The organism is Massilia consociata (genome assembly GCF_042432755.1).
Classification (GTDB): Bacteria; Pseudomonadota; Gammaproteobacteria; order Burkholderiales; family Burkholderiaceae_D; genus Telluria; species Telluria consociata.
The window spans coordinates 230,687-286,371 of record NZ_JBHLWP010000006.1 but is presented as its reverse complement, the minus strand read 5'-3'; the positions used below and the strand labels follow the sequence as shown (position 1 = coordinate 286,371).

Genomic DNA, 55,685 nt, shown 5'->3' with positions numbered 1-55,685 from the left:
GCAATCCGCAATGCCGACTCGGCCAACGGCCTGCGCCTGCAGATCAAGCTGTCGGGCGAGCGCAAGGGTCCGATTGGTGCCGGCGCCAGGTCCACCGAGCTGTCGATGGCGATCGAGGAAGAACCGCAAGACGACGCACCCACCAACTGAGACTTATGCCAGCATTCGAAAACAAGATCTGCACGCGCGCCGAGCTGGCGCAGCGTATCGCCGCACTGCCGAAGCCGGTGGTGCTGACCAACGGCGTGTTCGACATCCTGCACCGCGGGCACGTGACCTACCTGGCGCAGGCGCGCGAACTGGGGGGCTCGCTGGTGGTCGCCGCCAACACCGATGCCTCGGTCAAGCGCCTGGGCAAGGGCGACGACCGCCCGCACAACACCCTGGCCGACCGCATGGCGGTGCTGGCGGCGCTGGAATCGGTCAGCCTGGTGGTGGACTTCGATGAAGACACCGCGCTCGCGGTGGTGCTGGAAGCGAAACCGGAAATCTACGCCAAGGGCGGCGACTACGACATGGCCGCCATCCCGGAAGGGCAGGCGGTGCTGGCCTATGGCGGCCGGGCCGTGGCCATCGATTTCGAGCACGATCGCTCGACGACCAAGCTGGTGGCGAAGATCCGCGGCTGAGCAGCGCTACCCGGCTCCGCCGATCGCGTCCCGCTGCCCATGTGGACAGCAGCGGAACCGCGACGCTCGGTCAAGGACGCGAAGCAAGCTTCAGTTCGGGTTCGGGCCGTTCGCGTACCAGCCGGATTTCCGGATTGGCCAGGTGCAGGGTCTGGGTCGGGTAGGCAAACTCGATGCCTTCTTCTTCGAAACGGTCGAACAGGGCGAAATTCATTGCCTGCTGCACGTCCATGTAGACACTGTAGTCCGGCGATTGCACGATGTAGACGACCTCGAAGTCGAGCGAGGAGGCGCCGTAGGACTTGAAGTGCGCACGGTCGAACTTCACCTGCGGCTGCGCCTCCACGACCTCGCGCAGGATGCCCGGGATGGCGCGCAGCTGCTGTTTGCTGGTTTCGTAGGTGACGCCGATGCCGAACACGATGCGGCGCGTCTGCATGCGCTTGTAGTTGCGGATCCGGCTCTGGAGCAGGTCGCTGTTCGAGAACACGATCTGTTCGCCGCCCAGGCCGCGGATGCGGGTCGTCTTCAGGCCGACGTATTCCACGTTGCCTGCCAGGTCGTCGACGGTAATGAAGTCGCCGACCACGAAAGGCTTGTCGAGCACGATCGACAGCGAGGAAAACAGGTCGCCCAGGATGTTCTGCATCGCCAGCGCGACGGCGACGCCGCCGATGCCGAGGCTGGCCACCAGCGTGGTGATGTTGACGCCGAAGTTATCCAGGATCATCAGGATGATGACCGCCCAGATCACGGTGCGTGCCACGAAGCCCAGCGCGGCAGTGGAGGTGGCGGCTGCCGCATCCTGTCCGGCGCGCCGGGTGCGGTAGAAATGCAGCCAGCCATGGACGGCCACGTCACCCCAGCGTGCAACCTGCAATAGCAGCGTGGCGATCGCCAGGTGCGACATCAGGGTCGTGTTCTTCGCCGGCAGCGTCAGCCAGTGGGAGCCCGCATAAAGGCCCATCAACAGGATGAACAGGGGATGGGTGGCCGAGAGCACCCGGATGGTCAGGTCGTCCAGCCAGGTGGCGGTGTGGGCCGCAAATTTTTCCAACCGGCGTACCACCAGCACCTTGACCCCGTAGAGCAGCACGCAGGTGGCGATGGCGATGCTGGCAGCGATCGACCAGGTCAGCAGGTCGTTACCCCATAAAACGGAATGCATGAAATTCCTTTCCGTTCGCGACTGTTGTTCAGATTGCCACAAGCTGGGTGGAGCATGGCGCACAAGCATGGCCAGGAAAGAGCTGCTGTCGCGATCAGCAGAGAGCACGGTTCGCCAGGCGGCGATGACAGAAGAAGGGGCGTACCGTACGGGACGGTACGCAGGACAAGGAGAAATTCGTGTCCAGGCCGGAGTGTAGCAGGAAAAATACATTCATACAAATGTAAGTGCTTGCACACAAGATATCAGGGCAGGTAAGCGGCCCCGGCTGCTATCATGTCCGCCCTTCAGGCGTGCGCGCCGGCTAGTTAAGATCGATAATGAGTGAAAGCGACAAGATGTTCGCGCCCCAGACCGAGGGGCGTATTACCAACCGTTTCAGCCTGCTGCTCGACAAGGCCGACGACGACGTGATCGACAGCAGCCTGCGCTCCGGCGTCGAGCTGCGCGGCGCCACCCCCTGGATCCTGATGTTCGCGATCCTGGTGGCCTCGATCGGCTTGAACATCAATTCGCCGGCAGTCATCATTGGGGCGATGCTGATTTCTCCGCTGATGGGGCCGATCGTCGGGATCGGCTATGGCATCGGCATCTATGATTTCACGCTGATCCGGCGCTCGCTCGCCAACCTCGGCATCGCCGCCGGCATCAGCCTGGCGACCTCGACCCTGTACTTCCTCCTCACGCCCCTCGACGAGGCGCAGTCGGAACTGCTGGCGCGCACCACGCCGACCCTGTGGGACGTCTTGATTGCCCTGACCGGCGGCCTGGCCGGCATCATCGGGATGACGCGGCGCGAGAAGTCGAATGTGATTCCGGGCGTGGCGATCGCCACCGCGCTGATGCCGCCGCTGTGCACCGCGGGCTACGGCCTGGCCAACGCCAACTGGGCGGTATTCGGCGGCGCCTTCTACCTGTTTTCGATCAACTGCGTCTTCATTGCGGTGGCGACCGTGATCGTCATCGAATACCTGCGCCTGCCGCACCGCAAGTTCGTCGACCAGCGCGTCGAGCGCCGCGTCAAGCGCACCTTGCTGATGGTGGTGATGCTGACCGGCCTGCCCAGCATCTACCTGGCGATCCAGCTGGTGGACAACGAGGTGTTCGGCAACCGCGCGCGCCAGTTCGTGCGCCAGGAATTCAGCGGCGGCGCTTCCCACGTCGTCGACACCAGTCTCAGTCCCCTGCAGCGCCGGATCGAACTGACCCTGATCGGCGCCCGCATGCCGGCGGCGGCGATCGCCGCGATCGAGAAGAAGCTGCCCCAGGCCGGCCTGGAAGGGGCGACCCTGGTGGTGAACCAGGCCGAGGACAGCCGCGTCGATGTCGGCGTGCTGAAGGCCGACATCCTGGCCGAGATCTACCGCGACACCCAGGAGGGCTTGCGCGAGCGCGACGCCACCATCGCCCAGCTGCGCGAGGAGCTGGCCAGGCGCGACGCGCAGCGCGACGCCTGGCGCGGGATCGCGGCCGACACCGGCGCCGAATTCGTCGCCCAGTATCCCGACTGTAAGGATGTGCTGATGGGCCTGGCCCTGCTGCCGGCCCGCGACGACCAGGCCGCAAGCGAGGTGCCGACCCTGACCGCCCGTTGCACGCGCACGCTGGCGCCGGCCGAGGTACAGCGCGCCCAGGCCTGGCTGGTGGCGCGCACCAAGACGGCGGGCGCGCAACTGATGCTGATTCCGCCGGCGCGCCGGCGCTGAGAGCAGTTCAGAGCCTCAGCGCTTCTTCTTTTCGCCAGCCGCGAACAGTTCGATCTTCTTGGTCGGGCCGGACACGATCAGGATGTCGGCCGGCAGGATGCGGGTTTCGGGCAGCGCATGCTGGAAATCCTCGTTGGCGCGCTTGACGCCGACGACGGTGACGCCGTAGCGCGAGCGCACGTGCGATTCCGCCAGGGCCTGGTTGTGGGTCCCGGGCGGCGCATGGATCTTCGCGATCGCGAAACCGTCCTCGAACTCGATGAAGTCCATCAGGCGGCCGGTGATCAGGTGCGCCACGCGCGCGCCCATGTCGGCCTCCGGGAAGATCACGTGATGGGCGCCGATGCGCTGGGCGAGCTGGCCGTGCTCCGGCGTCTGCGCCTTGATCCAGATATCCTTGATGCCGAGTTCGGTCAGCACCATCAGCGTCATCAGGCTGGCGGAGAGGTTGGAGCCGATGGCGACGATGGCGTGCGAGAAGTCGGCCACGCCCAGCTGGAGCATGATGTTCTCGTTGGTGGAGTCGGCCTGCACTGCATGGGTCAGCCGGTCGCCCCAGAACTGGACCAGGTCTTCCTTCTGGTCGATCCCCATGACGTCGTGCCCCAGGCGCATCAGCGACTGCGCGACGGCGCCGCCGAAGCGTCCGAGTCCGATGACGACAACGCTGTCGCTCGCCGAAAAGGCGAACTGTTCTGTAAAAATCCTACCCAACAATTGGATGTTCCTCCGGATAACGGTAAGGCATGCGCCGCTCGCCCAGCACGAGCGAGGTCGCGAGTGTGATGGTGCCGACCCGGCCGAAGAACATCAGCAGGGCCAGCAGTAATTGGCCCTCGGGGGGCAGGCCGGCGGTGATGCCGGTCGACAGGCCCGTGCTGCCGAACGCGGCGATCACCTCGAAGATGACCTGGTCGGTCGGCAAGCCCGTCATGCGCAGCAGGATCACCGTGCCAAACGCGACGATGATGCTGCCGAGCACCAGCACCGTGATGGCCTGGCGCTGGGCCGAGGCGCCGACCCGGCGCCCGAAGGCTTCGGTATCGGTATGCCCTTTTGCTTCGGCGATGACGAGCAGGGCGAGGATGGCGATGGTGCCGACCTTGACGCCGCCCGCGGTCCCGCCGCTGCCGCCCCCGATAAACATCAGAAAATAATGCACGGCCCAGGTTTCGGGCGTCAATGCGCCGATGTCCACCGTATTGAAGCCGGCGGTGCGGGCAGCCACGGACATGAACATGCTGTTCAGGAACTTGTCCGCGGTGGATAGCGGACCCAGTGTACGCAGGTTGCTCCATTCCAGCAGCAATATGGCGAGAAAACCGCCAAGCAGCAGGATGATCGACCCGGTCAGCGTCAGCTTGGTGTGCAGCGACCAGTGACGGGGATCGCGGTAGCGGTGGCGCAGGTCGTGCAGCACGGGAAAACCGATGCCGCCGATGACGATGGCGACCATGATCGGCACCAGGACCACGGCATCGCTGGCATAGCGCATCAGCCCGTCCGCATAGGTCGAAAAACCGGCATTGTTGAAGGCCGACGCGGCATGGAACAGTCCGCTCCAGGCGGCATCGCCCCAGGCATAGCCATGGCCGAGGTGCAGCCTGAGCGTGAGCACCACGAACAGCAGCAACTGGCATACCACGGCCACCTTGAACACGATCTTGGCCACGCTCGAGATATCCCCGAGCCCGAGCAGGCGCGTTTCGGTCTGGGTCATCATGCGTGTGCGCAGCCTGGGAGAGCGGTTGACCATTAGCCCGAGCAGCGTTGCCGCGGTCATCAGGCCGAAGCCGCCGAGCTGGAACAGCAGCATGATGACGGTCTGCCCGAAGCCGGACCAGTAGGTGCCGGTGTCCACGATGGCCATGCCGGTCACGCACACGGCCGACACCGAGGTGAAGAGGGCGACGATGAGCGGCGCCGGCAGCCCTGCGCTGCGCGCCGCCGGCAGCATGAGCAGCAGCGAGCCGGCCAGGATCGCCAGCAGGAAGGCCAGGGCGACCGCCCGTGCGGGATGGATGAGTGTCTTCATGCGCGCACCCGGCCGGCGGCACACGATGTTGCGGTAAACGTTCGGAAGTCCATGGTATCGGGGCCTGGCCGGCGGCTGCCGGCACACCCATTGCCTTGAGTGACCCGAACCCTACCACATGGCGGGGCGGCGAGGCGGCAAAATCCGCAATCACGGCCCGGACGGCGCCAAGCCGTGCCGGACAAGCCGGATGGGGCAAGGGCGGCAGCGCGTGCCGCCGCCGTGCGTCCGTCCGTTATCGCCTGGCGCGGCGCGCACGCCAGGTCAGGCCGAGCAGGCCGACCGCCATCATCGCCCAGGTGCCGGGCTCGGGCGCCTGCGACATCATCGTCAAGGTCGTGTCGCTGGTCCAGTACAGGTGGCGCTCGCTGGTCATGCCCGGGTTGAAGTCATAGGCATAGTGCTGGTCGCCGGTCGTGATCAGGCGGCCGCCGCCGACCCAGCCTTCGGGATCGCTGCTGTAGCTGCCGACGGCAAAGTGCAGGCCGGCATCGGGCGAGAAGGTGAAGCTGGTGGCGCCGCACTGGTAATACGGGTTGCTGGGGCCGGCGCAGGCGATGTAGTCGAGCTCGCCGACGACCAGCGTCATCAGCTCGTCCTTTTCCAATATGCCGTTGCCGTTCAGGTCATTGCCCTTGAACGAACCGGCGATCGTTTCCTGCGGCAGGAAGCTGTCGGAGACGCTGTCGTAGAAACCGGTGAAGGAAAAACCCCAGGAGATCGGGTTGGCATGGGCAGTGGCGCAAGCGAGCACCAGGGCGCCGGTGGAGAGAAGCTTTTTCATGTGTTACCTCGAACAAGTACAGAAGGGCATCTCGGAAAACCTGCTGCTGCCGCTCGCGACGGTTTTCCGAGGCGCCCGGAAGGCGCCGATCAATTAACGCTATGTGTTCAGCCTACTCCTCTGCCTGGTAACTGTGCAATTTACTTTCAAATATTTCTATATTGTGTCTTTGAAATGCAACATGCAAGTAACATTGCTGGGAGTAATTATTTTGCATGCGGCGCCGCCGCATCGCAGCTCAGGCGGCACTCGGCACGGCGCACTGCGCCATTGCGCGGGGGTGCACCGGCGCCAGGCCGAAGACCGGACGCAGCAGGGGCATGCGGCGCACCGCCTCGAATATCCCGAAGCTCAGCACCACGGTCAGGATCACCAGCAGCAGCGCTTCGAGTCCGGGCGCCAGCTTGAGCGGCTGGAAAGCATGGGCCAGCACCACGATCAGGGTCTGGTGCGCGATATAGACTGGAAAGACCGCTTCGTTCAGGTAGCGCCGTGCCGGATTGTCGAACTGCAGGTGGCGCCGCCCGAAGCCGCACACCGCCACGATGGCGCACCAGCCGCACACGACCCAGAGCACGCGCGCCACCAGCCGGATCCGCTCCGCCAGCTCGACCGGCAACAGCCCGTAGGCGGCGAACCAGGGGATCAGGATCGCCCAGCTGCCCAGCGCCAGGGCCAGCGCGTACCAGCGCAGCGCTTCCACGCGTTCCCAGAACGCCGGCAGCCGTGCAACGACGGCGCCCAGCAGGAAAACGGTGAAGTAGGCGGCGTGGCTGTACCAATCGTCGACCAGCGCATGCGTTTGTTCGAAATGCGGGGCGAGCGTCAGCCGGGCCAGCCCCAGCACCGCGACCGGCACCCAGATCACGCCCCAGCCGGCCAGCAGGCGGCCGGCGATGCGCGTGACGGCATCGATGCGCGGGCCGAGCAGGGCCGCCAGGGCGCAGGCGGCCACCGTATACACCCACAGGTAAGCGACGAACCACAGGTGGTTCCAGGTCGGCAGGATCAGGCAGTCCTCGCGGCAGAACCCATCGTAGGCGCTCAGGTACAGCCGCATGAACTCGAGCGGACCGCCGGCGTAGCCGAGCTTTTCCACGACTTCGACATACGGCTGGGCCGGCACGATCACCAGCATGCCGAAGACGAGCGGGACCAGGAGGCGCGCGCTGCGGCGGCGCGCCAGCCGGCCGGGCGCCATCCGCGCCAGCAGGAAGCTCAGCGCCACGCCCGAGACGAAGAACAGCAAGCTCAGCCGCCACGGCGAAGACAGCATCATGAACGGCTCGACGGCATCGCTCGCCGCCGGGCTTTTCGTATGCCAGTCCCAGGTAACGTAGACCATGCCGACGTGGTACAGGATCAGCAGGAAAAAGGCGAGGATGCGCACCCAGTCGAGGAAAAACATGCGGGTGGCAGGCAGTTCTAGGCGTTCGTTCATGGCAGGCTCGCGTCAGTAACAGGTGCTGTCGAGCGTAAGCGCGCCTGCCGCGCGGGCCAAGCGGAATGGGGCGAAACGGGCTGGCGATGGGGCGAACCGGAAACCGGAGGGATAACCGGAGAGATAACCGGGGCCGCGACTACAGCGCCAGGCGCAGGTTGCCGCGGTACTGGCGGCTGCAGGGCAAGCGTGCGCCGCTGCGCAGGACCAGTTCGCAGTCGCCCTTGTCGAGGGGAAGGATGCGCTCGATCGCCGTCACCCGGACTGCAGCGCGCCGGTGGCAGCGCACGAATTCCGGGCCGAGCTGCGCAAGCAGGCCCGCCAGCGTATGGCGCAGCAGGGGCGCATCCTGCCGCGTGTGCAGCGCTACGTAGTTGTCGGCCGTCTCGAGCCATTCGATGTCGGCCACCCGCACCACGCGCGTGGCGCCCCGTTCGGTCACCAGCAGCTGGCGCACCGGCAGGCCGCTCGCGGGTGACGATGGCGCCGCGCTCGCGCAGCGCTGCCGCAGGCGATCGAGCGCGCGGTGCAGGCGCTCCTGGTCGAAGGGCTTGAGCAGGTAGTCGATCGCATTGGCGTCGAAGGCGCGCAGGGCGTAGTCGTCGTAGGCGGTGACGAAGACCACCAGCGGTCCCGGTTGCGGCAGCGAGGCCGCCAGGTCGATGCCGAACAGCTCGGGCATCTGGATGTCCAGCAGCAGGGCATCGGGACGAAAGCCGGGCAGCATTGCCAGCGCGGCGTGGCCGTCGGCCGCCTCGGCGACGGCTTCGACGCCCGCCTCCAGCGCCAGCATGCGGCGCAAGCGTTCGCGCGCCGGGCGCTCGTCGTCGACGATCAGGAGGCGCATGGGATCCGCATTTCCGCACGCACGCCCGCCGGGTCGCGGGCCGTCAGGGACAGCTGCGCTGCGTCGCCGTACAGGCTGGCCAGGCGGGTGCGCAGGTTGGACACGCCAATTCCACTTGGTGCGCCTGGTGCGCCCGGCGCGCCCTGTTCGAGCGTGCCGGCGTCGTCTTCGACCCACAGCAGCAGCGACCGGGGCAGGCGCCGCGCGCCGACCGTGATGCGCACCGGCCCGCGCCGACGCTCGACCGTGTGCTTGAACACGTTTTCCAGCAGCGGCTGCAGGCTCATCGCCGGCAGCATGAGGTCCAAGGCTGCCTCGTCGATGTCCCAGGCGATCGTCACCCGGTCGTCGAAGCGCGCGGCCATCACGGCCGCGTAGCCGCGCGCGATGCGCAGTTCGTCGGCGAGCGACGCCAGGGGCTTGTCGCCGAGCGTGAGGGTGGCGCGCAGCACGTCCGCCAGCTGTACCACGGTGGCGTCGGCGCGGGGCAGGTCGGTGTGCATCAGCGACGAGACGGTGTTGAGCGCGTTGAACAGGAAGTGCGGCTGCATCTGCTGGGTCAGGCGCGCGAGCTGGGCCTCGCGCAAGCCGGCATGGGCGCGTTCGGCGCGCACCTGGGCCTCGAGCAGCGCGCGCCAGGACAGCAGGCCGAAGGCGATCACGGTGAACAGGCCGATGAAGACCGTGATCTTGAGCGATTCGTAGACGATGACTTGCGACCACGGCTCGTGCTCGTAGGTGGCGCCAGCCCAGGCATAGACCAGGTGGCGCAGGCCGAACACCAGCGGCGTGAAGGCGGCCCAGTACAGCGGCAGCCAGCATGCCTGCAGGGCGAACCAGCGCCAGGGACGGGCGATCAGGGCGTCATGGCGCTTGCTGTAGCGGCGGTGCACCAGCGCCAGCGCGGTGATGACCAGCATCGACGAGGTTTCCCACAGCACCGGCTGCCACCAGGCCCCGGGTTCGCCGTCGCGCCGGAAGTCCTCGACCGCCACGAGCACCATCAGGGTCCAGAACAGGACCCAGGCGAACAGGATGAGGACGATGCCGCGGTGAAGTCGCATGAAGGCTCGGCAGGAAGCTAGGAGCCCGGATCATCGGCGATCGCCCGCGACTTGTCAAAGGGTCAAGCCAAAAGCTCACGCCAACGGGTCAGGCCCCGCCGGCGTAGCCGTTCTGGCGCCAGGCCTCGTAGACCACCACGGCGACCGTGTTCGACAGGTTGAGGCTGCGGTTGTCCGGCATCATCGGCAGCCGGATGCGCTGGGCCGGCGGGAAGGTTTCGCGCAGCGCCGGGTCGAGGCCGCGCGACTCGGCGCCGAACACGAACACGTCGCCCGGGCGGAACTGCGCATTGGCGAAGGGAGAAGAACCGTGCGTCGTCAGCGCGAACATGCGCGCGGGGTCGGGCTTGGCGTCGAGCAGGAACGCATCCCAGTTCCTGTGCACCTTCATGGTCGCGTAATCGTGGTAATCCAGTCCGGCGCGGCGCATCTTGGCGTCGTCCAGCGGAAAGCCGAGCGGCTCGATCAGGTGCAGCTGCACGCCCGTGTTGGCGCACAGACGGATGACGTTGCCGGTATTCGGCGGGATTTCTGGTTCGACCAGGACGACGTGGAACAACTTGCTCTCCTTTGGAATATTTTGGAATATCAGTGGGGCGGCGTGCGCGCGAACACGAAATTGGTCACGCGCGCCGCGCCGGCCTGCTTGAGCACGCCGGCCAGTTCATCGAGTGTATGTCCGCTGGTCATGACGTCGTCGACCACGCCGACGTGCCGCCCGTGCAGCGCAACCTGTCCGTCCGCCAGCGCAAAGGCGCCGCGCACGTTGCGGCGCCGTTCGGCCGGCGCCACGCCCGACTGCGCGGCCGTGTCGACCAGCCGCTGCGCCAGCCGCGACGCCAGCGGGATGCCGAGCGCGCGTGCCAGCGGCCGCGCCATTTCCAGCGCCTGGTTGTAGCCGCGCTCGATCAGCCGCCGTGGTCCCAGCGGCACCGGGCACAGCACATCCGGCAGGGCCAGGCCCGCGTGGGCAGCCGCCGCATCGCCCAGCCGGCGCGCCATCCAGGGCGCCAGCGCGAGCCGGCCGCCGAACTTCAGCTGCAGCACCAGCCGGTCGAGCGGGACCGCATAAGCGCAGGCCGCCACCGTGGCGTCGAAGGCCGGCGGGTCGGCCAGGCAGGCGCCGCAGCGGCGCGCCGTGTCATGCGGCCCCACCGGGTTGGCGCAGCAAGGGCAGCGCGGCTGCTTGCCGGTGGCGTAGGCCAGCGAGCAGGGCGGGCATACCGCTTCATCGCAGGTGGCGCCGCACAACACGCAGCTGGACGGCAGCAAGGGCTGCAACAACCTGGGCAACAAGTCTGACAACAGCGGCGGAAACAGCGGACCGGGCCGGCGCCACGGACGGGGAAGCAGGGGCATCGGCTCAACTCCACGCAACCATGTACACTCCCGCCATTATCTCATTTGTCAGCTGCACACCATGGCGTCACCACAACCCCCTTCCAAGATGAGCGCGCCGATCGACCTGGCGCGCGTGCGCGCGCTGTTCGCGCAGCCCGGGCGCATCGCGCCTTCCGATTTCCTGCGCCGCGAGATCGCCGCGCGCATGCACGAGCGCCTGCAACTCGTGAAGATCGCGCCGAAGCAGGTGCTCGATGCCGGCTGCGGCACCGGAGCCGACCTGGCGCTGCTGCAAAAGGCCTACCCGGCGGCCCAGATCCTCGGCGTGGACGCATCGCCCGCGATGGCGGCATCGGCCAGGGCGCCGGCGCCGGGCATGCGTTCGCTGAACCAGATGCTCAGCCGCCTGCTGCCGGCCAAGGCCGGTGTGGACATTCTTTGCGCTGACTTCGGGAACCTGCCATTTGGCCAGAACTCGCTGGACCTTTTATGGTCGAATCTCGCGCTGCACTGGCATCCCCAGCCGGACCGCGTGTTTGCCGAATGGCGTCGCGTGCTGCGCGTGGATGGTCTCCTGATGTTCTCCAACTTTGGCCCGGACACCTTCACCGAACTGCGTACGGCCTTCGCGGCGATGGACGAAACGCCGCATACGCTGCCGTTCGTCGACATGCACGATTTCGGCGACCAGCTGGTGGAAGCCGGTTTCTCGACGCCGGTCATGGACATGGAGCGCATCACGGTCACCTACGATACGGCGGCAAGCCTGCTGGCGGACGTGCGTGCGATCGGCGGCAATCCGCTGGCAACGCGCCGGCGCGGCCTGGTCGGACGCGCGGCATGGCAACGGATGCTCGACGCGCTCGAAGCAGGACGCCGCCCGGACGGCAAGCTGGGCTTGAGCTTCGAGGTCATTTATGGCCATGCATTCCGGCCGGCGCCGCGCGTGACCGCCTCGGGCGAGGCGATCGTCCGGTTCCAGCCGCGTAAGCCGGGCTGAGCTGATAGGCATCGGGGCGCGAGAGCGGGGGAGCTTATTCATGCTGCATTGCACCCTCGGGCAGCGAGGGTGCGTCTCGAAACCGCCTCTGTCGTGTTGCTTTCCGACCGCCCGATTTTCCTTGAATAAAAATTACTGCTTTGGATATAATCAATGGCTATTTTTGTCGTCCGGATATGAAAAACGCTGAAAAAAACGGCACTTCCGGCGCGAATTAGAAATGAATTGCAGCATCAGCAGAGCCGCCAGGAGCGGGTAGCAAGGCTACCGGCACCGGGCGTGTAGGTCGCCCCACCTGTTCCGCAGCGCAATTTCGCGGCATTGGTATGGCTACCATGTCTGCGAAACACGTTTCGGAGCGGCGGCAGTTCGTTCATGGAATTGTCGACCGTTAAAAATATTTATTTTGGGTGGTTGGGGACAACATGACATACGCAACGCGACTTGGGGCCATGCTGTTCGGCCTTGCAGCAACGGCCGGCATCCCAGCATGGGCAGCTCCGGAAATCACGGGCCGGCCGGTGGAACGCCAGCTCAACATGCAGCCCCCCGTGACCGGTGTCGGTGTGGATATCTACAATCTGCACAACTACATGATGTGGATCTGCCTGGCGATCTTCGTCGGCGTCTTCGGTGTCATGTTCTATTCGGTGTTCAAGCACCGCAAGTCGCTCGGCCACAAGCCCGCCACCTTCCACGAGTCCACCGCCGTCGAGATCGCCTGGACCGTCGTTCCCTTCCTGATCGTCATCGGCATGGCCCTGCCGGCCACCAAGACCGTGGTCGCACTGAAGGACACCTCGAACGCCGACATCACCATCAAGGCCACCGGCATGCAGTGGAAGTGGGGCTATGACTACCTGAAGGGCGAAGGCGAGGGCATTTCCTTCCTGTCGAACCTGTCCACCCCGCGCGAGCAAATCGGCCTGCCGGGCCAGCCCGCCACCCAGCCGAAGACCGAAAACTACCTGCTCGAAGTGGACAACGAGATGGTCGTCCCGGTCGGCAAGAAGATCCGCATGGTGTTCACCGCGAATGATGTCATTCACGCCTGGACCATCCCGGCCTTCGCCATCAAGCAGGACGCCATTCCCGGCTTCGTGCGCGACGGCTGGTTCAAGGCCGACAAGATCGGCGTCTACCGCGGCAACTGCGTCGAGCTGTGCGGCAAGGACCACGCCTTCATGCCGATCGTCGTGCGCGTTGTCTCCGCCGAGGACTACACTGCCTGGGTCGAGGGCGAGAAGAAGAAAATGGCCGCCCTGGCGGACGACCCGAACAAGGTCTGGACCATCGACGAACTCAAGACCCGCGGCGAGCAGGTGTATGCCGCCAACTGCGTGGCCTGCCACCAGGCCAACGGCAAGGGCGTGCCGAACGCCTTCGCGCCGCTGGACGGCTCGGAGATCGTCAACGGTCCGAAGCATCCGCAGATCGACATCCTGCTCAACGGCCAGGACACCCCGCGCTACCCGTCGATGATGCCGGGCTGGAAGCAGCTGTCGGATACCGAGATCGCCGCAGTGATCACCTATACCCGCAATACCTGGTCGAACAAGGCTGCGGAAAACATCGTACAACCGGCCGAGGTGTTGGCTGCACGTAGCAAATAAGCGCAAATTAGCCTAAGTAAGTTCGCTTAGCCTTAGTTAGCCTCAGTTAGCTTCAGTTAGCTTCAGGGATATTGAAATGACTACCAGCACCATCGATCACGATCACGCACACGGCCACGACCACGCGCACGACCATCCACACGGCTGGCGCCGCTGGCTGTTCGCCACCAACCACAAGGACATCGGTACCCTGTACCTGTGGTTCTCGTTCATCATGCTGCTCTCGGGCGGCGTGCTGGCGCTGATGATCCGCACCGAACTGTTCGAGCCGGGCCTGCAGTTCTTCCGCCCCGAGTTCTTCAACCAGCTCACCACCATGCACGGCCTGGTGATGGTGTTCGGCGCGATCATGCCGGCCTTCGTGGGCTTCGCCAACTGGATGCTGCCGCTGCAGGTGGGCGCCTCGGACATGGCCTTCGCCCGCATGAACAACTTCTCGTTCTGGCTGCTGCCGCCGGCGGCGATCTTGCTGGCCGCGTCCTTCTTCTCGCCGGGCGGCGCCACCGCCGCCGGCTGGACGCTGTATGCGCCGCTGTCGACCCAGATGGGCCCGGGCATGGACATGGCGATCTTCGCCATGCACATCATGGGCGCCTCGTCGATCATGGGCTCCATTAACATCATCGTCACCATCCTGAACATGCGCGCGCCGGGCATGACCCTGATGAAGATGCCGATGTTCTGCTGGACCTGGCTGATCACCGCCTACCTGCTCATCGCCGTGATGCCGGTGCTGGCGGGCGCCATCACCATGACCCTGACCGACCGCCACTTCGGCACCTCGTTCTTCAACGCGGCAGGCGGCGGCGACCCGGTGATGTACCAGCACATCTTCTGGTTCTTCGGCCACCCCGAGGTCTACATCATGATCCTGCCGGCCTTCGGCATCGTCTCGCAGATCATCCCGGCCTTCGCCCGCAAGCCGCTGTTCGGCTACGCCTCGATGGTGTACGCGACCGCCTCGATCGCGATCCTGTCCTTCATCGTGTGGGCGCACCACATGTTCACCACCGGCATGCCGGTGACATCGCAGCTGTTCTTCATGTACGCCACCATGCTGATCGCGGTACCGACCGGCGTGAAGGTGTTCAACTGGGTCGCCACCATGTGGAAGGGTTCGATGACCTTCGAGACCCCGATGCTGTTCGCGGTGGGCTTCATCTTCGTGTTCACGATGGGCGGCTTCACCGGCCTGATCCTGGCAGTGACCCCGATCGACATCCAGGTCCACGACACCTATTACGTGGTGGCGCACTTCCACTACGTGCTGGTGGCGGGTTCGCTGTTCGCGCTGTTCGCCGGCTACTACTACTGGGCGCCGAAGTGGACCGGCTACATGTATTCGGAATTCCGCGGCAAGGTGCACTTCTGGCTGTCGCTCATCACCTTCAACATCACTTTCTTCCCGATGCACTTCCTGGGCCTGGCCGGCATGCCGCGCCGCTATGCGGACTACGCCACCCAGTTCACCGACTTCAACATGATCGTGTCGATCGGCGCCTTCGGCTTCGGGCTGTCGCAGGTGTACTTCCTGTTCGCCGTCGTGCTGCCGAATATCCGCGGCGGCGCCAAGGCCCCGGCCAAGCCGTGGGAAGGCGCGGAAGGCCTGGAATGGACGGTGCCGAGCCCGGCCCCGTTCCACACCTTCGAAACCCCGCCGACGGTGAAGTAATCATGGTCCAGGAACCGCGCAAGGCTGGCGCGCCCCGGTCCAGCAACCTGCGTACCGCCCTGATCCTGGGCGGGATCGCACTGTTCTTTTTCGCCAGCGTGTTCGTCAAGTTCACCTGGCTCAGCTGAAGGCGGACCGACATGAACCCGAACCGCAAGCTCCTCCAACTGAACCGCACCATGCTGACCAAGCTGGTGGTGGTGGCAGTGATGATGTTCGGCTTCGGTTACGCGCTGGTGCCGGTGTACCGCCAGATCTGCGAGGTACTCGGCATCAACGTGCTGACCCAGCCGGGCGAGTTCGTGGCCGCGCCCGTGAACAGTCAGATCGACAAGACGCGCACCATCGTCGTCGAGCTCGACGGCAATGCGCAGGGGCCGTGGCGCTTCCGCCCGACCCAGCGCAGCATCGACGTGCATCCCGGCGAGCTGGTCACCGTGACCTACGAGGTGGTCAACACGCAGGGCAGGGCGGTCAAGGCACAGGCGATCCCGAGCTACGCCCCGCAGGTGGTCACCCCGCACTTCAAGAAGGTGGAATGCTTCTGCTTCCAGGAGCAGACGCTGCAGGCCAACGAAGCGCGCCAGATGCCGGTCGTGTTCTTCATCGACCCGGCGCTGCCGCGCGAGGTGAAGAACATCACGCTGTCGTACACCTTCTTCGAGATCGGCGGCGCGGTGCAGACGGCGTCGGCCGCGACCAGGACCGTGAAGTAAATGGAGGAGAAGCCCGAAGACGTGGCGCACGAGAAGCTGCATCAGCGACGCGGCAATTTCCTTGCCACGATGAAGGCGGTGTTCTGGTCTTTCTTCGGGGTGCGCAAGCGCCGCGACTACGACCACGACGCCGCCAACCTGAACCCGGTGCACGTGATCATCGCCGGGCTCATCGGGGTGGCCATCTTCATCGGTGTATTGATGCTGGCGGTGCGCTTCGCGGTATCGCAGTAAGCAGATTGAAGCAGTAGAACGGTACGGAAATCGTCACAGAAGACGACACCACTACAATAAAACAAGGTCATTCCCGGCCGAGGGCGGCCCCCTCGGCGGGAATCCAAGTTTCGCGATTCAGAGTTACCGATAATTCAGAAGAGTTGAGGAGATGAAGATGAGTTCGCCGCAGATGAGTTCGAAACACGCCGCGCCCTATTATTTCGTGCCCGGCCCATCCCGCTGGCCGATGCTCGCCGGCATTTCGCTGCTGGTGACCATGATCGGCGCGTCCGGTTGGGTCAACAGTGCCACGTGGGCCCCGGCAGTGTGCCTGGCAGGCATCGCCGCCACCCTGGTGGTGCTGTACTTCTGGTTCGGCGACGCCATCGGCGAATCCGAATCCGGCATGTACGGCAAGCGCATCGACCTGTCCTACCGCTGGTCGATGAGCTGGTTCATCTTCTCGGAAGTGATGTTCTTCGGCGCCTTCTTCGGCGCCCTGTTCTACGCCCGCGCCGTCACCATGCCGTGGCTGGCCGACCTTGACCACAAGATCCTGTGGCCCGACTTCGCGCCGCAGTGGGGCAATACCGGTCCGGCCGGCCTGGTTGACAATTTCAACACGATGGGCCCGTTCCCGATCCCGACCATCAACACCGCGCTGCTGCTGCTGTCGGGTGTCACGCTGACGATCTCGCACCACGCGCTGCGCGCCGGCCACCGCGGCAAGACCGCCTTCTGGCTTGCCGCCACCATCTTCCTGGGCGCGATCTTCATGGGCTTCCAGGTCTACGAATACATGCACGCCTACCAGGACCTCAACCTGAAGATGACCTCGGGCATCTACGGCTCGACCTTCTTCATGCTGACCGGCTTCCACGGCTTCCACGTGACGATGGGCGCGATCATGCTGTCGGTGATCCTGTACCGCGTGCTCAAGGGCCACTTCACGCCGGACAACCACTTCGGTTTCGAAGGCGCGGCCTGGTACTGGCACTTCGTCGACGTCGTGTGGCTGGGGCTGTACGTCGTCGTGTACTGGCTGTAAGAATAAACGGCGGCTGCACCGGTTTTCGTAGGGTGGGCGGGTTCCCCGCCCGCGCGTTCAGGAAGCAAGTGCGCAGTCGCGAATCTGGTTTCCCACCGCTAGTTGAACGCGTCGGCGGGAGGCTCGCCCACCCTGCGTCCACACCCGGCGGTTCAGGTATCGATAAGATGTCAGCGAATACCGGTCGGGCTGATCCAGCCCAGCTCGTAGGCCGCGAGCAAGCACAGGAACAGCGTGATCGACAGGCCGACCCGCATGGCCAGCGCATGCACGGTACGGTTGCTCTGACCCTTGTCGCGCATCAGGAAGAACAGGGCCGACGCAAGGCTGGCAAGGATCAGGATGAAGGCGATGGCAACAAACAGTTTCATGGTCGGCCCGGGAAAGGTTGAGGCATCATTGTAATGCGCTTCACGTTCCATTTTCGCCTCATTCCGTTCATCGCCGCGCTCCTGGTCGCCCTGCTGGGTGTAGCGCTCGGCAACTGGCAGCAGGGCAGGGCCACCCAGAAGCAGGCCCTGCAGGATACCCTCGATGCCCGCGCCGCCGAGCCGCCCATGGCGCTGGGCGCCGCCATCACCCCCTCCGCCCCCCTTGCGTATCGTCGCGTCACGGTCACGGGCGAGTTCGTCGCCGGCTGGCCGCTGTTCCTCGCCAACCGCCCGATGGCAGGCCGTCCCGGATATGTCCTCGTCATGCCGTTTAAAATAGCGGGTTCGGACACACATGTGCTGGTGATGCGGGGCTGGCTGCCGCGCCAGGCCGAGTACGGCAAGCTGCCGGCGTTTGCCACGCCCGCGGGGACGGTCACCGTCGAAGGCATCGTTACGGCCAGCGCCGGGCAGGTGATGGACCTGGGCGATGGCGCGCCGCTGGCGCCGAACGCCATCGTCCAGAACATCGATCCGGCCGGGGCGGCACGCGCCACTGGGCTGGCGCTGCAGCCGTTCTTCGTGCAGCAGACCGGGCCGGCGCAACCGGGCGCGCAATCGGATGGCATGCTCTTGCGCGACTGGCCGCCGCCCGCGGCCGGCATCGACAAACACCGCGGCTACGCCTTCCAGTGGTACGCGCTGGCGGCGATGGCTGTCCTCTTTTTTGTGATAACGGGATTCCGAAGTGGAACAAGAAAACGTAATGCAGGAACAGGCAGCTGATCCTGCCAAGGCGCAGGAACGCAAGCGCAACATCGGCCGCTGGAAGCTGTTCGCGGTGCTGATGGTGTGCGCGGCGCCGCTGATCCTGTCCTACCTGACGTACTACGTCATCAAGCCGGGCGGCCGCACCAACTACGGCACCCTGATCGATCCGCGCACGCGCCCGATCCCGGCCATGGCCAGCACGACCCTCGACGGCCGCCCGGCCAGGCTGGAGGACCATGCCGGCAAGTGGATCATGCTGAAAGTGGGCAGCGGCGAATGCCTGGAGGCTTGCCAGAAACAACTGTTCTCGATGCGCCAGTGGCGCCTGATGCAGGGCAAGAACATGGACCGCGTCGAGCGCGTCTGGCTCGTCACCGACGACAAGCCGCTGGACACGATGACGATCCGGCAATACGACGAGATGCACATGCTGCGCGCGCCGCAGGACGTGGTGTCGAAGTGGCTGCCGGCCGAGAAGGGCACCCAGCCCGCCGACCACATCTACCTGATCGACCCGCTGGGCAACCTGATGATGCGCTTCCCGGCCGACCCGGACCCGCGCAAGGTCTACAAGGACATCGCGAAACTGCTCAAGGCTTCGGCCATCGGTTAGATCCACCTGACAAAATAGAGAGCGTATGACGGTGTGGGCGACGTCTCGCGTCGGCACGCACTGTCTTCGCTGACGTACCGGAAACGATTATGCAAGCTTCTTCCCTGTTACAACTGGCCCTGATGGGCCTGCTCGTGGCGGCCCTGCCGCTGTCGATGGTGTGGATGTCGTCCAGCGCCAACAAATTCCGCAAGCTGGTCTGGATCGCCGTGTTCCTGACCTTCGACATCATCGTGTTCGGCGGCTTCACGCGCCTGACCGATTCAGGCCTGGGCTGCCCGGACTGGCCGGGCTGCTACGGCAAGGCCAACCCCTTCCTGGCGCACGCGGAAATCTCCGCGGCCGAGGCGGCCATGCCGACCGGCCCGGTAACAATGGCCAAGGCATGGATCGAAATGATCCACCGCTACCTGGCGATGGGCATCGGCGTGGTCATCATGGCCCTGCTGTTCACCTCCGTCATGCAATGGCGCCGGACCAGGATGCAGGCCTTCAAGCCTGGCATCCCGCTGGCCCTGTTCGTGTTCGTCTGCATCCAGGGCGCGTTCGGCGCCTGGACCGTCACCCTCAAGCTGCAGCCGGTCATCGTCACCATCCACCTGCTGCTCGGCATGGGCTTGCTGGCATTGCTGGCCTGGCTCGGCGGGCGCGAGGACTACCTGATGGCGCCGCCCGCTCCTGCGGGCGACACTGCCGCGCTGCGCCGTATCCGTACCCTGGCCATCCTGGCTGCCGTGGTAGTCACGGTCCAGATCGCGCTGGGCGGGTGGGTAAGCACCAACTACGCCACCCTGGCCTGCGAAGATTTCCCTTTGTGCAACGGCCAAGTGGTGCCGTCGATGGACTTCGAGCACGGCTTCACCTTGTGGCGCGAACTGGGCAAGACCGCGGCCGGGCACTACCTGCCGTTCTCGGCGCTGGTGGCGATCCACTGGGTGCACCGCAACTTCGCCATCGTCGTCGTCGCCGTGCTGGGCCTGCTGGTGTGGCGCGCCTGGCGCCATGCCTACCTGGCAAAACATGCGCGCTGGCTGGCCATCGCACTGTTCGTGCAGCTGCTGACCGGGGTCGCGACCGTTTATCTCGACTTCCCGCTTGCCATTGCCGTCATGCATAACGCTGGGGCCGCCGTGCTGGTCCTGCTGGTGACCATGTTAAACTACCGGGTGAAATACCAGATTGAAGCGAACAGCGCGACGCAAACGGCAGCAGTACCGCCGGCGCCGGCGCCGGCGACCACCCATTGATGACGACCCAGACCGCCCTCCACAAACCCCCGAGCCGTGTTGCCCAGTATTGGGCCCTGACCAAGCCACGGGTCACGCAACTGGCCGTGTTCTGCGCGGTGATCGGGATGTTCCTTGCCACAGACGGATTCCCGGGCTGGCGGGTCCTGATTGCCGGCACCGCCGGCATCTGGCTGCTGGCGGGCGCCGCCTTCGCGGTGAACTGCCTGGTGGAGGCCGAGATCGACGCGCGCATGGCGCGCACGGCGCGGCGCGCCACCGCGATGGGCGAGCTCACCAGCACCCAGACGATCGTCTTCTCGACCGTCATCGGCGGCCTCGGCATGACTATCCTGTATGTCCTCGTCAATCCGCTCACCATGTGGCTGACCTTCGTGACCTTCGTCGGTTATGCCTTCATCTACACCATGCTGCTCAAGCCGGCGACGCCGCAGAACATCGTCATCGGCGGCCTGTCCGGCGCCATGCCGCCGGCGCTCGGCTGGGCCGCGGTGGCCGACGCCGTGCCGATGCAGGCCTGGCTGCTGGTGCTCATCATCTTCGTCTGGACCCCGCCGCACTTCTGGGTGCTGGCGATGTACCGCCGCGACGACTACGCCCGTTCCGGCCTGCCGATGCTGCCGATCACGCACGGCATGAAGTACACCGGCCTGCAGGTGTGGCTGTACACCATCGCCCTGGCCGCCACCACCTTGCTGCCTTTCGCCGTGGGCATGAGCGGCCTGATCTACCTGGCCGCGGCGGTCGTGCTCAACGCGATCTTCCTGCGCCACTCCTGGCGCGTGCACCGCCACTACAGCGACATGGCCGCACGCAACGCCTTCACCTGGTCGATCATCTACCTGTCGTTGCTGTTTGCTGCGCTGCTCGTCGACCATTACTTCAGGTTCTGAACCATGAAAAAACTGCTCACCGCACTGTCGATTTCCTTGTTGGCAGTGCTGGCTACCGGCTGCGACAAGCTGTCGAACCGGACCCCGGCCTTCAACAACACCGACGTGACCGGCCTCGACTACGCGAAAGGCTTTTCGCTGACCGACCATACCGGCAAGCCGCGCACGCTGCAGGACTTCAAGGGCAAGCTGGTGGTGCTGTTCTTCGGCTACACGCAGTGCCCGGACGTGTGCCCCACGACGATGGCCGAAATGGCCGCCGTGCTGAAGGAGCTCGGCCCGGCCGGCAAGGACGTGCAGGTGCTGTTCGTCACGCTCGACCCCGAGCGCGACACCCAGGAACTGCTGGCCCACTACGTGCCGGCCTTCCACCCGAGCTTCATCGGCCTGTACGGCAACCAGGAAGCCACTGCCCGCACCGCCAAGGAGTTCAAGGTGTTCTACGCCAAGACGCCGCTCGGCGACGACCCGAAGAACTACACGGTGGACCATACCGCCGGCAGCTACGTGTTCGACCGCGACGGCAAGCTGCGCCTGTTCGTGCGCCACGGCCAGGGCCCGGCGACGCTCGCAGCCGACCTGCGCCAGCTGCTGTAGAACGTTCGCGGGTGAGCTTTGATGGCTCTGCTGTTATGATGGTGTAAACACCACTGTGCAGGGGCGGCATGGAACAACGGCAAGGCAGGAACTATACCCGTATCGCCATTGTCGTCCTGCTGACGCTGGGCTGCCTCTACGTCCTCAAGCCTTTCCTGGCCGCGATCCTGTTCGCGGCCTGCGTCGTGATCTCCTCGTGGCCGCTGTACCTGCGCCTGCAGGACGCCATGCGCGGACACCGCACCCTGGCGGCGCTCACGATGACGCTGTCGCTCACCTTGCTCATCATCATCCCGCTGTCGATGGTCGCCTACAACCTGGTCGACGACGTCGCCAAGGGCTTCACCGAACTGCGCCATGCCATCGAACAGCGCGAGCTGCTGCCGCCGCCCTGGGTGCGCGACATTCCGCTGGTGGGCGAATCGATCGACCTCTACCTGCGCAGGCTGGTCGCCAGCCGCGAAGAGATGGTGGCGCTGGCCCAGCGCATGCTGGAACCGGCGCGCCGCTACCTGATCGCGGGCGGCCTGATGCTCGGTACCGGCGTCGTCCAGCTCAGCCTTGCCGCCTTTGTCAGCTTCTTCTTCTACCGTGACGGCAAGGCCCTGCTCGACGTGGTCACCGTCACCATGCACCGGGTGATGGGGGAGGGGGCCGAATCGGTCTCGCAGACGGTCAGCCAGACCGTGCGCGGCGTCATGTACGGCCTGCTGGGCACGGCGCTGGCCCAGGCGCTGGTGGCGGCGATCGGCTTTGCCATCGCCGGCGTGCCGGCGGTGCCGCTGCTGTCGGTGATGATCTTCATTTCCTCCCTGATTCCGGTCGGTCCGCCGATCATCTGGGGCGGCGCCGCGTTCTGGCTGTTCCTGCAGCACGAAACCGGCTGGGCCATCTTCATGGTGATCTGGGGCACGTTCCTGATCAGCGGCGTGGACAACATCGTGCGCCCGATGCTGATCAGCCGTGGCAGCAGCCTGCCGTTCCTGCTCACCCTGCTGGGCGTGCTGGGCGGCGTGATCGCCTTCGGCTTCGTCGGCATGTTCATCGGGCCGACCCTGCTGGCGGTGGGCTACAGCCTGATGACGGAATGGACCGGCACGCCGGACCGGGTGATCCGGCAGGATACCGGCGCGTGAGCACACCCGGGGACGCCCGAGGACAGCTGCCGGGAATCACGCCACCGCGGGAGCCGGCAGGGCGCTAATGATCCGCACTGCGATCTCGCACAGCCGATTGATGTCCGCGGCGACCGCGCCATGCGGTTTGAGCGATGTCCCCTCGTGCCGCGGGACGATGTGGAAGTGCACATGGGGCACGGTCTGGCCCGCGGCGCTGCCGTTGAACTGCGCGATCATGACACCCTGCGCCCCCATGGCGGCCTTGACCGCCGTTGCCACCTTCCTGGTGGTGCGGATGCACGCGGCCGCGCTCTCTTCGGACAGTTCGAACAGCTCGGCGGCCGCTTCCTTCGGCAGCACGAGGACGTGCCCGTCGGCCTGCGGCATGATGTCCATGATCGCAAGCGTGGCCTCGTCTTCGTAAACCTTCACGCAAGGCAGTTCGTCGCGCAGGATCCTGGCGAACGGGTTCTGTGGATCGTATTCCATATGAAAGTTCCCTCGAATGTTGATGGGCGCCCGGCAGGAGCGCGCGCCTGCACGGTCAGAGAGGGCGCGCCTTCATCATATCCGGAATCGGGCGCGTCCCTGCGGCGTGCCGGCAAACCGGACGCCTCCTGCCAACTGCTCAGACCCTGGGCAGCAGGGCCTTGCGCTTGTTACGCGCCCGGATGTTGAGCGCCTCCACCGCCAGCGAGAAGGCCATGGCGGCATAAATATATCCTTTTGGAATTTCGGCGTCGAAGGCTTCCGCCGTCAGCGCCATGCCGACCATCACCAGGAAAGCAAGCGCCAGCACCTTGACCGAGGGGTGGCGGTCGACGAATTCGCCGATCGGCTTGGCCGCCACCAGCATCACCAGCACGGAGAAGATCACGGCCGCCACCATGACGCTGATCTGGTCGACCATGCCGACCGCCGTGATGACCGAATCGAGCGAGAACACGATATCGATCACGGCGATCTGGCCGATGATGCTCCAGAACAGCTTGTTCGTGGCCGCCGCCGCGGCGGCAGTGCCAACAACCTCCTGCGGTCCGCCCGCGTCCTTCGCCTCCACCTCGACGAAGATCTCGTGCGAGGCCTTGTAGAGCAGGAACAGGCCGCCGAACAGCAGCACCAGGTCGCGCCCGCTGATGCCCTGGCCGAACAGGTTGAACAGGTCTGCCGTCAGGCCCATGACCCAGCTGAGCGAGAACAGCAGCAGCAGGCGCGACACCATGGCAAAGCCGATGCCCAGCCGGCGCGCCTTGTCGCGCATCTCGGGCGGCAGGCGGCCCACCAGGATCGAGATGAAGATGATGTTGTCCACGCCCAGGACGATCTCGAGGGCGCTCAACATGAGGAAGGCGATCCAGACGTTTGGGTCAAGCAACAGTTCCATGGCGGCTCCGGGGATGGGAATGACGAGATGATAACTCAGCCTGCGAATCTCGCAGGCACGCCATGCGGGAGAGCGGGGAAGGCCGGGCCGACCTACGATGCCCGGTGGTGCGGCGCGGCCAGCACGCTGCGCAGGCGGTCGAAGTCGATCGGCTTGGTGAGATGGTGGTCGAAGCCGGCATCGAAGGCACGCTGGCGGTCCTTTTCCTGGCCCCAGCCGGTGGCCGCGATCAGGCGCATGCTGCCGCCGCCCTCCAGCGCGCGCAGGCGCCGGGCCAGTTCATAGCCGTTCAGGTCGGGCAGCCCGATGTCGAGCAAAGCCACTTGCGGCGCGAACTGCGCCGCCAGCTCGAGCGCGGCGCCGGCGGTGTGGGCGGTGCGCACCTCGCAGCCGAACAGTTCGAGCGCCATCAGGAGCATGGCGGCGGCGTCGGCATTGTCGTCCACCACCAGGATGCGCGCCGGGGTGGGCGCGGCGGCCTGCGGCAGCAGCGCTGCCGGCGCGGCCCGGGCCAGCGGCAGGCGCACCGTGAAGCAGCTGCCCCGGCCCTCGCCCTCGCTGTCGGCGGCGATGCTGCCGCCGTGCAGCGCCACGATGCCGCGCACCAGCGACAGGCCGATCCCGAGTCCGCCCTTGGCGCGGTCCAGCGCCGGCGCCAGTTGCGAGAACATGTCGAATACCGTGCCCAGCGCATGGGCCGGCAGGCCGATGCCGTTGTCGCGCACCGCCAGCACGGCGGTCCCGCTTTCTTTGCCGTCGTCCTCGACGCCGAGCGACAGCACGATGCGTCCGCCGTCGGGCGTGTACTTGGCGGCATTGGTCAGCAGGTTGACGATGACCTGGTTGATGCGGGTCGGGTCGGCGTCGACGGTGACCGCTTGCGCCGGCACCTCCACTTCCAGCCGATGGCGCGCGCGCTCCATCAGGCTGGCGGTGTCGCACACCGCGGCGCGTACCAGCGCGCCCAGTTCGACCGGTGCGCGCCGCAGTTCCATCTTGTCCTGGGTGATGCGCGAGACTTCCATCAGGTCGTCCACCAGGTGCGTGAGGTGGTGCAGCTGGCGGTCGAAGACGGCCAGCAGGCGCTCGTTGCCGCCGCCGGCGGGGGCGCCGTGCCTGAGCACCTCGATGGCGTTGCGCATCGGCGCCAGCGGGTTGCGCAGCTCGTGCGAGAGGGTCGCCAGGAACTCGTCCTTGCGCCGGTCCGCCGCCGACAGCGTGTCGTTCAGGGCCTGCAGCCGGCGCTCGGCCTCGCGGCGCGCTTCCAGCGCTTCCTCGGCCGCCTTGCGCGCGTTGCGCAGTTCATGCTCGTAGGACTGGCGCTCGGTGGCCATGAACAGCGCCCATTCGTCCTGGACCTGGCCGTGGGCCTCGCGGCGCACGACGTTGACCAGCATCGGCAGCCGGGTGCCGTCGCGGTGGCGCAGGTCGATCTGCAGTTCGGCCACCGAGCCGCGCACCTGCAGCAAGGGCTGGCAGTGGGTGTGGTGGAACAGGCGCGCGCCGACCGTCATCAGCTCCTGGATGCGCACGGCGCCGGCCAGCTCGGACAGCTCGAAGCCGAGCCAGTGGCAGGCGGTCGCGTTGGCCCGCAGCAGCAGGCCGTCGCGGTCCGTCAGCAGCAGGCCGCACGGGGCATTCTCGTAGAGGGGATCGGCGGGGACGGGCACGCCGATCATGGTTCAGTCCAGCGTCGCGGCCAGGAACGCGTCGATGGCGCGCGAGCTGGCGGTGGGGGCGCTCATGTGCGGGCAGTGCCCGATGTTGTCGATCACATGGAGCTGGCTGCGCGGGAGGTGGCGGTGCAGGAAGTCGCCGGCGCTGCGCGGAGCGATCAGGTCGTCGCTGCATTGCAGGATCACGGCCGGCGTGGCCGACAGCGGCACGTCGGCGCGGTGGTCGGACAGGAAGGTCGTGCGCGCGAAATGCCTGGCGATATGCGGATCGTTGCGGCAGAAACTGTCGGTGAGTTCCTCGCGCAGGGAAGGCTGGTTCGGGGCGCCCATGATGGTGGGCGCCAGGTTGCTCGACCAGCCGAGGTAGTTCGCGTCCATGGTCTCGAGCAGCTCGTCGATGTCGCTGCGCTCGAAGCCGCCCGTATAGCCGCCGGCGCCGCTCATGGCGCAGTTCGGGTCGTTGATATAGCACGCCGAGGGCGCCACCATCACCTGGGCAAGGAAACGCTCCGGCGCCTGGATGCTCGCCAGCATGCCGATCATCGCGCTGACCGAATGGCCGACCAGGACCACCGGGCCGGCCGCGCATTCGTCGATGATGTGCAACAGGTCGTCGGCATAGCCCTGCAGCGTGGAATAACGGGTGCGGTCGTAGGCGGACAGGTCGGAGTGGCCGCTGCCGGTGAGGTCGTAGGTGATGACGCGGAAGCGGTCCGTGTACTTCGGCGCCATGAAGCGCCACATGGTCTGGTCGCAACCGAAGCCGTGGGAAAAGACCATGGTGGCCCCGCCGTCGCCGCTGACATGCACGTTGTTACGGAACTGCACTGTCATCATCATCCTCGTGGTGGTAGAACCGCATGAGTACACCCGACCCGGAAGCACGCCAGCGGCAAGTATGAACTAGTGATATTGCAGGTGCAATAATTAATTTTGTCGCTGCCTGGCGACAGTCGGCGCGTGCGCATTCAGTCGCGGTCCTCGTCCGCTTCGTTGCGCTCTAGGTGCGGCAGCACCTTCACCAGCAGGATGCGCGGACCGTTCATCTTTTTCACCACCACGTCGAAGTGCGGGAAGCCGATGCGCTGGCCCTGCTTGGGGATATCGCCGAGCTTGGCCATCAGGAGGCCGCCGACCGATTCGACGTCGTCCAGCCCCATCTCTTCGTTATCGATGTCGATGCCGAGCAGCCGCTCGAGCGAGAAGATCGGCAGGCTGGCCTTGCCGATGTAGGTGCCGTCGGCCTGCTTGAGCCAGTCGTTCTCGTTCAGGCGGAACTCGTCGCGGATCTCGCCGACCATCGCCCCCAGCAGGTTGTCGAGCGTGATGAAGCCGACCGGGCGCTTGCCCTTCTCGCCGATCAGCGCGAAGTGCGGCGCGCCGCTGCGGAAGCGCCGGAAGATGTCCTGTGCCGGGGTGCGCGCCGAGATCGTCTCCACCGGGCGCAGGTGCTGGGTCAGGTCGGTGATGGCACGGCCCGCCTGCTGGGCGAAGAACAGGTCCTTCAGGTGGATCACGCCCAGCACTTCCTCGCCTTCCTCGTCGAAATACGGGTAGCGCGAGAAGCGGTTGCGGCGCACCGTCTCCATGTTCTCTTCCAGCGTGCGGCTGGCGTACAGGGCGCTCACCTCGTTGATCGGGCGCATCAGGTCCGAGACGGCCAGCTGGCTGAAGTCGAGCGACTGCGCCAGGATGTTGCGCTCGTCGTTGGTGAATTTCTCGCCGGGCGTCGTGCTGGTGTTGGTGCGCAGGATCATCTTCAACTCCTCGGTGGAGTAGTGGGTATCGTGCCCGCCCCTGCCTGCCAGGCCGGCGATGCGCAGCACCATGTTGGCGCTGGCGTTGAGCACGGCGATCGCCGGGTACATCGCCCAGTAGAAGGCGTACAGCGGGATCGCGCACCACAAGGCCACCGCCTCGGGCAGGCGGATCGCGAGCGACTTCGGCGCCAGTTCACCGACCACGATGTGCAGGAAGGAGATGACCGAGAAGGCCACCACGAAGGACACGCCGCGGATCAGCTCGGGCGAGGTGACGCCCAGCATGGCGAATACCGGTTCCAGCAGGCTGGCAAAGGCGGGCTCGCCGACCCAGCCCAGGCCGAGCGAGGCGAGGGTGATGCCGAGCTGGCAGGCGGAGAGATAGGCGTCGAGCTGGCCGTGGACCTTGCCCAGGATACGGCCGCGCAGGCCGCTCGTCCTGGCGATGGCGTGGACCCGGGTCTTGCGGAGGGTGACGATACTGAATTCTGCGGCAACGTAGAAGCCGTTCAGCGCCACCAGGAACAGGGCGAGAACGACAAATAAAAAGTTTTCCATATAAAGGGTTGAGTTAACGAAAGGCAAAAGCCAACGGCCATTGTACAGTCATGTGCCCGCCAGGACACCCTGGTGCACGGCCGACAGGATGGCCTCGACGGCCGGATGCTTGATCTTGCGCTCATTCGAGACGGCGTAGAAGTGCTCGCGCACCTGCGGGACGCGCCCCACCAGCAGCGCGCCGAACTGCTCTTCGATGTCGTGGGCCAGCGCCGACGGGGCGAAGAACAGGCCCAGGCCGCGCCGGCCGAAAGTGTTGAGGAGGGCATTGTCCTCGAATTCGCCGACCACGTCCGGACGCACCCCGTGCGATTCGAACCATTCGTCGATCTTGCCGCGCAGGGCATTGTTACGTGTAGGCAGCAGGAATGGCGCGTTGTCCAGCGACTGCGGAAAGCCCGCCCTGTAGGCGCCGGCCAGCTGCGGCACGCCGGCGACGATCATCTCGCTGTCGGCCAGCTGGTGGCTGAATACGCGCAGCAGCGTGCCCGACGGCACGGCGCGGTCGGTCAGGACCACGTCGAGCCGGTGCAGCGCCAGGTCGGCCAGCAGTTCGTCGAAGCCGCCTTCGTAGCAGACCAGGCGCACCGGGTGCGGCAGCTGGGTGGCGATCTCGAGCAGGCGGTAAGCGGTGAGCTTGGGAAGCGAATCGGAAATGCCCACCGTCAGGCGGGTACGCCCGCTGCCGGCCTCGGCCAGCGCTTCCTGCATCTGCTCTCCCAAAAGGAAGATCTGGTCGGCGTAGGACAACGCAAGACGGCCGGCCTCGGTTAGAGTCAGTCGCCGGCCCTGCTGCGTGAAGAGTGCCTTGCCGATCGATTGCTCGAGCTGGGCAAGCTGGGTGCTGACGGTCTGGATCGCCAGGCCCAGCCGTTCGGCCGCGCGCGTGATGCTGCCTTCCTTGGCAACGACCCAGAAGTAATACAAGTGGCGGAAATTGGTGGGATTATTGGTCATCTCTTCTGTTTTTTGGAAGTAACTCTTCGATTATCTTCGCTTTTTCGAGGTGGGCCCAGACTCTACACTGCGTCCTGTTAAATTTTTTAAAAATTAAGAGAGGGAAATGAAAACATGAAGCACTTTACGTGGTCATTCATTGTGACCGCCGTCTGTTTGAGCCTTGCTGCCTGGTGGGGCTACGAATTGGGCGGACTTCCGGGCGCATTCACGGCGCTCGGCGTGGCGGCAATCCTGTCGGTCATGGAAGTCTCACTGTCCTTCGACAACGCGGTGGTCAACGCCTCGGTCTTGAAGGGCTGGGACGAGTTCTGGCTCAAGCTGTTCCTGGGCCTGGGCATGATCATCGCCGTGTTCGGCATGCGCCTGGTATTCCCGCTGGTGATCGTCGCCGTGGCGGCCGACCTTGGCATGACGGAGGTGTGGAACCTGGCGCTGACGAATCCGAAGGAGTTCTCCGGCCACCTGACCGAACACCATGCGGAAGTGGCGGCCTTCGGCGGCATGTTCCTGCTGCTGGTGTTCCTGAACTTCATGCTGGACGATGAGAAGGAAGTGCACTGGCTCGGCAACATGGAGCGCAAGCTCGGCTCGCTCGGCAGGGTGTCCTCGATCGCGGTGCTGGTCGCCCTGGGCGCGCTGCTGTACTCGACGAGCTGGATCGCGGAAGGCCAGAAGTTGATCGTGCTGATCGCCGGCCTGTGGGGCATCCTGGTCTACATCGGTGTCGACATGATCTCCAGCCTGCTCGAGAAGAGCGAATCGGACGCGAGCAGCGACGTCGGCGAGATGGTCAAGCGCGGCGGTATCGGCGGCTTCCTGTACCTCGAAGTGCTCGACGCGTCGTTCAGCTTCGACGGCGTGATCGGCGCCTTCGCGATCACCAGCGATGTCGTGATCATCATGCTGGGCCTGGCGATCGGTGCGATGTTCGTGCGTTCGATGACGGTCTACCTGGTGCGCCAGGGCACGCTCGACGAGTACGTCTACCTGGAGCACGGCGCGCACTATGCGATCGGTATCCTGGCCGTGATCATGCTGATCAGCATGCACATGCACGTGCCCGAGCTGATCACCGGCGGCGTGGGCCTGGCCTTCATCCTGGCTTCGCTGTGGAGCTCGATCCAGTACAAGAAGAAGCACGCGGCAATCGAGGCAGCATAAGGTTTTACGAAGGAACCGCATGGCGAGTGGCAGAACACCAGCTCGCTATGCTATTACCCCGGTGTTCAAGCAGTACTTTTTAGGAGAGTCTCAATCATGGCAATCAGTCTGCAAAAAGGCGGTAACGTCAACCTGTCGAAAGAAGCTCCTGGCCTGACCCAGTTGAAGGTCGGCCTCGGTTGGGATACCCGCGCCACCGACGGCGCCGGTTTCGACCTCGACGGCGCGGTGTTCCTGCTCAATTCGCAGGGCAAGGTGCGTTCGGATAGCGACTTCATCTTCTATAACAACCTGAAGTCGGCCGACGGTTCGGTGGTCCACTCGGGCGACAACCGCACCGGCGAAGGCGAGGGCGACGACGAAAGCGTATCGGTCGACCTGTCCAAGGTGCCGGCCGACGTCGACAAGATCGTGCTGGCCGTGACCATCCACGACGCCGAAACCCGCCGCCAGAACTTCGGCATGGTCGGCAAGGCCTTCATCCGCTGCATCAATGCCGCCAACAACAGCGAGATCGCCCGCTACGACCTGTCGGAAGACAGCTCCACCGAAGCGGCGATGATCTTCGGCGAGGTGTATCGTAACGGCGCCGACTGGAAGTTCCGCGCCATCGGCCAGGGCTTCAACGGCGGCCTCGGCCCCCTGGCCAAGAACTACGGCGTGAACGTTTAATTCGGTTTAACCAGGCGTGCGGCCCGCGTGCATGAAGCGGGCCGCATTCAACAAAAGGAAGCCACCATGCCAGTATTTACCGTGACCGGGGATGTCGATCCCTTCCTGCATGTCTCGATGCGACGCGGCGAGACCATCTATTGCGAATCGGATGCGATGGTGATGATGGAATCGACGCTCGACCTGAAGGGCAAGATGAAGGGCGGCCTCGGCAGTGCGCTGATGCGTACCTTCGCCAACGGCGAGTCCTTCTTCCAGCAGCACATCGAAGCGGTCCGCGGCGACGGCGACTGCCTGCTGTCGCCGACCCTGCCGGGCGCGATGCAGATCGTCGATTGCGGTCCGAACCAGTACATCATCAGCGACGGCGCCTTCGTTGCGGCCAGCTCGGGCGTGGACCTGAAGGTGCGCACCCAGAACATCGGCAACGCCCTGTTCGCGCAGAGCGGCGGCTTTTTCGTCACCGAGACGACGGGCAGCGGCCAGGTGGTGGTGTCGGGCTTCGGTTCGATGTCGATGCTGGAGGTCGAGCCGGGCAAGGATGCGATCATCGACAACTCGCACGTGGTGTGCTGGGACAGCACCCTGCGCTACGAGATCTCGATCACGACCGGTACCAGCGGCGGCTTCCTGGGCAACCTGATCAACAGCCAGACCAGCGGCGAGGGCGTGGTGTTGCGCTTCTCGGGCAAAGGAAAGGTCTACGTATGTTCGCGCAACCGGAACGCATTCAAGGCATGGATGCAGCAGCCGGCGCGCTAAAGGAGGAAATACATGTCAGTTAATCTGCAAAAAGGCCAGAAGATCTCGCTGGACAAGGAAGGCGGCGGCGGTCTGTCCCGCGTGACGATGGGCCTGGGCTGGGACGTGGCCAAGTCGAAGGGCTTCTTCGGCTTCGGCGGCGGCGCCGGTCAGCCCGTCGACCTGGATGCGTCGGTGGTGATGTTCGACGAATCGAACCGTCCGGTCGACGTGGTCTGGTTCCGCCAGCTCAAGAGCAAGGACGGCAGCATCACCCACACCGGCGACAACCGCACCGGCGCCGGCGACGGCGACGACGAGCAGATCAATGTCGACCTGTCGCGCGTGCCGGCCAGCGTCAAGTCGCTGGTGTTCACCGTGAACAGCTTCACCGGCCAGAACTTCTCGACCGTCGAGAACGCCTACTGCCGCCTGATCAACGCCGGCAACAACCAGGAAGTGGCGCGCTTCAACCTGTCGGTGCAGGGCTCGCACACCGCCCAGATCATGGCCAAGCTGTACCGCCACAACGGCGAGTGGAAGATGCATGCGATCGGCGAGAACGGCTCAGGCCGTACTTTCGACGACCTGATGCCGCTGATCACGCCGCATCTGTGATCCATCCCTGAAGGCAGCGAAGAGCCGGGCTTGTCCCGGCTCTTTTTTGCAGGGTGGCCGGCGGTGCCGGCCGCGCGTCCTACGCCAGCGGCAGCCAGACCGTGAAGGTGCTGCCTTTTCCGACGCCGTCGCTGTGCGCCTGCACCTCGCCGCCATGCAGCGCCACCAGGGTCCGCACCAGCGCCAGCTTGATGCCCAGGCCGCCCTGGGAGCGGTCCGGGGTGCGCTCGGCCTGGGTGAACAGGTCGAACACATGCGGCAGCAGCTTCTGGTCGATGCCGATGCCGTTGTCCGTGATGCTGAGCCGCACCTGCGCTCCGGTGCGCGCGACGCGCAGCAGGATCGTGCCGCCCTGTGGGGTATATTTCGCGGCGTTGTTGAGCAGGTTGGTGAGGATCTGGACCAGGCGCGTCGCGTCGCCGTCGACCTGCGTCCCGACGGCATCCATCTCGACCGAGAACGCATGGTCGCGCGCGGCGATCAAGGGCCGCGACTGCTCGACCGCGCTGGACACGAACGACTCCACGGCAACGATCCGCCGGTCCAGCTTGACCAGGCCCCGCGTCACGCGCGACACGTCCAGCAGGTCGTCCACGAGCGAGGTCATGTGCTTGACCTGACGGGCGATCACTTCGCTCGACTTGTGGATGCGCTCCGGGTTGGCGGCGATCTTCAGCACCTCGGCAGCGGCGGAAATCGGTGCCAGCGGATTGCGCAGTTCGTGCGCCAGCATGGCCAGGAACTCGTCCTTGCGGCGCTCCTGCTCGCGCAGCGAATCGACCAGCCGCGCGTTCTCGAAGCCGTTCGCGGCGATCGCGGCGAGCTGCACCAGGATCGCCTCGTCCTCGTCGGTGAACTCGCCGTCGACCTTGTCCGAAGCCTGGATCAGTCCGATGTTCTTTCCCTTGCGGTTGACCAGCGGCACGGCCAGCCAGCCGCGCATGGCGGGATGGTCCTTCGCATGGACGCCGAAGCCCTTCCAGGCCGGATGCGCTTCCAGCTCCTGCTGGGTGAGCCGCATCACGGTGTTGGTGCGGCAGACCTCGGCATAGATGCCGGTGCCCGCGGTTTTTGCCGCATAGGTCCTGTAGCGCGCATATTTGTCGGACAGCGACACCGCATTGATCGCCTGCGTCCAGCTGTCGTTTTCGGTCAGGGAGACGACGGCCTGGTGCACCTCGAGGATGTCGCGGACTTCGTGTACCAGCGCCTCGGCGATGTCCCCGGCCGACAGGGCCGTATGCAGCGTGCGCGAGGCGTTCGCCACCTTGGACAGCAGGGCCGATTGCCGCCGTTCGCGATCGAGCCGCTCGGCCAGTGCCGCCTGCGCCGTCACGATGTCGTCGATGTCGCGGTTGGCGCCGATCCATTCGCGCACGTTGCCGGCACCGTCGCGGATGGGCACGCCCTTGACGGCGGTCCAGCGGTACACGCCGTCCTTCCGCCGCAAGCGGTATTCGGTTTCGTACACCGAGCGGGTCGCGACCGCCTGGGAGTGCACCTGGCGGGTGCGCTCGCGGTCGTCCGGATGCACGGCATCGAGCCATCCGTATTCCCTGAATTCGTCGTGACGCTGCCCCGTATAGGCCATCCAGGACGGGGAGGCCTCGGCGACGCGGCCGTCGGGCAGGGTGGTCCAGATCACCTGCGTGGTCGCCATCACGAGCGACCGGAAGCGCTCTTCGCGCGCGCGCAGGGCCGCCTCGGCCTCGATGCGCTCGGTGATGTCCTCGTGCATCAGCATGACCTCGACGATCCGGCCCGCACTGTCCTTGATCGGATGCGCGCGCGCGGTGACCCAGCGCGCCCGTCCCGTTTCGCCGAGGGCCGCGGTGTCGTAGTGGATCGCCGGGATCTGGACAGAGTCGCCGGCCATGGCGCGCTGCAGGTAAGGCACGATCCCGTTCGCCACCAGCTGGGGATCATGCAGGACGTTGTAGTCCGCGCTCATGACGAAGCGATGCAGTTCGCTGCCCTCGTGGATGTGCCAGAGCGCTTCCCAGGCCTTGTTGACACGGACCGTGAACCCGGCCGGCGTCAGGATCTGGGTGCTGGCGGGTGACTGTTCGAACAGTTCCCGGAACCGCACCTCGGGATTGGCATGGAGTCCGTCATCGGAACCCGCGGCCGTATGAACGCTATGCGGCATGTGATGCTTTATGAATGATGATAGGTAGAACGCTGGCGCCGACGGCGGTGCCGGATGATGGCGCAGCCGAATAATGTCATAGATTCAAGCTTGTTGCTCCTCGTTTATGTGATAGACGCAACAGCTGATCGCATCCAAGGCAGGACCGGCGCGCCGCTGGGATGTCGCCTTGCTGCGCCGCGACAGCGTCCGGCGCGATGGCCGCGCCTGATGCTGAATGTGATCGGCCCGACTCATCACCGGGCCGGGTTTGTGGTCGCGCTGGACCTTGATGGTGCTGGTTGCGCTCGGCATTGGCATCCCGCCTCCTCGCGCGTCGATCCGGACGTGCTCCCAGACAGCCGCTGGCTGTTCGCGTGCATGTGTCGTTCATGCCGCTGACCTACGTCGTGCCGCTGGGCCAGCTCCCGGCAGCAGGGCGGATGGACCAAGAGCCTGTCCCAGTAGGGAATGAGTCGTTGCTGACGCGCCTGACAAGCGGGTACCGCGTTGCTCGTCGTTGCATGCCCGCAGTGCGGCCTCCTCGCGTCTTGCCCTCGCTAGTCGTCATGCATCATCACTTCCTCCTCCCTACTGGGACAGGTTCTGAACGCATTCAGCTCGACGCCGGCGCCGGTGCGCCGGCAGCCGCCTTCCTTCCCAGCACCAGGAAGCCGAACGCGGTGGCGAACACGTACATGCTGACCGAGTAGATTGCCGCCGGCAGCATCAGCTGGAAGTCGCCCAGCACCGACACCGCCACGAAGATCGCCAGCGTCGAATTGTGGATGCCGATTTCGTAGCCGATGGCGACGGCGTTCGGCTTGTCCAGCCCCATCAGGCGCGGCACGTAGTAGCCCAGGCCCAGGCTCAGGATGTTGAAGAGCACCACGGCCAGGCCGATCGACGCGAACGAGGTGGTCATTGCCGTCCATTCCTTGGCGATGGCGATCAGGGCCAGCGCCGCCAGCACCGCCATCGAGAAGCGCTTCATCGGCTTGTCCATGCGCGCCGCGAAACCGGGCGCGCGGCTCTTCACGAACATGCCGATGGCCACCGGGATCAGGACGATGGCGATCACCTCGACCACCTTCGCGGTCTGCATCGGCACCACCTGGCCGCTTTTCGCGAAAGTGGCGATGGCGAAGTTGGCGATCAGGGGCAGGCTGACGATCGACAGCACCGTGTTGATCGCGGTGAGCGAGATGTTCATCGCCACGTTGCCGCCGAACAGGTGGCTGAACAGGTTGGCCGAGACGCCGCCCGGCGAGGCCGCCAGCAGCATCAGGCCGACCGCATAGACCGGCGCCACGCCCAGGCCGACGATCAGGCCATAGCAGATCGCCGGAAGCACCATGGTTTGCAGCACCAGGGCCAGGACGACGGCCTTCGGGTGCCCGAGCAGGCGGCGGAAGTCGGCGAGGGTGAGGGACAGGCCCAGCCCGAACATGATCAGCGCCAGCGCGCCGATCAGGAGGGTGGGCAACAGGGTGATGAAGTTGCTCATGCGTTTGTCTCCGTTGTTGTTGGTATGTGCGGTCGCGCATGACGCAATGGAGGCAACGGTATGAGGCACTGCGCTGCTCGCCGCAACGCCAGTGTAGTGCAGCCGCCGCCCGGAAAACCGGGTGGCAGGAGGGACAGGACGAAAAAATCAAGCCGGGCGTGCCTTGAACACGCCCGGGCAGGCATCAGGGCTCAGGCCTCGAGGATGCGCTTCAGGTCCGCAGGAGAGAAGGGCTTGGGCAGGCTGAGCGCCCCGAGCGCCGCCGCTTCCTCGACATGCCCGTAGCCGGTCGCCACCACTAGCTGCAGGCCGGGCCGGATCGCTTTCGCGCGCCGGGCAAGTTCGGCGCCGCTCATGCCCGGCAACTCGTAATCGGTGATCAGGACGTCGTAGTGGCTGCGTTGCAGCAGCGCCAGCGCTTCGGCCGGATCGGCGGTGCCGTCGACCCGCTGGTTCAGCAGCTCGAGCAGCGAGCAGGTCGTGGCCAGCAGGTCCGGGTCGTCCTCGACGAACAGGACGCGCCTGGTGCCCGCGACGGTTTCGATCGGCGCGGCGTCGGCAGTGCGCGCCGGCTGCGCCGGCTGCTTCGACAGCAACTGCCGGACCTTGCGCGCCAGCTGGTCTTTCCCGTACGGCTTGGAGAGCAGCTGGACCCCGGCATCGAGCTTGCCGTCGTGGACGATCGCATTCTGGGTGTAGCCGGAGGTGAACAGCACCTCGATGTTCGGGTGCAGCTGGCGGGCCTGGCGCGCCAGCTCCGGGCTGCGCACTTCGCCCGGCATGACGACGTCGGTGAACAGCAGGTCGACCGGCATGCCGCTGTTGAGGATCACTAGCGCGGACGCCGCGTTATCGGCCTTCATGACTTTGTAGCCCAGGCTGCGCAGCATTTCCACCACCGTCGCCTGCACCGCCAGGTCGTCTTCGACCACCAGGATCGTCTCGTTGCCGCCGGTGACCGGCCCGCCCTTGACGATCGGTTCGCTCACTTCGGCCTTGTACGAGCGCGGGAAGTACATCTTGATCGTGGTGCCGTGTCCGACCTCGCTGTAGATCTTGAAGTGGCCGCCGGTCTGCTTGACGAAGCCGTAGGCCATCGACAGGCCCAGGCCGGTGCCGTGGCCTTCCGGCTTGGTGGTGAAGAAGGGCTCGCAGGCGCGCTCGAGCACCTCCTTGCTCATGCCGTATCCGTTGTCGGACACCGCGATCATGACGTACTGGCCCGGCGTGATCTCGTGGTGGGTGGCCGCGTACTCGTCGTCGAGCATTGCGTTGCCGAGCTCGATCGTCAGCTTGCCGCCCGACGGCGGCATGGCATCGCGCGCGTTGATCGCCAGGTTCAGGATCACGTTCTCGAGCTGGTAGGGGTCGACGCAGGTGTTCCACAGGCCGCCGCTGCGGATGGTCTCGACGGCAGTGGTTTCGCCCAGCGCACGGCGCAGCAGCTCGTCCATCTGCTGCACGATGCGGGCCGGGTTGATGACGACCGGCTGCAGCGGCTGGCGGCGGGCAAAAGCGAGCAGTTGCGAGGCCAGCTTGGCCCCGCGCTCGACCGCGCGCAGCGCAGTGTCGATGTGCTTGGCGGGCAGGCTGGCGCCGGCGGACAGGTCGCGCAGCAGCTGCAGGTTGCCGCCGATCACCTGCAGGATGTTGTTGAAGTCGTGGGCGACGCCGCCGGTCAGCTTGCCGATCGCTTCCAGCTTCTGCGAGTGCTGCAGCGCGGCCTGCGTGGTCTGCAGTTCGGTGGTACGGGCTTCCACCAGGCTTTCCAGCTCCTTTTGGTACTTCTGCACCTCGTCCTGGGCCAGCTTCTGCTTGGTGACGTCGCTGCCCTGCACGAAGATGCCAACCGACTCGCCTTGCGCATTCAGGATCGGCTGGTAGATGAAGTCGATGAAGCGGGTGACGATGCGTCCCGGCCCCTCCTGCAGTTCGAGCTGCACGCTCTGGCCGACCACCGGGGTACCGTTCTGGAAGACCTTGTCGAGCAGTTCGAAGAAGCCCTGTCCGTCCACGTCGGGGAGCGCCTCACGCACCGTTTTCCCGATCAGGTCGCGGTTCCCGGTCAGGTTGCGGTAGGCGTTGTTGGCCAGTTCGAAGACGTGCTCCGGCCCTTTCAGCACGCAGATGAAGCCGGGCGCCTGTTCGAACAGGCTGTGGAAGAAGGTGTTGCTGAGCTGGAGCTCATTGGCCAGGGCCAGCGCCTTGCGGGTCTCCTCCAGTGCGCCGGTGCGCTCGACGATGGTCCGTTCGAGCTCGGCCTGCTTCTCCGCCAGGAAGCGGGTGTTGTTGACCTGTTCGGTGACGTCGCTGCCCTGGGACACGATGCCCAGCACCTTGCCGTTCTCGTCGAAGATGGGCTGGTAGACGAAGTCGATGAAGCTTCCGACGTCCTTGCCGTCGGCGGAACGCAGGGTCAGCGGTACGGCGCGGCCGACATAGGGCTTGCCCGAGGCATAGACCTCGTCGAGCAGCTCGAAGAAGCCCTGGCCGGCCAGTTCCGGCAGCGCCTCGCGCACCGGCTTGCCGATGATGTCGCGGTAGCCGGCCAGGCGGTGATGGGCATCGTTCTGCAGCTCGTAGACGTGTTCGGGGCCGTTGAAATAGCAGACGAAGCCCGGCGCCTGCTCGAACAGGCGCAGCAGGTGCTGGCTCTGCTCGGTGCGCGCCTGCAGCAGCGCGGCCTGGGCGCGCGCTTCACGCTCGCGCGCGTCGCGCGCCTTGGTGACATCACGGGTGACCTTGCCGAAGCCGATCAGGGTGCCGTCGTCGTCGTAGAGCGGATCGATCACGACATGCGCCCAGAAGCGCGAGCCGTCCTTGCGCACGCGCCAGCCGGTCGCCTCGAACACGCCTGCCGATTGGGCGGTGGCCAGCGCCTGCCGGGGCACGCCGGCCGCGCGGTCTTCTTCGGTATAGAAGCACTCGAAGTGCTGGCCGATGATCTCGTCGGCGGCATATCCCTTCGCGCGCTGCGCCCCCGCATTCCATGTCGCGACCCGGCCGTCGGGCGACAGCATGAAGATGGCGAAGTCGCGGATCTTGGCGACCAGCGTTGAGGTCAGGTTCGCCTCGAGGGAAGACAACAGGGGAGATTCCGTGGACATGGGTGCGGTTCGACGAAAACAGGATGCCGAATTCTATGCCAAATCGGCCATTTCTGGCGTTTCCGAAATGCATACCGAGAAGCGGCCCGCGCAGCCGCCGCAGGCATCATTTCTGCACGCGCCGCACAAGCCCGGCCTACCTGCGCCACTGTACCGGAATGCGCAGCACTTCCTTGTCGTTCCAGGCATGCACGGTGGCCGATACGCCCGCATTCTCGCCGAACTGGATGTGTAGATATTGGGTGTGGTACTGGTAGCGCGGCCCGAATTTATCGGCCGCCAGCTGCCTGGCCCGACCGGCGTCCTCGCCGTTCAGGGCGCGGTACTGCAGGAAGCACACGCCCAGCGCCAGCACGATCCCGAGTGCAAGCGGCAGGCGCGTGGCGGGCGCCTTCAGCCCGGCCACGGCGCGGGCCGACAGGACCTGCGGGTGGCTCAGGCGTACCGCCACGAGCAGCACCGCCAGTGCGCCGAGGAGGTGGGGGAGGTACAGCATGGCGGTTTGCCCTGGGAACAGGCGCAATTGCGTGACGATGAGGTCGAACGGCATCAGGATCACCGGCTTGAGCAGTTCGAGCAGCGATGCGCCCACGGCGAACAATGCGAGCCAGCGCACGAGCGCCAGTGCGCGCATGTTCCCGAACAGGATCAGCAAGCCCACGATCAGTCCCAGCAATTCGAACCTGAACGTTCCCTTCGGCGCACTGGCGAGGCCCAGCACGAGTTGGGCCAGTCCCAGGGCGCAGACAAGGATGCCGGTCGATCGCACGATGGCGCGGGCGCGGGCGCGGGCGTAAGCGGGGTCTGTGTTTTCGTGCATGTCGGTTCGGCCAAAAACCGGGGAGATTACCAGATCGGCTGCGGCCAAAAATACGCGCTTGTTCACCTATGCCGGTGCGCAGTGCCCACTGCTCACTGTTCACTGCTCGATGCTCAATGCCCGCGCCGCTGCACCAGTGCCGTGCCGACGCCATGGCGCTTGCCTTCGCTGACCGCGGTGACGGTGCCGTCGGGGTTGAAGACGATGGCATTGGCCGCGCCGATTTCTTCCGGCCCGGCTTCCCAGCGGTGGCCGAAGCGCTCCAGGGCGCGGGCCTGGGCGCTGCCCGGAAAGCCCGGTTCGACCGAGGTGGCCTCGCCATTGCGCTCGGAGATGCGCGGTGCGTCGAGCGCCTGGTCCATCGGCATGCCGAGGTCGACGTGGTTGAAGATGGTCTGCAGCACCGTGGTGATGATGGTCGATCCGCCCGGGCTGCCGATGGTGAAGGCCGGTTTGCCGTCCCTGAGCACGATGGTCGGCGCCATGCTCGAGCGCGGGCGCTTGCCTGCTTCCGGCACGTTCGGATGCGGGCCGCTGAAATCGAAATCGGTCATCTCGTTGTTCAGGATGAAGCCGTAGCCCGGCACCGTGATGCCGCTGCCGCCCCAGTCCTCGAGCGTGAAGGTGTACGACACCACGTTGCCGTCCTTGTCCGACACCGCCAGGTGGGTGGTGTGCGCGCTCTCGCGCTTTCTCTGTACGGCGGACTGGGGCCGCAGCGGCACGCTCTGGTCGTCCTGGAATGCGTACGGATCGCCCGCCGCCACCTTGTGCGCGGCCGCGGCGCCGATCAGCCTGCGGCGCTGGGCCGCGTACTCCTTCGACAGGATGCCGGCAAGCGGCACGTCGACGTATTCGGGGTCGGCCAGATAGGCGTTGCGGTCGGCAAAGGCGAGCCGGCTCGCTTCCAGGTAGGTGTGCTCGGCCTGCGCGCGCGGCATCTTCCTGAGATCGAAACCTTCCAGGATGTTCAGCGCTTCGGCCACCGTCGCGCCGCCGCTGCTGGGCAAGGGCATGCCATAGACCTCGTAGCCGCGGTAGGTGCTGCGCAGCGGCTGGCGGATGCGCGCCTCGTAGTTCGCCAGGTCGGCCATCGTCATGCGGCCGGCGCGTGCGCTCTTGCCGGGCGCGAGCGGCGGGCGGTTGACGGCGTCGACGATGGCGCGCGCGATGGGCCCTTCGTAGAAGGCTTTCACGCCACCGGCCGCGATCTCGCGGTAGGCCTTGGCCATGTCCGGATTGCGGATCAGGGTCCCCGGCTGCACTGCCTTGCCGCCGCGCAGGTACAGGGCGCCCGTCGGCGCATAGAGCTGAAATTTTCTTTCATTTTTGGCCGTTAAATGACTGAATATTTCAGTTGCCTGGTAGCCCCTGGTGGCGACGTCGATGGCCGGCGCCAACACCTGCTTGAAGTCCATGCTGCCGTAGCGCTGCAACGCTTCGTGCCAGCCGCGTACCGTACCCGGCACCCCGACCGCCGCGCCGCTTGCCACGGCCGTGTCGAAGTCGATCGGCTTGCCGTTCTCGAGGAAGGCGGCGGGCGTGAAGCTGGCGGGCGCCGTTTCGCGGTGGTCGATGGTGATCACGCGCTTGTCCTTGGCCAGGTAGATGACCATGAAACCGCCGCCGCCGATGCCGCAGCTGAACGGATCGGTCACGCCCAGGGTGGCCGCCGCGGCCACCGCCGCGTCGACGGCATTGCCGCCCCGGTTCAGGATCGCCAGCGCGGACTGCGAGGCCTGCTCGCTGATGGTGGCGACCGCGCCGCCCGTGCCGGTGGCCACCGGCGTCTTCGCGCTTGCCGCCGGCGCGTGCAGGACGATGGAGAGAGCCAGCCCGCAAGCGAGCGCCGCCTTCATGGGTTCAGGTTCCGGCAGCGCTTACTGCGCGTACATGTTGAAGGTCACCGGATACGACACCGGCCCCGGTCCGCTTGCCGTCATGCCGCGTGGCGGCGGCGGGGTGAGGTGATCGAGCTCGATGCGCGAGCCGCGCAGCGCCGGCGACATGTAGCCCGGCTGGCCGTGCACCAGGTAGAAGGCCTGCGCCACGCTGCCGATGCGCATGGTGAAGCGGTAGGCCAGGCGGCCCGGCCACATGCAGCGCGCATTGTCCGGGCAGCGGCTGTCTTCGGCGCCTTCGTAGGTGATGCTCAGGCGCTCGGCCAGCGGCAGGGTCTGGCGCTCGGTGAGGGTATAGCGTGCCTCGGGCAGGCGGTCGTGGGAAGTGGCGCAGCCCGCCAGTACGAGGGCGGCGCACGAGAAGGTGAAGACACGGAGCAGGGGGCGCATGCGATGTCATCCAGTTGTTTTTTTGGAATGCCCATCATAGCAAACCCGTGGCGCGCGGTCGCGCACGCACGTCGCAGAACCGTGTTGACGGAGTCATAAACCGGTCACATTCGCGGACTAGACTTTGCTGCGTGGTCCAAAACCTCACCCCATCAACCAGGAATAGGAATAACAAGCCAATGTTCAAGAAGATCCTCGCCGCCGCCGCCACTACCGCCGCCGTGTTCGCGATGTCGGCCTCCCACGCCGCCGACATGACCGGCGCCGGCGCGACCTTCCCGTACCCGATCTACGCCAAGTGGGCGGAAGCATACAAGGCAGCCACCGGCATCGGCCTGAACTACCAATCGGTGGGCTCGGGCGCCGGCATCAAGCAGATCAAGGCCAAGACCGTGGACTTCGGTGCATCGGACATGCCGCTCAAGCAGGAAGACCTGGACAGCGACGGCCTGATGCAGTTCCCGGCCATCATGGGCGGCGTGGTCACCGTGATCAACGTCGAAGGCATCACCCCGGGCCAGCTGAAGCTGACCGGCCCGGTCATCGCCGACATCTACATGGGCAAGATCACCAAGTGGAACGCGCAGCCGATCGCCGCGCTGAACCCGGGCGTGAAGCTGCCGGATGCCGACATCACCGTCGTGCACCGCGCCGACAGCTCGGGCACCTCGTTCCTGTTCACCGACTACCTGGCCAAGGCCAGCCCGGACTGGAAGAACACCATCGGCGCCGGCACCACCGTGAAGTGGGCCGTGGGCGTGGGCGGCAAGGGCAACGAAGGCGTCGCCGCCAACGTGCAGCGCATCAAGGGCGCGATCGGCTACGTCGAGTGGGCCTACGCCAAGAAGAACAGGCTGTCGCACACCCAGATGCAGAACCGCGAAGGCGTGTTCCTGCAGCCGAGCGACGACGCCTTCAAGGCCGCTGCCGCCGGCGCGGAATGGACCAAGGCGCCGGGCTTCGGCGTGGTGCTGACCGACCAGCCGGGCAAGCAGAGCTGGCCGATCACCGGTGTCTCGTACATCCTGATGCACAAGAACCAGGCCAATGGCGCCAAGGGTGCCGAAGTGGTGAAGTTCTTCGACTGGGCCTTCAAGAACGGCGCCCCGGCTGCCGCCGACCTGGACTACGTGCCGATGCCGGCATCGGTCGTCAGCCTGATCCAGGCCAACTGGAAGTCGCAGCTGAAGGATGCTTCGGGCAAGGCGATCTACTGATCGTTTGAACCGACGCGGCGCTGACGTAGGGTGGGCGGGTATTCCCGCCCACGCGTTCAACTCACGTGAGCAGGCTGCACATCCATTCCCACTTCGTTTGAACGCGTGTTCGGCCAGGCCGGATACCCTACATTTATGACAACGGCTAACACGATCGTCCTGGTAGTCGACGACAAGCCGGCCATTGCCGAGCTGCTCAAGTACTCGCTGCACGAGGACGAATGGATCTGGCACAGCGTGCCGAGCCTGGCGCAGGCCTGGGATTTCATCGGACGCGAGCGCCCCGACCTGCTGCTGCAGGAATCCATGCTGCGCCACGAAGGCGGCATGCGCCTGCTGGCGCGCCTGCGCGGCGACCGCCGCCTGCGCGACAAACCCGTCATCCTGCTGGCCGCCGAATGCGGCGAAGGCGAGCGTGACGCGCCGCTGCCCCCGCCCGAATTCATCCCCCAGCCGCCGCCCGAAGAAACGCCCGACGAGCGCCTGCTGCGCTCCGGCCGGCTGGTGCTCGATCCGCTCAGCTGCACGGTCCGGGTCGGCAACCACAAGGTCGAGGTGCGCCAGGCCGAATACCGGCTGCTGCGCTTCCTGCTGTGCCATCCGGGCCAGGTGTTCACGCGCGCCCAGTTGCTGGCGCACCTGTGGGAGGCCCACGACACCCTCGACCAGCGCACCGTGGACGTCCACGTGCTGCGCCTGCGCAAGGCGCTGGGACGGGCCAAGTCCCTGATCAAGACCGTGCGCGGGGCCGGCTACATGCTGTCCGCTTCCTAGCACGTCCAGCTCTTTGCTACACCCCGGCATGTCATCGGGATGACATGTTTGCTCAGTAGACTGCCAGGCAACTTGCCTAGTTGAAACAGTTATTTCAGTCGTTGCATGAGCAAACATCCCGGCCACGTCGCTTCCCGTACCAACCGTATCCTCGTCTTCCTCTGGCCGCTCCTGGCCCTGCTGCTGTGCGCGGCACTGTGGGCCGCCACCGTGATTCGCGCCGATGCCGAGCGCAAGCGCGCCGACACCCAGGCGCGCAAGGATGCGGGCGCCTATGCCGAAGCCTACGAGCAGGTGATCACGCGTTCGGTCGGGCAGATGGACCAGATCACGATGCAGCTGAAGTTCAGCTGGGAGCATGGACGGCACGGCGCCCGCGACAGCGGATTGCTCGACGAGCTGCGGCGCGACGGCATGTTCACCGACAACGCCTTCGACACCGTGGCCATCGTGGACCGCACCGGCATCGTGCGCGCCTCGACCCGGCCTGCGCTGCTCGGCGCCGACCTCTCCGCCGGCCCGTACTTTCTCCAGCACCGCAACCACATCTCGACCGCGCTGCGGGTCGGCGCCGCCCCGCCGCGTTTCGGCGGCGGCAAGGACCTGGTACTGTTTACGCGCCGCCTCGACACGCCCGACGACGAATTCGACGGCATCGTGCTGATGGCCGTGGACGCCCGCTACTTCACCTCCTTCCTCAGCCCGGCGACGCTGGGCGCGGGCGGGGTGGTCGCGCTGGCCGGCACCGAAGGCCGCCTGCGCGTCGAGCAGCGCAGCGACGGCAGTGCCCACCTGGACGACGGGGCCCTGGTGCTGCCGCCGAATGCGGGCCTGTGGTCGAGCGAGCGCGGCGTACGCCTGGTGGCGGGCCGCTACGGTTTCACGGACGGCCAGGCGCGCGTGCTGGGCTGGCGCCATTCGGCGGTCTATCCGCTGGTGGCCCTGGTCGGCCTGTCGCACCAGGAAGCGCTGCAGGGCGCGGCGGCCTACTGGGCCGAGAGCCGCGACCGCGCCATCGCCGCCAGCGCCTGCCTGCTGCTGCTCGGCGCGGCCGGCTCGGTGCTGGCGCGCCGTGCCGTGCTGCGCGAGCGCGAGCAGGAGGAAGTGCAGCGCGCCTACCGCACCGCCACCGAGAGCGGCAACGACGGGTTCTACATGGCCGCCGCCGTGTACGGGCGCGACGGGGACATTGCCGACTTCCGCATCGTCGATTGCAACGAGCGCGGCGCCTTCTTCTTCGGCATGACGCGCGCCACGCTGGTGGGCAGCCGCCTGTCGCAGATCGATGCGGGGCTGTTCGGCGAGGAGCTGATGGCGACCTACCGCAAGGCGATGCAGGCGGGCTTCTACGAGGACGACCGCAAGATGCCGAGCGATAACCGCCTGAACATCAGCTGGGGGCACCGGCGCCTGGTACGGGTCGGCAACGGCCTGGCGGTGACGCTGCAGGACATCAGCCAGCGCAAGGAGCACGAATCCCAGCTCGAGCGCATGGCCAACGAGGATGCGCTGACCGGCCTGGCCACGCGCCATGCCTTCCTGCAGGCGATGCCGGCACTGCTGGCGCAGGCGCGCGCCGGTGAAGAAAACCTGGCGCTGCTGTTCATCGACCTCGACGAATTCAAGCACGTCAACGACACCCACGGCCATGCGACCGGCGACCAGTTGCTCAAGTCCGCGGCAGGGCGCCTGCTGTCGCTGCTGCGCCCCAATGACCAGGTGGCGCGCTTCGGCGGTGACGAATTCCTGGTGCTGCTGCACCCGGTGGAGGGCGAGCGCCAGGTCGCGGCGGTGGCGGCGCGCATCGTCGAGGCATTCGGCGTACCCTTCCTGATCGGCGACGAACTGCACGCGGTGGGCGCGTCGATCGGCATCAGCATGTTCCCGCGCGACGGCCAGGACGTTGAGACCCTGGTGCGCCACAGCGATATCGCCATGTACGCCGGGAAGAACGAAGGCAAGGGGCAATACCGCTTCTTCGACCCGGCCCTGTCGCACACGCTGAATGCGCGTGCGCGCCTGAAGCAGCGCATGCTGGAAGCGATCGAACGGGACCAGTTCATGCTGTATTACCAGCCGCGCGTCGATGCCCGCAGCGGCGAGCTGCTGAGCATGGAAGCGCTGGTCCGCTGGCGGCATCCGGAGCTGGGCATCGTCCCGCCGGGCGAATTCATTCCGCTGGCCGAAAGCACCGGCCTGATCGCGCGCATCGGCGAGCTGGTCATCGACAAGGCCTGCGCCCAGCTGGCGACATGGCGCGAGCAGGGCGCCGAACTGGTGCCGGTGTCGATCAACGTCTCGCCCAAGCAGTTCCTGCGCGGCGGGGTGCAGCAAGCGCTCAGCCTTGCGTTGCGCCGCCACCGCGTGCCGGCCAGCCTGATCGAAGTCGAGATCACCGAGTCGGCCATGATGGGCGACCACGACGACATCCTGGCCGAACTGGCCGCCTTGCGCGCGCTGGGCGTCAAGCTGCACGTGGACGATTTCGGCACCGGCTACTCGTCGCTGTCGCAGCTGCAGCGCCTGAAAATGGACGTGCTGAAGGTGGACCGCGCCTTCACCACCGAGCTGGGCAACTCGAAGGAGGGCAAGGTGTTCTTCCAGGCCATCGTGTCGATGGCCCATGCGCTCGGCATGTCGGTGGTGGCCGAGGGGGTCGAAACCGAAGAGCAGCTGGCGATCCTGCGCGGGCTCGACTGCAACGAGGTGCAGGGCTACTACATCGCGCGGCCGGTGCCGGCCGGCGAGATGCTGGAGATGATGCAGCGGCGTTTCTTGCTGAAAGACGCACCGCTGGCTGTGTAACGTGCTTCGGCTTGCATCGCTCGGTGTTTCCTCCTAGAATGCCTTCACCCTGTGGGGAGTAGCCTGCTTCCGCGCCATGCGGAAGTGCCCGTGTCAACATACTCGACCGTCGGTCGTGGCGCGGGCGCCTCGTGACCAGCCAATGATCACGAAATCGGTTGGCAAGACCATCGGCCCATCCGCGCCATTGTCGGGCGTGCGGGTGCGCCGTCGTCTGTGCCCGGCCGGAACTTCTGCATGACCTTCACCGCCCTCGTTTTCCTTGCCCTTGCCATGTCGACCGACGCCTTTGCCGCGGCGATCGCCAAGGGCGCCGCCCTGCGCACCCCGACGCTGCCGCAAGCCTTGCGCATCGGCCTGCTGTTCGGCTGCATCGAGACCATCACGCCGCTGATCGGCTGGGCGCTCGGCTCGCTGGCGGCCGACGCCATCCGCCAGTGGGACCACTGGATCGCCTTCTTCCTGCTGCTGGGCCTGGGCGTGCGCATGATCTGGCTCTCGTTCGGCGAGGACGAGGAGGAAGAGCAGGGCGCTGCGCAGAACCTGCTGGTGCTGGTGCTCACGGCGGTCGCCACCAGCATCGATGCGATGGCGGTCGGGGTCGGACTGGCCTTCGTCGAGGTCTCGATCGTGCACGCCGCCCTTGCCATCGGCGTGGCGACCACCGTGATGGTGACCGTCGGCGTGCTGCTCGGGCGCCGGCTGGGCGCTGCCGTGGGACGCAATGCCGAACGCATCGGCGGCGTGGTGCTGGTGCTGGTCGGTACCGCCATCCTGATCGAACACCTGCAACATTGAGAATGCTAATAGGAATTATTATCATTTACTGCTAGAATCTCGACAGTTTTCTTTCTGTCATCTGTCATTCTTTCTAGGAGTGTCCATGTCGAGCCGTTCCCTGCGCGCCGTACCGTTCCGTCCCTCCACCCTGGCGCTCGCGCTGGCGCTCGCCCACGGGGCGGCATGGGCGGACGACGGGCCCGACAAAGCGGCAGCCGATATGCACCAGGTGGTGGTGACGGCATCGGGGTTCGAGCAGCGCATGCGCGACGCGCCGGCCTCGATCACGGTGATCACGCGCGACGAACTGGAGCAGGGCCGTTTCGGCAACCTGACCCAGGCCCTCGAAAGCGTCGAGGGCATCGACGTCGGCGCGGCGGCGGACAAGACCGGCGGCATGAACATCAGCATGCGCGGCATGCCGAGCGACTACACGCTGGTGCTGATCGACGGGCGCCGCCAGAACTCGGCGGGCAATGTCACGCCGAACGGCTTCGGCGGCACCCAGACCAGCTTCATGCCGCCGCTGGGCGCGATCGAGCGCATCGAGATCATCCGCGGGCCGATGTCGACGCTGTACGGGTCGGACGCGATGGGCGGCGTGGTGAACATCATCACGCGCAAGGTCGGCAAGCGCTGGTCGGCGGCCCTGTCGGCCGACTATACCGTGCAGGAAGAAGCGGCCTTCGGCGACGTGCGCGCCGCCAAGTTCTACCTCAACGGCCCGCTGGCGGCCGACGTGCTCGGGCTGGCGCTGCGCGGCAGCACCCAGCGCCGCGCCGCCTCCAGCATCCGCTACGCCACCGACGCCGGCGCCGAGATCGCGCCGACCATGGGCGCCAACCCGGTGGAATCGGAACTCAAGAACCTGGGCGCGCGCCTGACCTTCGCGCCAAATAGCTACCACGCGCTCACCCTGGATGCCGACGCCAGCCGCCAGGCCTACGACAATTCGCGCGGCCAGCTCGGCACCCAGTCGGTGCAGGGCGGCTACGGTCCGCAGCAGAAGTACAACCGCGACCAGCTCACCGCCGCCTACCGCGGCCGCTTCGACTTCGGCACCTGGGACAACAGCTACATGGTGAACGAGACCGAGACCATCGGCCGCACCATCCCGCCGGGCACGCCGGGCGCCGTCGCCGGCAGCCCGCGCGTGCTGGAAGTCAAGAGCAAGGTGTTCGACACCAAGCTGCTGCTGCCCTGGGGCAGCCACCTGACCACGATCGGCGCCCAGTGGTGGGACGCGTCGATGCAGGACGGCGTGGCGCCGGGGCGCTTCGAATTCACCCAGAAGGCCGTGTTCCTCGAGGACGAGTGGCGCATCGTCGACGCCTTCGCGCTGACGCTGGGCGCGCGCCATGACCGCCACAGCATCTTTGGCGGCCAGACCAGCCCGCGCGCCTATGCGGTGTGGAACGCCTCGCCGCACTGGACCGTCAAGGGCGGTGTCAGCCGCGGCTACAAGACCCCGCGCGTGGAGCAGCTGACGCCGGGCATCAACGGATTCGGCGCACAGGGCACCCTGCCGCTGGTCGGCAGCCCCGGCCTGAAGCCGGAAACGACTACCGCCACGGAACTGGGCGTGCATTTCGACAACGGCGCCGGCCTGCATGCGTCGGCCACGCTGTTCAACAACGAATTCCAGGACAAGATCACCAGCGGCACCGGGCTGCTCAACTGCAGCTTCGTGCGCGCCCCGAACCGCCTGGGCTGCGTCAGCTTCGGCAACTGGCCGAATGTCGATGCCTTCGGCCAGTCGGTCAACGTGGACGAGGCGGTCACGCGCGGCGTCGAACTGAGCACCCGCGTCCCGCTCGGCCGGGGATGGTCGGCCGATGCCAACTATACCTGGACCGAAAGCGAGCAGAAGAGCGGGACGAACGCCGGCATGCCGCTCACCGATACGCCCGAGCATGCGCTCAATGCGCGCCTGAACTGGAGCATCTCGCCGCAGTGGAAAACGTGGCTGCGCGCCGAAGTGCGCAGCGAGCGCTTCCGCGACCCGGGCACCACGGCGGCGACGCGCGCCGCCAAGGCGGCACTGGGCGACTACAAGGGCTATGGCATGCTGCACCTCGGCGCCAGCTACCAGCTGAGCAAGACAGTCTCGATGAACGCGGCCATCTACAACCTGCTGAACAAGGACTTCATCGACTACCGCCCGTACCGCGCGGCGGCGAGCGGCCCGCTGACCTACAGCAGCGTGTACGTGAACAACGGCGAAGGGCGCCGCCTCTGGCTGTCGGTGAACGTCGACCTGTAAGCGGGGTGGCGCAGCCGGCGCGCCTCAGTCGCGCCGGGCCGCCTCGATGGCCGCGACGTCGATTTTGCGCATCGTCATCATTGCCTCGAACACCCGCCTGGCCACCGCCGGGTCGGGATCGGCAAGGCCTTCGATCAAGACCCGCGGCGTGATCTGCCAGGACAGGCCCCACCGGTCCTTGCACCAGCCGCATGCACTTTCCTGGCCACCGTTGGCAACGATCACATGCCACAGGCGGTCGGTTTCTTCCTGGTCGTCGGTCGCGATCTGGAACGAGAACGCTTCGCTGTGCCTGAAAGCCGGACCGCCGTTCAGGCCGATGCAGGGGATGCCGGCCACGGTGAACGCGACCGTCAGGACGTCGCCCTGTTTCCCGGCAGGATAGTCGCTCGGCGCCCGGAAGACCTGGTGGACTGCGCTGTCGGGAAAGGTGGCTGCGTAGAACTGCGCGGCATCCAGGGCGCTACCGTCGAACCAGAGGCAAATCGTGTTTTTGCTGATCATGCCGTTTCTCCGATGGGGTAAGAGGGAATGTCAGCATAGCGCAGCCGGGAGCGTCCGGGCCACCGGCCTTGGGTATCAGCGCATCAGCACTTCGTTACGGAAACGCCAGGCATAGGTCTGGCCGACCTTGAGTTGTGCCGAATGATCCCGCAACTCCACCGTGAAGTTACCCAGCTCATCGCGGCGCACGCGCGCAATGGCGCGCGCGCATACCAGCGTGCCGCGCCGGATCTGCCAGAACCGGTCCGGGTCCAGCCCCGCAGCCAGTTCCTTGATCGGCATCCGCAGCAGGCCTTCGTCGGTGGCGCTGACCACGCGGGTGTACCGGGTATCCGACTCGAAGAACAGGACTTCCTCGATCGGGAACATCTTGATGACGTTGCCGACGGTGCTGCTGATCCAGCGGATGGTTTCCGCTTGCGCTGCCGGCCGCAGGCGCCGGTCGAGTTGTTCCAGTGCCTTGACCAGCTCCGCGGCATTGGTTCCGGTGGCCAGTTGCGCCCGCAAGCGCGTGACTGCCTGCTCTAGGCGCGCCCCGGCCACCGGCTTGACGAGGTAATCCACCGCGCCCAGGTCGAAGGCTTCGATCGCATGGCTGTCGTAGGCGGTGGTAAACACGACACGGCAGCTGCCGGCGCTTGCCTTTGCCACGTCCAGGCCGCTCATGCCGGGCATGCGGATATCGAGGAAGGCCACGTCCGGACGCAAGTCGGCAATGGCGGCAAGCGCTTCGTCGCCATCCTCGCAGGCCGCGACGATGGCGAGTTCGGGCCAGGCCAGCGCCAGCAGGCGCCGCAGTTCGGTGCGCTGCAGGTCTTCGTCGTCGGCAATCACGGCGGTGGGCATCTCAGGCTTCCTCTTCGGTCAATGTGCGCAGCGGCAGCACGATGCCGGCCGTCACGCCGCCCCCGGGATTGGCGTGCAGCGACAGCGCGGCTGTGCCGTCGTACAAGTGCTTCAGGCGTTCGCGGATATTGCTCAGGCCGATCCCGCTGCCGGCAGCGGCGCCGAAGCCGACGCCGTCGTCCGCCACCGTCACTTCCAGCATGCCGTCGCCATTGTCGCCCCCGGCGCCGGCGCGGTCGATGCGCGCGGCCGCCACGCGAATCCGGGCCGGACCCTTCTTCAGTTCGATGCCGTGCTTGACGGCGTTCTCGACCAGCGAAATCAGCATCAGCGGGGGAATGGCGGCGTTGCGCAATGCCGGTGCACATTCGACCTGCACGTCCAGGCGCGGCATGCGGGCCTGGATGATGCCGAGATAAGCCTGCACCGAGTCGAGCTGCGAACCGAGCGTGACGAATGTCCTGCTCCGGTCCGCGCGCAACTGCGGGATGGTCGAACGCAGGTAGTCGATCAGGTGGTCGATCATGACGATGCCCCGGTCCGGATCGGACAGCATGGCGGCGCGCACGCCCGACAGCGTATTGAACAGGAAGTGCGGCTCCACCTGGCTGGCCAGCACCGACAGTTGCGCCTCCACTTCGTTGCGCTGGTTCTTGTAGTGGTCCGCCTGGGCCTGCAGCGCGGCTTCGCGCAGCAATCTGCGCTGGCGGAAGTAGGCGACCAGGTCGAAGGGGCCGGCCAGCCACACCACCACGGGGATCCAGATGATCAGGTTGACCAAGCGATCGTCGCGGGCTTCTGCGATTTCCTGGGCCGTCGGCGCACGCCCCTGCGCCGGCTCGCCGCCGGTCCTGACGAACGGCGTCAGCGCCAGCGCCACGACCATGCCCAGCAGCAGGGCGCAGACGATGCCGGCAGCTTCGCGCCGCGGGCTCCAGCGGCGGCGGTGTACCACGACCGCCAGGGCGCGCCCGAGCATCAGGGCAGTCGCCACCACCAGCCAGAGCGCCGGGAAAGTCAGGTAGAAGCGCAGCAGGTGTTCTTCCGCCCTGGGCGGCGCCACCACCGCGGCGACCACCAGGATCACCAGCGCGAACAGGATGAGCGGCGTCCTGAAGGAACGCATGCGGTAGACGAACCAGGTCTTGCTGAAGATCGGGTACTGGTGCGCACGAGCGGACCAGCCCGCCAGGGTCGTGGCCATGCTGTGCGGCAGGGGCGCCTCGGTGGCTGTTTGCGCTCGTGCGATTTTTTCCATTTGGATATTTTACGCTGGGAGGCCTGTCCGATTTTTCTATTTCACTGTCGCCAGGATCCAATTGCTTACAGTATCTAGAGCGGCAGGCGCGAAGCTTTCCTCGATCGTGAAATACTCGGAAACTGCCCCGGTCGGTGCGGTCTGGAACAGGTGGTTCAACTTGGGTAGTTCCTGCACCACGGCCCGTGGGTTGTCCTTGAGCGCCGTGCGGATCGCACCGAGATTCATGGCGGCAGGTACCTGCATGTCGCGTTCGCCATTCAGTACCAGCACGGGCTGGCGCAGCGACCGCAGCACGGGACCGGGTTCATGCCTGAGGAAGGGATGGAACCAGGGTGTCGCCAGCTGCTGGAGCCGCCGTTTGGCGACGCCTGCGGGTAGCGTGCCATCGCGTTCGGCAGCGTCCGCGACCTGCCGAGCCTTGTCGATGGCGAGGTCAAGCTGCTGTTCCGAGGCCAGGGCGGCGAGCAGTGCGCGGTGGAATGCGCGTTCCCCGGCAATCTGGTCCTCGGGCATGCCGTTCGCCTTCGATCCGAGGGCAATCTGTTCGGCCATGAGCAGTTCGCCGCGCACGCCCGGCGCCGCCAGCATCACGACGAAGGCGAGGCCAGGATCGCGCGCCGCCACCAGCGGTGCAATGAGGCCCCCCTCCGAATGGCCGAGGATGCCGATCCGGCCGGGCGCGACGTCGGGACGGCTGCGCAGGAACTGCACGGCCGCTTCGGCATCGCCGGCGAAATCGAAGGTGGTCGCATCCTTGTAGGTGCCGGTCGACTTGCCGATGCCGCGCTTGTCGTAGCGCAGCACGGCGATGCCCTTGCGGGTCAGGTGGTCGGCCAGCACGAGAAACAGCTTATGCTCGAACACATTTGCATTGCGCTCGACGGGTCCGGAACCGTGCACCAGCACGACAGCGGGGAACGGTCCCTTGCCATGGGGGACGCTGAAGCTGCCCGCCAGGGTGAGCCCGGCGGCCGTGTTGGCGAAGCTGACTTCGCTGCTCGTATAGCCCGGCGCGCGTGCGGCGATAGCGTCTTCCTGCGGGCGCTTCGGTTTGCGGGCGTCGGCGTCGGTACGCGCGAGGACCAGGGGGACGGTCCGGCCCTGCTGGGTCCAGGTGCCTTCCCACACCTTGCCTTGCTGGTTCCAGCGCGCCGCATAGCCGGCATTGAGTGCGACCAGCCGGAAGCTGACCTGCTCTTCCGTCACCTGCAGCTGATCCACCTTCGTGCTCATGGCCTGTTGTGGAACAGCCATCGTGCCTTGCCATTGTCCTTCCGTCGTCCTGTCAAATTGCAGGAGCACATCCAGGGAATTGGCAATGCGGCCCTTCCAGTGGCCGGCAGCGTCTTCGGCATGGGCCGGGGGCATGGCGAGCAGCGCCGCCAGGCCGAACAGTATCGATTTCATGTCGTGTCCATCCTGTGTTTTTGGATGGACAACTTTACTCAGCCCCGTACGTCCCCGCAGCGAAATGGGATGAACCGCGATTCCGGCGACATGAAATCGGGCTGACCTGGCATGAATACGGAAGCGGGTGCCGGACGACCCTCAATCGAGGTCGGACGCGTCGTGCCGCTCCGGCACCTGCTCGCCCGGTTCGCCGCGCACGCGGTTGACCTTGCGGCCGCGGACGACGGCGGGGCGGGCCGCGATCTCGTCGGCCCAGCGGCGCACGTTCTTGTACTCGTGCACGGCGAGGAATTCGCCGGCCTCGTAGAGTTCGCCGCGCACCATGCCGCCGTACCAGGGCCAGATCGCCATGTCGGCGATCGTGTATTCGCTGCCGGCGACGTAGCGGTGGTTGGCTAGTTGGCGCTCCAGCACGTCGAGCTGGCGCTTGGTTTCCATCGCATAGCGGTCGATCGGGTATTGCAGCTTTTCCGGCGCATAGGCGTAGAAGTGGCCGAAGCCGCCGCCCACGAAGGGCGCCGAGCCCATCTGCCAGAACAGCCAGTTCATGGTCTCGACCCGCGCCACGCCGTCCTTCGGGAGGAAGGCGCCGAATTTCTCGGCAAGATAGACCAGGATCGAGCCCGATTCGAACACGCGTACCGGTTCCGAATTCGACCCCACTGCGCTGCGGTCGACCATGGCCGGGATCTTCGAGTTCGGATTGATCTCGACGAAGCCGCTCGAGAACTGCGCCCCTTCGTTGATCTTGATGAGCCAGGCATCGTATTCGGCCCCCGTGTGGCCGAGCGCCAGCAGCTCTTCCAGCATGATCGTCACCTTGACGCCATTCGGCGTGGCCAGCGAGTACAGCTGCAGCGGGTGCTTGCCGACCGGAAGCGCGGCCTCGTGGGTCGGCCCGGCAACCGGGCGGTTGATGTTGGCGAAGGTGCCGCCGGAAGAGGCGGGCGGGGTCCAGACTTTCGGTGGGACGTACGGGTCGGTCATCGGGGTCTCCTTGAACATGCCGGATGAAAGTTGTCATTCTAGCCGGGGGATGCCGAACACGTTTTCGCAAGCGGAAAAGATGGTTTGCCCGGCGCACCGCATGCCGGCGAGGAAAGACGTGTTACAGTTTTTGTGACCACATGAGGTCGGCAGGGAGATTGAGCCGGTGATTCGGAAAAAATGCGTCCACGACATGGAGAAGGTGCTGGATATCTGGCTGCGCGCATCGGTCCAGGCGCATGGTTTTATCGACGCAGCGTTCTGGCACGCACAGCGCGACAGCATGCGCACGCTGTATCTGCCCGTGGCGACAACTTATGTATTCGAGCGCGACGGTGCGGTAGCCGGGTTCTACAGTCTGCACGGCGACGTGCTGGCCGCGCTGTTCGTCGACCCGGACAGCCAGGCCGGGGGTATTGGCAGCCTGCTCCTGGCCGATGCCAAGACCCGCCGCAGCGTGCTCGAACTGAGCGTGTATTCGGCCAATCAGGCCGCCCGGCGATTTTATGCAAGGCATGGATTCGTCGCGTTCGGCGAACGGCCGGACGAGCACACTGGGCATCCG

General features: G+C 65.9%; 54 protein-coding genes (2 of these 54 running past the window's edge). 26 read left to right on the top strand and 28 right to left on the bottom strand.

What is annotated here, in order from left to right; all coding sequences use genetic code 11:
• A protein-coding gene (locus ACFFJK_RS05415; RefSeq protein WP_379678122.1) for a PilT/PilU family type 4a pilus ATPase crosses the window boundary here: on the top strand, positions 1-150 show its 3' end. Its footprint begins 1,035 nt before the window's first position; 150 of the gene's 1,185 nt are visible here — the last part of the coding sequence; the start codon falls outside the window, past its left edge; the stop codon is at positions 148-150.
• 5 nt (positions 151-155) lie between these two features.
• The gene (locus ACFFJK_RS05410; RefSeq protein ID WP_379678121.1) at positions 156-629 is read left to right on the top strand and encodes an adenylyltransferase/cytidyltransferase family protein; all 474 of its coding nucleotides are present in this window, start codon (positions 156-158) and stop codon (positions 627-629) included.
• A gap of 70 nt (positions 630-699) precedes the next feature.
• Here the strand turns inward: ACFFJK_RS05410 and ACFFJK_RS05405 are convergent, their stop codons facing one another.
• Positions 700-1,797 carry a mechanosensitive ion channel family protein gene (locus tag ACFFJK_RS05405; RefSeq protein ID WP_379678120.1) on the bottom strand — a complete coding sequence of 366 codons (1,098 nt, stop codon included), beginning with the start codon at positions 1,795-1,797 and terminating at the stop codon, positions 700-702.
• 320 nt (positions 1,798-2,117) lie between these two features.
• Here ACFFJK_RS05405 and ACFFJK_RS05400 point away from each other — a divergent pair, with 320 nt between their 5' ends.
• Positions 2,118-3,503, top strand: a complete 1,386-nt coding sequence (locus ACFFJK_RS05400) for a DUF389 domain-containing protein (protein ID WP_379678119.1) — start codon at positions 2,118-2,120, stop codon at positions 3,501-3,503.
• 15 nt (positions 3,504-3,518) lie between these two features.
• Here ACFFJK_RS05400 and ACFFJK_RS05395 read toward each other — a convergent pair whose 3' ends face one another.
• From ACFFJK_RS05395 to ACFFJK_RS05360, 8 genes are all read right to left on the bottom strand, one after another.
• A complete protein-coding gene (locus ACFFJK_RS05395) occupies positions 3,519-4,220 on the bottom strand; it encodes a potassium channel family protein (RefSeq protein ID WP_379678118.1) in 702 nt (233 codons plus the stop codon).
• The gene (locus ACFFJK_RS05390) at positions 4,210-5,538 is read right to left on the bottom strand and encodes a TrkH family potassium uptake protein (RefSeq protein WP_379678117.1); all 1,329 of its coding nucleotides are present in this window, start codon (positions 5,536-5,538) and stop codon (positions 4,210-4,212) included. Before ACFFJK_RS05390 ends, ACFFJK_RS05395 begins: the two co-directional genes overlap by 11 nt.
• Before the next feature lie 235 nt (positions 5,539-5,773).
• Entirely contained in the window at positions 5,774-6,322 is a 549-nt protein-coding gene (locus ACFFJK_RS05385) for a PEP-CTERM sorting domain-containing protein (RefSeq protein ID WP_379678116.1), read from the bottom strand.
• 238 nt (positions 6,323-6,560) lie between these two features.
• Positions 6,561-7,763: an acyltransferase family protein gene (locus tag ACFFJK_RS05380; RefSeq protein ID WP_379678115.1), complete on the bottom strand. Its 1,203-nt coding sequence runs from the start codon at positions 7,761-7,763 to the stop codon at positions 6,561-6,563.
• Between the two features lie 139 nt (positions 7,764-7,902).
• Positions 7,903-8,610 carry a LytR/AlgR family response regulator transcription factor gene (locus tag ACFFJK_RS05375; protein ID WP_379678113.1) on the bottom strand — a complete coding sequence of 236 codons (708 nt, stop codon included), beginning with the start codon at positions 8,608-8,610 and terminating at the stop codon, positions 7,903-7,905.
• Entirely contained in the window at positions 8,598-9,674 is a 1,077-nt protein-coding gene (locus ACFFJK_RS05370; RefSeq protein WP_379678112.1) for a sensor histidine kinase, read from the bottom strand. Before ACFFJK_RS05370 ends, ACFFJK_RS05375 begins: the two co-directional genes overlap by 13 nt.
• A gap of 88 nt (positions 9,675-9,762) precedes the next feature.
• The gene (gene trmL, locus ACFFJK_RS05365; protein WP_379678111.1) at positions 9,763-10,233 is read right to left on the bottom strand and encodes a tRNA (uridine(34)/cytosine(34)/5-carboxymethylaminomethyluridine(34)-2'-O)-methyltransferase TrmL; all 471 of its coding nucleotides are present in this window, start codon (positions 10,231-10,233) and stop codon (positions 9,763-9,765) included.
• A gap of 29 nt (positions 10,234-10,262) precedes the next feature.
• Positions 10,263-11,033 carry a ComF family protein gene (locus ACFFJK_RS05360; RefSeq protein ID WP_379678110.1) on the bottom strand — a complete coding sequence of 257 codons (771 nt, stop codon included), beginning with the start codon at positions 11,031-11,033 and terminating at the stop codon, positions 10,263-10,265.
• A 61-nt stretch (positions 11,034-11,094) separates the two neighbouring features.
• On the opposite strand from ACFFJK_RS05360, the gene ACFFJK_RS05355 reads away from it, so the two are divergent.
• The 7 genes from ACFFJK_RS05355 to ACFFJK_RS05325 all read left to right on the top strand — a co-directional run bounded on the left by ACFFJK_RS05355 (position 11,095) and on the right by ACFFJK_RS05325 (position 17,280).
• Complete coding sequence (locus ACFFJK_RS05355) at positions 11,095-12,015, top strand: methyltransferase domain-containing protein (protein WP_379678109.1); 921 nt, start codon at positions 11,095-11,097, stop codon at positions 12,013-12,015.
• Positions 12,016-12,440: 425 nt separating this feature from the next.
• Positions 12,441-13,628: a cytochrome c oxidase subunit II gene (gene coxB, locus ACFFJK_RS05350; protein ID WP_379678107.1), complete on the top strand. Its 1,188-nt coding sequence runs from the start codon at positions 12,441-12,443 to the stop codon at positions 13,626-13,628.
• 76 nt (positions 13,629-13,704) lie between these two features.
• Positions 13,705-15,300, top strand: coding sequence for a cytochrome c oxidase subunit I (gene ctaD, locus ACFFJK_RS05345; RefSeq protein WP_379678106.1), 1,596 nt, complete (start codon positions 13,705-13,707; stop codon positions 15,298-15,300).
• 2 nt (positions 15,301-15,302) lie between these two features.
• Complete coding sequence (locus tag ACFFJK_RS05340) at positions 15,303-15,428, top strand: cytochrome oxidase small assembly protein (RefSeq protein ID WP_379678105.1); 126 nt, start codon at positions 15,303-15,305, stop codon at positions 15,426-15,428.
• A gap of 12 nt (positions 15,429-15,440) precedes the next feature.
• Positions 15,441-16,016 carry a cytochrome c oxidase assembly protein gene (locus ACFFJK_RS05335; RefSeq protein WP_379678104.1) on the top strand — a complete coding sequence of 192 codons (576 nt, stop codon included), beginning with the start codon at positions 15,441-15,443 and terminating at the stop codon, positions 16,014-16,016.
• Entirely contained in the window at positions 16,017-16,250 is a 234-nt protein-coding gene (locus tag ACFFJK_RS05330) for a DUF2970 domain-containing protein (protein ID WP_379678102.1), read from the top strand. It abuts the gene before it with no gap.
• 172 nt (positions 16,251-16,422) lie between these two features.
• Positions 16,423-17,280, top strand: a complete 858-nt coding sequence (locus ACFFJK_RS05325) for a cytochrome c oxidase subunit 3 (RefSeq protein ID WP_379678274.1) — start codon at positions 16,423-16,425, stop codon at positions 17,278-17,280.
• 170 nt (positions 17,281-17,450) lie between these two features.
• Here ACFFJK_RS05325 and ACFFJK_RS05320 read toward each other — a convergent pair whose 3' ends face one another.
• Complete coding sequence (locus ACFFJK_RS05320; RefSeq protein WP_379678101.1) at positions 17,451-17,651, bottom strand: twin transmembrane helix small protein; 201 nt, start codon at positions 17,649-17,651, stop codon at positions 17,451-17,453.
• Between the two features lie 33 nt (positions 17,652-17,684).
• Here ACFFJK_RS05320 and ACFFJK_RS05315 point away from each other — a divergent pair, with 33 nt between their 5' ends.
• The 6 genes from ACFFJK_RS05315 to ACFFJK_RS05290 all read left to right on the top strand — a co-directional run bounded on the left by ACFFJK_RS05315 (position 17,685) and on the right by ACFFJK_RS05290 (position 22,908).
• The gene (locus ACFFJK_RS05315; RefSeq protein WP_379678100.1) at positions 17,685-18,437 is read left to right on the top strand and encodes an SURF1 family protein; all 753 of its coding nucleotides are present in this window, start codon (positions 17,685-17,687) and stop codon (positions 18,435-18,437) included.
• Complete coding sequence (locus ACFFJK_RS05310) at positions 18,418-19,035, top strand: SCO family protein (RefSeq protein WP_379678099.1); 618 nt, start codon at positions 18,418-18,420, stop codon at positions 19,033-19,035. The genes ACFFJK_RS05315 and ACFFJK_RS05310 overlap by 20 nt, the downstream gene beginning before the upstream one ends.
• 89 nt (positions 19,036-19,124) lie before the next feature.
• Entirely contained in the window at positions 19,125-20,282 is a 1,158-nt protein-coding gene (locus ACFFJK_RS05305) for a COX15/CtaA family protein (protein WP_379678097.1), read from the top strand.
• Positions 20,282-21,175, top strand: coding sequence for a heme o synthase (gene cyoE, locus ACFFJK_RS05300; protein WP_379678096.1), 894 nt, complete (start codon positions 20,282-20,284; stop codon positions 21,173-21,175). The genes ACFFJK_RS05305 and cyoE overlap by 1 nt, the downstream gene beginning before the upstream one ends.
• Positions 21,176-21,178: 3 nt before the next feature.
• The gene (locus ACFFJK_RS05295) at positions 21,179-21,772 is read left to right on the top strand and encodes an SCO family protein (protein WP_379678095.1); all 594 of its coding nucleotides are present in this window, start codon (positions 21,179-21,181) and stop codon (positions 21,770-21,772) included.
• 68 nt (positions 21,773-21,840) lie between these two features.
• Positions 21,841-22,908, top strand: a complete 1,068-nt coding sequence (locus ACFFJK_RS05290; RefSeq protein WP_379678094.1) for an AI-2E family transporter — start codon at positions 21,841-21,843, stop codon at positions 22,906-22,908.
• A gap of 36 nt (positions 22,909-22,944) precedes the next feature.
• On the opposite strand, the gene ACFFJK_RS05285 is transcribed toward ACFFJK_RS05290, so the two are convergent.
• From ACFFJK_RS05285 to nhaR, 6 genes are all read right to left on the bottom strand, one after another.
• Positions 22,945-23,379 carry an HIT family protein gene (locus ACFFJK_RS05285; RefSeq protein ID WP_379678093.1) on the bottom strand — a complete coding sequence of 145 codons (435 nt, stop codon included), beginning with the start codon at positions 23,377-23,379 and terminating at the stop codon, positions 22,945-22,947.
• 139 nt (positions 23,380-23,518) lie between these two features.
• Complete coding sequence (locus tag ACFFJK_RS05280; RefSeq protein ID WP_379678092.1) at positions 23,519-24,274, bottom strand: TerC family protein; 756 nt, start codon at positions 24,272-24,274, stop codon at positions 23,519-23,521.
• Between the two features lie 92 nt (positions 24,275-24,366).
• A complete protein-coding gene (locus tag ACFFJK_RS05275) occupies positions 24,367-25,953 on the bottom strand; it encodes a hybrid sensor histidine kinase/response regulator (protein ID WP_379678091.1) in 1,587 nt (528 codons plus the stop codon).
• 3 nt (positions 25,954-25,956) lie between these two features.
• On the bottom strand, positions 25,957-26,784 hold the full coding sequence (locus ACFFJK_RS05270; RefSeq protein ID WP_379678273.1) for an alpha/beta fold hydrolase: 828 nt from the start codon (positions 26,782-26,784) through the stop codon (positions 25,957-25,959).
• A gap of 134 nt (positions 26,785-26,918) precedes the next feature.
• A complete protein-coding gene (locus ACFFJK_RS05265; protein ID WP_379678090.1) occupies positions 26,919-28,268 on the bottom strand; it encodes a hemolysin family protein in 1,350 nt (449 codons plus the stop codon).
• Between the two features lie 48 nt (positions 28,269-28,316).
• Positions 28,317-29,225 carry a transcriptional activator NhaR gene (gene nhaR, locus ACFFJK_RS05260; protein WP_379678089.1) on the bottom strand — a complete coding sequence of 303 codons (909 nt, stop codon included), beginning with the start codon at positions 29,223-29,225 and terminating at the stop codon, positions 28,317-28,319.
• A gap of 114 nt (positions 29,226-29,339) precedes the next feature.
• On the opposite strand from nhaR, the gene ACFFJK_RS05255 reads away from it, so the two are divergent.
• The 4 genes from ACFFJK_RS05255 to ACFFJK_RS05240 all read left to right on the top strand — a co-directional run bounded on the left by ACFFJK_RS05255 (position 29,340) and on the right by ACFFJK_RS05240 (position 32,420).
• Entirely contained in the window at positions 29,340-30,389 is a 1,050-nt protein-coding gene (locus tag ACFFJK_RS05255; RefSeq protein WP_379678088.1) for a DUF475 domain-containing protein, read from the top strand.
• Positions 30,390-30,485: 96 nt separating this feature from the next.
• On the top strand, positions 30,486-31,061 hold the full coding sequence (locus tag ACFFJK_RS05250; protein WP_379678087.1) for a TerD family protein: 576 nt from the start codon (positions 30,486-30,488) through the stop codon (positions 31,059-31,061).
• Positions 31,062-31,127: 66 nt separating this feature from the next.
• The gene (locus tag ACFFJK_RS05245) at positions 31,128-31,823 is read left to right on the top strand and encodes a TIGR00266 family protein (protein ID WP_379678085.1); all 696 of its coding nucleotides are present in this window, start codon (positions 31,128-31,130) and stop codon (positions 31,821-31,823) included.
• Between the two features lie 12 nt (positions 31,824-31,835).
• Entirely contained in the window at positions 31,836-32,420 is a 585-nt protein-coding gene (locus ACFFJK_RS05240) for a TerD family protein (RefSeq protein ID WP_379678084.1), read from the top strand.
• A 79-nt stretch (positions 32,421-32,499) separates the two neighbouring features.
• Here ACFFJK_RS05240 and ACFFJK_RS05235 read toward each other — a convergent pair whose 3' ends face one another.
• The 7 genes from ACFFJK_RS05235 to ACFFJK_RS05205 all read right to left on the bottom strand — a co-directional run bounded on the left by ACFFJK_RS05235 (position 32,500) and on the right by ACFFJK_RS05205 (position 42,273).
• On the bottom strand, positions 32,500-34,569 hold the full coding sequence (locus ACFFJK_RS05235) for a PAS domain-containing sensor histidine kinase (RefSeq protein ID WP_379678083.1): 2,070 nt from the start codon (positions 34,567-34,569) through the stop codon (positions 32,500-32,502).
• Positions 34,570-34,653: 84 nt separating this feature from the next.
• Positions 34,654-34,863, bottom strand: a complete 210-nt coding sequence (locus ACFFJK_RS05230) for a hypothetical protein (RefSeq protein ID WP_379678081.1) — start codon at positions 34,861-34,863, stop codon at positions 34,654-34,656.
• A gap of 301 nt (positions 34,864-35,164) precedes the next feature.
• Positions 35,165-36,055, bottom strand: coding sequence for a bile acid:sodium symporter family protein (locus tag ACFFJK_RS05225; protein WP_379678080.1), 891 nt, complete (start codon positions 36,053-36,055; stop codon positions 35,165-35,167).
• A 191-nt stretch (positions 36,056-36,246) separates the two neighbouring features.
• Positions 36,247-39,162, bottom strand: a complete 2,916-nt coding sequence (locus tag ACFFJK_RS05220; RefSeq protein ID WP_379678079.1) for a PAS domain-containing protein — start codon at positions 39,160-39,162, stop codon at positions 36,247-36,249.
• Positions 39,163-39,298: 136 nt separating this feature from the next.
• A complete protein-coding gene (locus tag ACFFJK_RS05215) occupies positions 39,299-39,982 on the bottom strand; it encodes a hypothetical protein (RefSeq protein WP_379678078.1) in 684 nt (227 codons plus the stop codon).
• 113 nt (positions 39,983-40,095) lie between these two features.
• Positions 40,096-41,841 carry a gamma-glutamyltransferase gene (gene ggt / locus ACFFJK_RS05210; RefSeq protein WP_379678077.1) on the bottom strand — a complete coding sequence of 582 codons (1,746 nt, stop codon included), beginning with the start codon at positions 41,839-41,841 and terminating at the stop codon, positions 40,096-40,098.
• Positions 41,842-41,862: 21 nt separating this feature from the next.
• Positions 41,863-42,273, bottom strand: coding sequence for a hypothetical protein (locus tag ACFFJK_RS05205; RefSeq protein WP_379678076.1), 411 nt, complete (start codon positions 42,271-42,273; stop codon positions 41,863-41,865).
• Between the two features lie 179 nt (positions 42,274-42,452).
• Between ACFFJK_RS05205 and pstS the strand changes: the two genes are divergently transcribed.
• The 5 genes from pstS to ACFFJK_RS05180 all read left to right on the top strand — a co-directional run bounded on the left by pstS (position 42,453) and on the right by ACFFJK_RS05180 (position 50,112).
• Positions 42,453-43,490, top strand: coding sequence for a phosphate ABC transporter substrate-binding protein PstS (gene pstS, locus ACFFJK_RS05200; RefSeq protein WP_379678075.1), 1,038 nt, complete (start codon positions 42,453-42,455; stop codon positions 43,488-43,490).
• Positions 43,491-43,625: 135 nt separating this feature from the next.
• Positions 43,626-44,264: a winged helix-turn-helix transcriptional regulator gene (locus ACFFJK_RS05195; protein ID WP_379678074.1), complete on the top strand. Its 639-nt coding sequence runs from the start codon at positions 43,626-43,628 to the stop codon at positions 44,262-44,264.
• A 105-nt stretch (positions 44,265-44,369) separates the two neighbouring features.
• Positions 44,370-47,069: a bifunctional diguanylate cyclase/phosphodiesterase gene (locus ACFFJK_RS05190; RefSeq protein WP_379678073.1), complete on the top strand. Its 2,700-nt coding sequence runs from the start codon at positions 44,370-44,372 to the stop codon at positions 47,067-47,069.
• A 237-nt stretch (positions 47,070-47,306) separates the two neighbouring features.
• Positions 47,307-47,867 (top strand): manganese efflux pump MntP, encoded by a 561-nt coding sequence (locus ACFFJK_RS05185; RefSeq protein ID WP_379678072.1) that lies wholly within the window; start codon positions 47,307-47,309, stop codon positions 47,865-47,867.
• Between the two features lie 85 nt (positions 47,868-47,952).
• The gene (locus ACFFJK_RS05180; protein ID WP_379678071.1) at positions 47,953-50,112 is read left to right on the top strand and encodes a TonB-dependent receptor domain-containing protein; all 2,160 of its coding nucleotides are present in this window, start codon (positions 47,953-47,955) and stop codon (positions 50,110-50,112) included.
• 24 nt (positions 50,113-50,136) lie between these two features.
• Here the strand turns inward: ACFFJK_RS05180 and ACFFJK_RS05175 are convergent, their stop codons facing one another.
• The 5 genes from ACFFJK_RS05175 to yghU form a co-directional block, all read right to left on the bottom strand.
• A complete protein-coding gene (locus ACFFJK_RS05175) occupies positions 50,137-50,616 on the bottom strand; it encodes a VOC family protein (RefSeq protein ID WP_379678070.1) in 480 nt (159 codons plus the stop codon).
• 75 nt (positions 50,617-50,691) lie between these two features.
• Positions 50,692-51,462: a LytR/AlgR family response regulator transcription factor gene (locus ACFFJK_RS05170; RefSeq protein WP_379678069.1), complete on the bottom strand. Its 771-nt coding sequence runs from the start codon at positions 51,460-51,462 to the stop codon at positions 50,692-50,694.
• Position 51,463: 1 nt separating this feature from the next.
• Complete coding sequence (locus tag ACFFJK_RS05165; protein WP_379678068.1) at positions 51,464-52,666, bottom strand: sensor histidine kinase; 1,203 nt, start codon at positions 52,664-52,666, stop codon at positions 51,464-51,466.
• A 90-nt stretch (positions 52,667-52,756) separates the two neighbouring features.
• Positions 52,757-54,130 carry an alpha/beta hydrolase family protein gene (locus tag ACFFJK_RS05160; RefSeq protein WP_379678067.1) on the bottom strand — a complete coding sequence of 458 codons (1,374 nt, stop codon included), beginning with the start codon at positions 54,128-54,130 and terminating at the stop codon, positions 52,757-52,759.
• A gap of 141 nt (positions 54,131-54,271) precedes the next feature.
• Entirely contained in the window at positions 54,272-55,120 is an 849-nt protein-coding gene (gene yghU, locus ACFFJK_RS05155) for a glutathione-dependent disulfide-bond oxidoreductase (RefSeq protein ID WP_379678272.1), read from the bottom strand.
• Between the two features lie 193 nt (positions 55,121-55,313).
• Here yghU and ACFFJK_RS05150 point away from each other — a divergent pair, with 193 nt between their 5' ends.
• On the top strand, positions 55,314-55,685 hold the 5' portion of the coding sequence (locus ACFFJK_RS05150) for a GNAT family N-acetyltransferase (RefSeq protein WP_379678066.1). Its footprint extends 27 nt past the window's final position; 372 of the gene's 399 nt are visible here — the first part of the coding sequence; it begins with the start codon at positions 55,314-55,316; the stop codon falls past the right edge of the window.

Coding starts and splice junctions, on each gene's coding strand:
- ACFFJK_RS05410 (WP_379678121.1), top strand. CDS start 156: ATGCCAGCATTCGAAAACAAGATCTGCACGCGCGCCGAGCTGGCGCAG.
- ACFFJK_RS05405 (WP_379678120.1), bottom strand. CDS start 1,797: ATGCATTCCGTTTTATGGGGTAACGACCTGCTGACCTGGTCGATCGCT.
- ACFFJK_RS05400 (WP_379678119.1), top strand. CDS start 2,118: ATGAGTGAAAGCGACAAGATGTTCGCGCCCCAGACCGAGGGGCGTATT.
- ACFFJK_RS05390 (WP_379678117.1), bottom strand. CDS start 5,538: ATGAAGACACTCATCCATCCCGCACGGGCGGTCGCCCTGGCCTTCCTG.
- ACFFJK_RS05385 (WP_379678116.1), bottom strand. CDS start 6,322: ATGAAAAAGCTTCTCTCCACCGGCGCCCTGGTGCTCGCTTGCGCCACT.
- ACFFJK_RS05380 (WP_379678115.1), bottom strand. CDS start 7,763: ATGAACGAACGCCTAGAACTGCCTGCCACCCGCATGTTTTTCCTCGAC.
- ACFFJK_RS05375 (WP_379678113.1), bottom strand. CDS start 8,610: ATGCGCCTCCTGATCGTCGACGACGAGCGCCCGGCGCGCGAACGCTTG.
- ACFFJK_RS05370 (WP_379678112.1), bottom strand. CDS start 9,674: ATGCGACTTCACCGCGGCATCGTCCTCATCCTGTTCGCCTGGGTCCTG.
- ACFFJK_RS05360 (WP_379678110.1), bottom strand. CDS start 11,033: ATGCCCCTGCTTCCCCGTCCGTGGCGCCGGCCCGGTCCGCTGTTTCCG.
- ACFFJK_RS05355 (WP_379678109.1), top strand. CDS start 11,095: ATGGCGTCACCACAACCCCCTTCCAAGATGAGCGCGCCGATCGACCTG.
- coxB (WP_379678107.1), top strand. CDS start 12,441: ATGACATACGCAACGCGACTTGGGGCCATGCTGTTCGGCCTTGCAGCA.
- ctaD (WP_379678106.1), top strand. CDS start 13,705: ATGACTACCAGCACCATCGATCACGATCACGCACACGGCCACGACCAC.
- ACFFJK_RS05340 (WP_379678105.1), top strand. CDS start 15,303: ATGGTCCAGGAACCGCGCAAGGCTGGCGCGCCCCGGTCCAGCAACCTG.
- ACFFJK_RS05335 (WP_379678104.1), top strand. CDS start 15,441: ATGAACCCGAACCGCAAGCTCCTCCAACTGAACCGCACCATGCTGACC.
- ACFFJK_RS05330 (WP_379678102.1), top strand. CDS start 16,017: ATGGAGGAGAAGCCCGAAGACGTGGCGCACGAGAAGCTGCATCAGCGA.
- ACFFJK_RS05325 (WP_379678274.1), top strand. CDS start 16,423: ATGAGTTCGAAACACGCCGCGCCCTATTATTTCGTGCCCGGCCCATCC.
- ACFFJK_RS05320 (WP_379678101.1), bottom strand. CDS start 17,651: ATGAAACTGTTTGTTGCCATCGCCTTCATCCTGATCCTTGCCAGCCTT.
- ACFFJK_RS05315 (WP_379678100.1), top strand. CDS start 17,685: ATGCGCTTCACGTTCCATTTTCGCCTCATTCCGTTCATCGCCGCGCTC.
- ACFFJK_RS05310 (WP_379678099.1), top strand. CDS start 18,418: ATGCAGGAACAGGCAGCTGATCCTGCCAAGGCGCAGGAACGCAAGCGC.
- ACFFJK_RS05305 (WP_379678097.1), top strand. CDS start 19,125: ATGCAAGCTTCTTCCCTGTTACAACTGGCCCTGATGGGCCTGCTCGTG.
- cyoE (WP_379678096.1), top strand. CDS start 20,282: ATGACGACCCAGACCGCCCTCCACAAACCCCCGAGCCGTGTTGCCCAG.
- ACFFJK_RS05295 (WP_379678095.1), top strand. CDS start 21,179: ATGAAAAAACTGCTCACCGCACTGTCGATTTCCTTGTTGGCAGTGCTG.
- ACFFJK_RS05290 (WP_379678094.1), top strand. CDS start 21,841: ATGGAACAACGGCAAGGCAGGAACTATACCCGTATCGCCATTGTCGTC.
- ACFFJK_RS05285 (WP_379678093.1), bottom strand. CDS start 23,379: ATGGAATACGATCCACAGAACCCGTTCGCCAGGATCCTGCGCGACGAA.
- ACFFJK_RS05280 (WP_379678092.1), bottom strand. CDS start 24,274: ATGGAACTGTTGCTTGACCCAAACGTCTGGATCGCCTTCCTCATGTTG.
- ACFFJK_RS05275 (WP_379678091.1), bottom strand. CDS start 25,953: ATGATCGGCGTGCCCGTCCCCGCCGATCCCCTCTACGAGAATGCCCCG.
- ACFFJK_RS05270 (WP_379678273.1), bottom strand. CDS start 26,784: ATGACAGTGCAGTTCCGTAACAACGTGCATGTCAGCGGCGACGGCGGG.
- ACFFJK_RS05265 (WP_379678090.1), bottom strand. CDS start 28,268: ATGGAAAACTTTTTATTTGTCGTTCTCGCCCTGTTCCTGGTGGCGCTG.
- nhaR (WP_379678089.1), bottom strand. CDS start 29,225: ATGACCAATAATCCCACCAATTTCCGCCACTTGTATTACTTCTGGGTC.
- ACFFJK_RS05255 (WP_379678088.1), top strand. CDS start 29,340: ATGAAGCACTTTACGTGGTCATTCATTGTGACCGCCGTCTGTTTGAGC.
- ACFFJK_RS05250 (WP_379678087.1), top strand. CDS start 30,486: ATGGCAATCAGTCTGCAAAAAGGCGGTAACGTCAACCTGTCGAAAGAA.
- ACFFJK_RS05245 (WP_379678085.1), top strand. CDS start 31,128: ATGCCAGTATTTACCGTGACCGGGGATGTCGATCCCTTCCTGCATGTC.
- ACFFJK_RS05240 (WP_379678084.1), top strand. CDS start 31,836: ATGTCAGTTAATCTGCAAAAAGGCCAGAAGATCTCGCTGGACAAGGAA.
- ACFFJK_RS05235 (WP_379678083.1), bottom strand. CDS start 34,569: ATGCCGCATAGCGTTCATACGGCCGCGGGTTCCGATGACGGACTCCAT.
- ACFFJK_RS05230 (WP_379678081.1), bottom strand. CDS start 34,863: ATGCCGAGCGCAACCAGCACCATCAAGGTCCAGCGCGACCACAAACCC.
- ACFFJK_RS05225 (WP_379678080.1), bottom strand. CDS start 36,055: ATGAGCAACTTCATCACCCTGTTGCCCACCCTCCTGATCGGCGCGCTG.
- ACFFJK_RS05220 (WP_379678079.1), bottom strand. CDS start 39,162: ATGTCCACGGAATCTCCCCTGTTGTCTTCCCTCGAGGCGAACCTGACC.
- ACFFJK_RS05215 (WP_379678078.1), bottom strand. CDS start 39,982: ATGCACGAAAACACAGACCCCGCTTACGCCCGCGCCCGCGCCCGCGCC.
- ggt (WP_379678077.1), bottom strand. CDS start 41,841: ATGAAGGCGGCGCTCGCTTGCGGGCTGGCTCTCTCCATCGTCCTGCAC.
- ACFFJK_RS05205 (WP_379678076.1), bottom strand. CDS start 42,273: ATGCGCCCCCTGCTCCGTGTCTTCACCTTCTCGTGCGCCGCCCTCGTA.
- pstS (WP_379678075.1), top strand. CDS start 42,453: ATGTTCAAGAAGATCCTCGCCGCCGCCGCCACTACCGCCGCCGTGTTC.
- ACFFJK_RS05195 (WP_379678074.1), top strand. CDS start 43,626: ATGACAACGGCTAACACGATCGTCCTGGTAGTCGACGACAAGCCGGCC.
- ACFFJK_RS05190 (WP_379678073.1), top strand. CDS start 44,370: ATGAGCAAACATCCCGGCCACGTCGCTTCCCGTACCAACCGTATCCTC.
- ACFFJK_RS05185 (WP_379678072.1), top strand. CDS start 47,307: ATGACCTTCACCGCCCTCGTTTTCCTTGCCCTTGCCATGTCGACCGAC.
- ACFFJK_RS05180 (WP_379678071.1), top strand. CDS start 47,953: ATGTCGAGCCGTTCCCTGCGCGCCGTACCGTTCCGTCCCTCCACCCTG.
- ACFFJK_RS05175 (WP_379678070.1), bottom strand. CDS start 50,616: ATGATCAGCAAAAACACGATTTGCCTCTGGTTCGACGGTAGCGCCCTG.
- ACFFJK_RS05170 (WP_379678069.1), bottom strand. CDS start 51,462: ATGCCCACCGCCGTGATTGCCGACGACGAAGACCTGCAGCGCACCGAA.
- ACFFJK_RS05165 (WP_379678068.1), bottom strand. CDS start 52,666: ATGGCCACGACCCTGGCGGGCTGGTCCGCTCGTGCGCACCAGTACCCG.
- ACFFJK_RS05160 (WP_379678067.1), bottom strand. CDS start 54,130: ATGAAATCGATACTGTTCGGCCTGGCGGCGCTGCTCGCCATGCCCCCG.
- yghU (WP_379678272.1), bottom strand. CDS start 55,120: ATGACCGACCCGTACGTCCCACCGAAAGTCTGGACCCCGCCCGCCTCT.